This window comes from Siphonobacter sp. BAB-5405 (assembly GCF_002872335.1).
Taxonomy (GTDB): domain Bacteria; phylum Bacteroidota; class Bacteroidia; order Cytophagales; family Spirosomataceae; genus Siphonobacter.
Genome location: NZ_NJAG01000007.1, coordinates 346,029 through 403,699 on the forward strand (window position 1 = coordinate 346,029; position 57,671 = coordinate 403,699).

The 57,671-nt window shown below is 48.2% G+C and carries 46 protein-coding genes, 1 tRNA gene, 1 pseudogene and 2 riboswitches (2 of these 50 cut by a window edge); of the genes and pseudogenes, 23 read left to right on the plus strand and 25 right to left on the minus strand.

From position 1 onward, the window contains the following. The 4 genes from BWI97_RS07985 to BWI97_RS08000 form a co-directional block, all read left to right on the plus strand. On the plus strand, nt 1–68 hold the final stretch of the coding sequence (locus BWI97_RS07985) for a lycopene cyclase family protein (RefSeq protein WP_233207779.1). 1,135 nt of this gene lie to the left of the window's left edge; only the last 68 of its 1,203 coding nucleotides appear in the window; its start codon lies beyond the left edge, outside the window; the stop codon is at nt 66–68. Nucleotides 69–109: 41 nt separating this feature from the next. After that, nucleotides 110–229, plus strand: a riboswitch (SAM-I-IV-variant riboswitch). A gap of 74 nt (nt 230–303) precedes the next feature. Then, the gene (gene metK, locus BWI97_RS07990; protein ID WP_094816909.1) at nt 304–1,560 is read left to right on the plus strand and encodes a methionine adenosyltransferase; all 1,257 of its coding nucleotides are present in this window, start codon (nt 304–306) and stop codon (nt 1,558–1,560) included. A gap of 164 nt (nt 1,561–1,724) precedes the next feature. Then, nucleotides 1,725–2,489 (plus strand): hypothetical protein, encoded by a 765-nt coding sequence (locus BWI97_RS07995; protein WP_102200633.1) that lies wholly within the window; start codon nt 1,725–1,727, stop codon nt 2,487–2,489. 72 nt (nt 2,490–2,561) lie between these two features. After that, nucleotides 2,562–4,757: a DUF2339 domain-containing protein gene (locus tag BWI97_RS08000; protein WP_102200634.1), complete on the plus strand. Its 2,196-nt coding sequence runs from the start codon at nt 2,562–2,564 to the stop codon at nt 4,755–4,757. A gap of 67 nt (nt 4,758–4,824) precedes the next feature. Here the strand turns inward: BWI97_RS08000 and BWI97_RS08005 are convergent, their stop codons facing one another. From BWI97_RS08005 to hpf, 3 genes are all read right to left on the minus strand, one after another. Next, nucleotides 4,825–7,209, minus strand: a complete 2,385-nt coding sequence (locus tag BWI97_RS08005; RefSeq protein ID WP_102200635.1) for a glycoside hydrolase family 3 N-terminal domain-containing protein — start codon at nt 7,207–7,209, stop codon at nt 4,825–4,827. Nucleotides 7,210–7,456: 247 nt separating this feature from the next. Continuing rightward, nucleotides 7,457–8,839, minus strand: a complete 1,383-nt coding sequence (locus BWI97_RS08010; protein WP_102200636.1) for an FAD-binding protein — start codon at nt 8,837–8,839, stop codon at nt 7,457–7,459. A 114-nt stretch (nt 8,840–8,953) separates the two neighbouring features. After that, nucleotides 8,954–9,313, minus strand: a complete 360-nt coding sequence (gene hpf, locus BWI97_RS08015; protein ID WP_094816902.1) for a ribosome hibernation-promoting factor, HPF/YfiA family — start codon at nt 9,311–9,313, stop codon at nt 8,954–8,956. 193 nt (nt 9,314–9,506) lie between these two features. On the opposite strand from hpf, the gene BWI97_RS08020 reads away from it, so the two are divergent. Next, nucleotides 9,507–10,592, plus strand: coding sequence for a hypothetical protein (locus BWI97_RS08020; protein ID WP_102200637.1), 1,086 nt, complete (start codon nt 9,507–9,509; stop codon nt 10,590–10,592). A 347-nt stretch (nt 10,593–10,939) separates the two neighbouring features. On the opposite strand, the gene BWI97_RS08025 is transcribed toward BWI97_RS08020, so the two are convergent. The 4 genes from BWI97_RS08025 to metE form a co-directional block, all read right to left on the minus strand. Then, nucleotides 10,940–12,625: a VRR-NUC domain-containing protein gene (locus BWI97_RS08025; RefSeq protein WP_102200638.1), complete on the minus strand. Its 1,686-nt coding sequence runs from the start codon at nt 12,623–12,625 to the stop codon at nt 10,940–10,942. 103 nt (nt 12,626–12,728) lie between these two features. Beyond that, on the minus strand, nt 12,729–12,935 hold the full coding sequence (locus tag BWI97_RS08030; protein ID WP_102200639.1) for a cysteine-rich CWC family protein: 207 nt from the start codon (nt 12,933–12,935) through the stop codon (nt 12,729–12,731). 169 nt (nt 12,936–13,104) lie between these two features. Continuing rightward, nucleotides 13,105–13,491: an acyl-CoA thioesterase gene (locus tag BWI97_RS08035; protein WP_102200640.1), complete on the minus strand. Its 387-nt coding sequence runs from the start codon at nt 13,489–13,491 to the stop codon at nt 13,105–13,107. 119 nt (nt 13,492–13,610) lie between these two features. Then, complete coding sequence (metE, locus tag BWI97_RS08040) at nt 13,611–15,920, minus strand: 5-methyltetrahydropteroyltriglutamate--homocysteine S-methyltransferase (protein WP_102200641.1); 2,310 nt, start codon at nt 15,918–15,920, stop codon at nt 13,611–13,613. 231 nt (nt 15,921–16,151) lie between these two features. Further along, nucleotides 16,152–16,367, minus strand: a riboswitch (cobalamin riboswitch). 262 nt (nt 16,368–16,629) lie between these two features. Here metE and pgk point away from each other — a divergent pair. Continuing rightward, nucleotides 16,630–17,817 (plus strand): phosphoglycerate kinase, encoded by a 1,188-nt coding sequence (gene pgk, locus BWI97_RS08045; RefSeq protein WP_102200642.1) that lies wholly within the window; start codon nt 16,630–16,632, stop codon nt 17,815–17,817. A gap of 71 nt (nt 17,818–17,888) precedes the next feature. Here the strand turns inward: pgk and BWI97_RS08050 are convergent, their stop codons facing one another. Continuing rightward, the gene (locus BWI97_RS08050; RefSeq protein WP_094814680.1) at nt 17,889–18,512 is read right to left on the minus strand and encodes a PolC-type DNA polymerase III; all 624 of its coding nucleotides are present in this window, start codon (nt 18,510–18,512) and stop codon (nt 17,889–17,891) included. A gap of 221 nt (nt 18,513–18,733) precedes the next feature. Here BWI97_RS08050 and BWI97_RS08055 point away from each other — a divergent pair, with 221 nt between their 5' ends. The 6 genes and pseudogenes from BWI97_RS08055 to dapF all read left to right on the plus strand — a co-directional run bounded on the left by BWI97_RS08055 (nt 18,734) and on the right by dapF (nt 24,258). Next, nucleotides 18,734–19,291, plus strand: coding sequence for an FUSC family protein (locus BWI97_RS08055; RefSeq protein WP_102200643.1), 558 nt, complete (start codon nt 18,734–18,736; stop codon nt 19,289–19,291). Nucleotides 19,292–19,559: 268 nt separating this feature from the next. Then, entirely contained in the window at nt 19,560–20,330 is a 771-nt protein-coding gene (locus BWI97_RS08060) for an SDR family NAD(P)-dependent oxidoreductase (RefSeq protein WP_094814676.1), read from the plus strand. 30 nt (nt 20,331–20,360) lie between these two features. Further along, nucleotides 20,361–21,017 (plus strand): SGNH/GDSL hydrolase family protein, encoded by a 657-nt coding sequence (locus BWI97_RS08065; RefSeq protein WP_094814674.1) that lies wholly within the window; start codon nt 20,361–20,363, stop codon nt 21,015–21,017. A gap of 56 nt (nt 21,018–21,073) precedes the next feature. Next, nucleotides 21,074–22,410, plus strand: a pseudogene (locus tag BWI97_RS08070) (alpha-L-fucosidase). A gap of 102 nt (nt 22,411–22,512) precedes the next feature. Further along, nucleotides 22,513–23,403 carry a fumarylacetoacetate hydrolase family protein gene (locus BWI97_RS08075; protein WP_094814672.1) on the plus strand — a complete coding sequence of 297 codons (891 nt, stop codon included), beginning with the start codon at nt 22,513–22,515 and terminating at the stop codon, nt 23,401–23,403. A 75-nt stretch (nt 23,404–23,478) separates the two neighbouring features. Next, complete coding sequence (gene dapF / locus BWI97_RS08080) at nt 23,479–24,258, plus strand: diaminopimelate epimerase (RefSeq protein ID WP_102200644.1); 780 nt, start codon at nt 23,479–23,481, stop codon at nt 24,256–24,258. Nucleotides 24,259–24,676: 418 nt separating this feature from the next. Here the strand turns inward: dapF and tyrS are convergent, their stop codons facing one another. From tyrS to BWI97_RS08100, 4 genes are read right to left on the minus strand one after another with little or no spacing between them, the layout of a single operon-like run. After that, on the minus strand, nt 24,677–25,966 hold the full coding sequence (gene tyrS / locus BWI97_RS08085; RefSeq protein ID WP_102200767.1) for a tyrosine--tRNA ligase: 1,290 nt from the start codon (nt 25,964–25,966) through the stop codon (nt 24,677–24,679). Between the two features lie 48 nt (nt 25,967–26,014). Continuing rightward, nucleotides 26,015–27,007, minus strand: a complete 993-nt coding sequence (locus BWI97_RS08090) for a hypothetical protein (protein ID WP_146010896.1) — start codon at nt 27,005–27,007, stop codon at nt 26,015–26,017. A 28-nt stretch (nt 27,008–27,035) separates the two neighbouring features. After that, nucleotides 27,036–28,244 (minus strand): S-adenosylmethionine:tRNA ribosyltransferase-isomerase, encoded by a 1,209-nt coding sequence (locus BWI97_RS08095; RefSeq protein ID WP_369679180.1) that lies wholly within the window; start codon nt 28,242–28,244, stop codon nt 27,036–27,038. 3 nt (nt 28,245–28,247) lie between these two features. Further along, a complete protein-coding gene (locus BWI97_RS08100) occupies nt 28,248–28,706 on the minus strand; it encodes a hypothetical protein (protein WP_102200646.1) in 459 nt (152 codons plus the stop codon). Between the two features lie 329 nt (nt 28,707–29,035). Between BWI97_RS08100 and BWI97_RS08105 the strand changes: the two genes are divergently transcribed. The 3 genes from BWI97_RS08105 to BWI97_RS08115 all read left to right on the plus strand — a co-directional run bounded on the left by BWI97_RS08105 (nt 29,036) and on the right by BWI97_RS08115 (nt 31,766). Beyond that, nucleotides 29,036–29,587, plus strand: a complete 552-nt coding sequence (locus BWI97_RS08105) for a cob(I)yrinic acid a,c-diamide adenosyltransferase (RefSeq protein WP_102200647.1) — start codon at nt 29,036–29,038, stop codon at nt 29,585–29,587. A 61-nt stretch (nt 29,588–29,648) separates the two neighbouring features. After that, nucleotides 29,649–30,713: a branched-chain amino acid aminotransferase gene (locus BWI97_RS08110; RefSeq protein WP_094813916.1), complete on the plus strand. Its 1,065-nt coding sequence runs from the start codon at nt 29,649–29,651 to the stop codon at nt 30,711–30,713. Between the two features lie 87 nt (nt 30,714–30,800). Next, a complete protein-coding gene (locus BWI97_RS08115) occupies nt 30,801–31,766 on the plus strand; it encodes an esterase-like activity of phytase family protein (RefSeq protein ID WP_158242716.1) in 966 nt (321 codons plus the stop codon). Nucleotides 31,767–31,806: 40 nt separating this feature from the next. On the opposite strand, the gene BWI97_RS08120 is transcribed toward BWI97_RS08115, so the two are convergent. The 5 genes from BWI97_RS08120 to BWI97_RS08140 all read right to left on the minus strand — a co-directional run bounded on the left by BWI97_RS08120 (nt 31,807) and on the right by BWI97_RS08140 (nt 36,779). Next, nucleotides 31,807–32,547: an alpha/beta fold hydrolase gene (locus BWI97_RS08120; RefSeq protein WP_102200649.1), complete on the minus strand. Its 741-nt coding sequence runs from the start codon at nt 32,545–32,547 to the stop codon at nt 31,807–31,809. Between the two features lie 125 nt (nt 32,548–32,672). Beyond that, nucleotides 32,673–33,317 carry a hypothetical protein gene (locus BWI97_RS08125; protein WP_094813922.1) on the minus strand — a complete coding sequence of 215 codons (645 nt, stop codon included), beginning with the start codon at nt 33,315–33,317 and terminating at the stop codon, nt 32,673–32,675. Nucleotides 33,318–33,485: 168 nt separating this feature from the next. After that, the gene (gene clpX, locus BWI97_RS08130; RefSeq protein WP_094813924.1) at nt 33,486–34,739 is read right to left on the minus strand and encodes an ATP-dependent Clp protease ATP-binding subunit ClpX; all 1,254 of its coding nucleotides are present in this window, start codon (nt 34,737–34,739) and stop codon (nt 33,486–33,488) included. Nucleotides 34,740–34,785: 46 nt separating this feature from the next. Next, nucleotides 34,786–35,856 (minus strand): acyltransferase, encoded by a 1,071-nt coding sequence (locus BWI97_RS08135; protein WP_094813926.1) that lies wholly within the window; start codon nt 35,854–35,856, stop codon nt 34,786–34,788. Between the two features lie 227 nt (nt 35,857–36,083). Further along, nucleotides 36,084–36,779 carry a ClpP family protease gene (locus BWI97_RS08140; protein ID WP_094813943.1) on the minus strand — a complete coding sequence of 232 codons (696 nt, stop codon included), beginning with the start codon at nt 36,777–36,779 and terminating at the stop codon, nt 36,084–36,086. Between the two features lie 233 nt (nt 36,780–37,012). Between BWI97_RS08140 and BWI97_RS08145 the strand changes: the two genes are divergently transcribed. Beyond that, the gene (locus BWI97_RS08145) at nt 37,013–37,369 is read left to right on the plus strand and encodes a helix-turn-helix domain-containing protein (RefSeq protein WP_102200651.1); all 357 of its coding nucleotides are present in this window, start codon (nt 37,013–37,015) and stop codon (nt 37,367–37,369) included. A 220-nt stretch (nt 37,370–37,589) separates the two neighbouring features. Here the strand turns inward: BWI97_RS08145 and tig are convergent, their stop codons facing one another. Further along, on the minus strand, nt 37,590–38,918 hold the full coding sequence (tig, locus tag BWI97_RS08150) for a trigger factor (RefSeq protein WP_102200652.1): 1,329 nt from the start codon (nt 38,916–38,918) through the stop codon (nt 37,590–37,592). Between the two features lie 172 nt (nt 38,919–39,090). Beyond that, nucleotides 39,091–39,172: transfer RNA gene (locus BWI97_RS08155), tRNA-Leu, on the minus strand. 333 nt (nt 39,173–39,505) lie between these two features. Here BWI97_RS08155 and BWI97_RS08160 point away from each other — a divergent pair. From BWI97_RS08160 to BWI97_RS08170, 3 genes are all read left to right on the plus strand, one after another. Continuing rightward, nucleotides 39,506–41,758, plus strand: a complete 2,253-nt coding sequence (locus BWI97_RS08160) for a bifunctional (p)ppGpp synthetase/guanosine-3',5'-bis(diphosphate) 3'-pyrophosphohydrolase (RefSeq protein ID WP_102200653.1) — start codon at nt 39,506–39,508, stop codon at nt 41,756–41,758. A gap of 132 nt (nt 41,759–41,890) precedes the next feature. Continuing rightward, nucleotides 41,891–42,391: a Fur family transcriptional regulator gene (locus tag BWI97_RS08165; RefSeq protein ID WP_094813933.1), complete on the plus strand. Its 501-nt coding sequence runs from the start codon at nt 41,891–41,893 to the stop codon at nt 42,389–42,391. A gap of 90 nt (nt 42,392–42,481) precedes the next feature. Further along, entirely contained in the window at nt 42,482–43,771 is a 1,290-nt protein-coding gene (locus tag BWI97_RS08170) for an adenylosuccinate synthase (RefSeq protein WP_102200654.1), read from the plus strand. 693 nt (nt 43,772–44,464) lie between these two features. Here BWI97_RS08170 and leuS read toward each other — a convergent pair. Beyond that, on the minus strand, nt 44,465–47,248 hold the full coding sequence (leuS, locus tag BWI97_RS08180) for a leucine--tRNA ligase (protein WP_102200656.1): 2,784 nt from the start codon (nt 47,246–47,248) through the stop codon (nt 44,465–44,467). A 120-nt stretch (nt 47,249–47,368) separates the two neighbouring features. Then, the gene (locus BWI97_RS08185) at nt 47,369–49,801 is read right to left on the minus strand and encodes a helix-turn-helix domain-containing protein (RefSeq protein WP_102200657.1); all 2,433 of its coding nucleotides are present in this window, start codon (nt 49,799–49,801) and stop codon (nt 47,369–47,371) included. 448 nt (nt 49,802–50,249) lie between these two features. Here BWI97_RS08185 and BWI97_RS08190 point away from each other — a divergent pair, with 448 nt between their 5' ends. Then, the gene (locus tag BWI97_RS08190; protein WP_102200658.1) at nt 50,250–51,503 is read left to right on the plus strand and encodes an asparagine synthetase B; all 1,254 of its coding nucleotides are present in this window, start codon (nt 50,250–50,252) and stop codon (nt 51,501–51,503) included. A gap of 42 nt (nt 51,504–51,545) precedes the next feature. Here the strand turns inward: BWI97_RS08190 and BWI97_RS08195 are convergent, their stop codons facing one another. Next, nucleotides 51,546–53,222, minus strand: a complete 1,677-nt coding sequence (locus BWI97_RS08195; protein ID WP_102200659.1) for a hypothetical protein — start codon at nt 53,220–53,222, stop codon at nt 51,546–51,548. 259 nt (nt 53,223–53,481) lie between these two features. Here BWI97_RS08195 and BWI97_RS08200 point away from each other — a divergent pair, with 259 nt between their 5' ends. Next, nucleotides 53,482–54,363, plus strand: a complete 882-nt coding sequence (locus tag BWI97_RS08200) for a DUF1684 domain-containing protein (RefSeq protein ID WP_102200660.1) — start codon at nt 53,482–53,484, stop codon at nt 54,361–54,363. A 77-nt stretch (nt 54,364–54,440) separates the two neighbouring features. Here the strand turns inward: BWI97_RS08200 and BWI97_RS08205 are convergent, their stop codons facing one another. Beyond that, nucleotides 54,441–55,220, minus strand: coding sequence for a DUF2490 domain-containing protein (locus tag BWI97_RS08205; RefSeq protein WP_094813195.1), 780 nt, complete (start codon nt 55,218–55,220; stop codon nt 54,441–54,443). 86 nt (nt 55,221–55,306) lie between these two features. Beyond that, entirely contained in the window at nt 55,307–55,771 is a 465-nt protein-coding gene (locus BWI97_RS08210) for an Lrp/AsnC family transcriptional regulator (RefSeq protein WP_094813193.1), read from the minus strand. A gap of 163 nt (nt 55,772–55,934) precedes the next feature. On the opposite strand from BWI97_RS08210, the gene BWI97_RS08215 reads away from it, so the two are divergent. Then, complete coding sequence (locus tag BWI97_RS08215; RefSeq protein WP_094813191.1) at nt 55,935–57,128, plus strand: O-succinylhomoserine sulfhydrylase; 1,194 nt, start codon at nt 55,935–55,937, stop codon at nt 57,126–57,128. A 68-nt stretch (nt 57,129–57,196) separates the two neighbouring features. Here the strand turns inward: BWI97_RS08215 and BWI97_RS08220 are convergent, their stop codons facing one another. After that, entirely contained in the window at nt 57,197–57,538 is a 342-nt protein-coding gene (locus BWI97_RS08220; RefSeq protein WP_094813189.1) for a hypothetical protein, read from the minus strand. A gap of 131 nt (nt 57,539–57,669) precedes the next feature. Between BWI97_RS08220 and BWI97_RS08225 the strand changes: the two genes are divergently transcribed. Further along, nucleotides 57,670–57,671, plus strand: a 2-nt sliver of a protein-coding gene (locus BWI97_RS08225; RefSeq protein ID WP_102200661.1) for a hypothetical protein. Its footprint extends 331 nt past the window's final position; a 2-nt sliver of its 333-nt coding sequence is all that appears in the window; its start codon straddles the right edge of the window (only 2 of its three bases are visible, at nt 57,670–57,671); its stop codon lies beyond the right edge, outside the window.

Consider the following 57,671-nt stretch of genomic DNA (forward strand, 5'->3'; position numbering starts at 1 on the left):
TTATTCCCTTTACGGTGGCTGCTTTTGACGTTTTTAAGAGAAATATCTCGGAAATGTTCAAACGGTAAGCCTACATATTTGGTGAATTTCCGCTGAATGTACAATTTTGCAAAAGTATCCAGAGGCTCCAGTTAGGGCACCAACCGAGTCCAGAACGCTACGGTGGTTTGACGATACGGACTTTGTTGCTGGTAATCAGCTATTTCAGCAACAGTCAAAAACGTTCAATTCCTTCCTTTGGCCGAGGACTACGAAAAGTTTACATGGATTCGTAACTCCCAAAATCATTCTAATTTACAGAACATGCCTTATTTGTTCACTTCTGAGTCTGTATCTGAAGGACACCCCGATAAAGTGGCAGACCAAATTTCAGATGCCCTCATTGATCATTTTTTAGCCTTCGACCCCCAATCCAAAGTAGCTTGTGAAACGCTGGTAACGACGGGCCAGGTTATTCTGGCGGGTGAAGTGAAGTCTTCGACGTACCTCGACGTACAGAGCATTGCTCGTGACGTGATTCGCAAGATTGGGTACACGAAGTCGGAATACATGTTCGAAGCTCATTCCTGCGGTGTTCTTTCGGCCATTCACGAACAGTCGGCGGATATCAATCAGGGTGTGGATCGTTCCAGCCCCGAAGAACAGGGTGCCGGTGATCAGGGAATGATGTTTGGTTACGCGACCCGCGAAACGGACAACTATATGCCCTTAGCTCTGGACTTAGCTCACAAGATTCTCAAGACGATGAGCGACATCCGGAACAACGAACTTTCGCTGATGCCCTACCTTCGTCCCGATGCCAAATCGCAGGTGACGATTGAGTACAGCGATGATAACGTTCCCCAGCGGATCGATACCATTGTCGTTTCTACCCAGCACGACGATTTCGCGGACGATGAAACCATGCTTGCCAAAATTCGCGAGGACATCGTAGCGATTGTTATCCCCCGCGTAAAAGCCAGTCTGAAACCTGAATTACGTGGTTTATTCGAGGGCGAAATTACGTACCACATCAACCCGACGGGCAAATTCGTGATCGGTGGTCCCCACGGGGATACGGGTCTGACGGGCCGTAAGATCATCGTTGATACCTACGGTGGTAAAGGTGCCCACGGCGGTGGAGCTTTCTCGGGTAAAGATCCCTCGAAAGTAGACCGTTCAGCAGCTTACGCGACGCGTCACATTGCCAAAAACCTGGTTGCGGCGGGTGTAGCGGACGAAGTACTCGTTCAGGTATCCTATGCCATTGGTGTAGCCGAGCCCTGCGGTATCTACGTGAACACCTACGGAACCTCGAAAGTGGGACTGTCCGACGGTGACATTGCTCTGAAAGTAGAGAAGATTTTCGATATGCGTCCGTACTTCATCGAGCAGCGTCTGAAACTGCGTAACCCCATCTATTCCGAAACAGCGGCGTACGGCCACATGGGACGGGAATCGAAAGTGGTGACGAAGACGTTCAAATCACCCGACGGAGCTACGAAAGAACTCGAAGTAGAGCTCTTTACCTGGGAGAAACTCGACTACGTAGAGAAAGTAAAAGCTGAATTCGGTTTGTAATTTCAGATTGAAGATAAAAAAGACCTGAGCCGGAAACGGTTCAGGTCTTTTTTGTTGGGAAGAAATCGGCAGTAATAGTCTACAATCTTACTGGAATACAGTATACTTGTTATTTCGGTTACTCTTCCTTTCCAAAACTTTTTTCTTCCTCAGTTAAAACCTGTATGAAACACTTGTTTAGTACCTTTCTGCTCTGCCTGGTGGCCTGTTACGGATTTGCTCAATCCACTAAAGTGATAGTCCGGGCCCGGGCCAAAGACGCCAAATTTATTGGTACGGGCATTGGCGGGGCTTACGTCGTTATTCGCCATGACCTGACGGGTGAAATTCTGGCCCAGGGCTTGACAACAGGTACTTCGGGCAATACCGATCTCCTGCTAAAAACGCCCCACCAACGGTACGACCGCCTGACGGATGACCAGACCGCCCGCTTCGAAGCAAATCTCAAACTCGACGCCCCCACGTTTGTAACCGTTGAAGCGACCGCTCCCGTCAACCGGAAAAGTGCTGCGGTCAAGGCCAGTACTCAATTGTGGCTCATTCCCGGCAAAGCCATGGATGGCGAGGGAATCATCCTGGAAATCCCCGGTTTTATGCTCGATATTCTCGAACCCCAAACGCATCAGGTTTTGAGCCTAAGTTCGCTAAAGGATAGTCAGGTTAAACTGAAAATCAATCTGGTGATGATGTGCGGTTGCGTCATTACGAAAGGCGGGGTCTGGAATTCCGAGCAGATTGAGGTAAAAGCGTTTGTGAAAAAAGACGGCGTAGCTCGGGGTGAAGTGCCTTTGAATTTTGCCGGGATCGATAATATTTTTGAGGGCAGCCTGCCCATTAAGGAAAAGGGCATGTATGAAGTACAGATTTATGCGTATGATCGCATTACCAAAAATACGGGTCTGGATCGGATGAATTTTGTCATTCAATAAGTTCTTAGTTTTTAAACCTATGGATGACGCTTACCGTACGTATATCCAACCCACCTTACGTACCCTTCAATCATGAATGAAAAAACCAGAATCGACGCTCTGGAAGCCGAAGTACAACGACTTTCCAGCCAGCTAACGATCTATCAGCAACACCTCAGTCAGATCGAGCGGGAACTGCTCCTGCTTCGACGCGGCGAAGAAACCGCCTCTGTACCCTCAACGCCCCCCGTACCTCCCGTTACCGTACCCCCGCGTCCGATCTCCGTACCTCCACCACCGGTAGCGGCTCCCCGCCCCGTTACGCGTTCGCAAACGCCCACGGAAGAGTACATCGGTGGCAATATCCTGAGTAAAATAGGAATTGCGGCTCTGGTAATTGGCATGGCTATTTTCGTAAAATACGCCTTCGACAATGATCTGATTGGTCCCTGGGGCCGTTTGCTGCTGGGTTGGGGACTGGGAGCGGGTTTAACGGGACTGGCTCTGTGGCTGAAGCCCAAGTATCTGACCTACAGTGCCGTACTTCTGAGTGGCGGCGTTGCCACGGCGTATCTAACTACCTACGCGGCGTTTTACTTTTACCATTTTCTGCCGCCACCCGTCGCTTTTGGGCTGATGGTGGCGATCACGCTCTTTACCGTCTGGCAGGCCACGCAGTACGAAGTTCAGTGGATTGGACTTTTCGGACTCGTGGGAGCGTATGCGGTGCCCTTCCTCGTCGGCGGGAACGGAGCTGCCTGGGGCCTGTTTGTGTACATGACGATTCTGAACACCGGCGTACTGGCTCTGGCCTACCAACGCAACTGGCAGTTGATGAACACGGCGGCGTTCAGCTTCACCTGGCTCATCTTTATCGCTTTCATCATCAACGGATTCGACCGGCCCGGTTACGTCTGGATCAGTCTGGTATTCGGGGCTGTTTTCTTTTTACAACTCTACGCTAATCAGCTGATTTACCCCTTATTCCAGAAAGAGTACGTCAACAACCGTACTATTCTGCTGATGATTCTGAATTCTATCTTCTACTTTTTCCCGACGTACTTTATCCTTAATGAGCACCACTACCCTACGCTGACCATCACGGCATTTACGTTAGCCAACAGCCTGGTACACGGGGGAATTGCGTGGTATATGCATCAGCGAAATTTTGCCGTACTCTCCCGCACCTCGCTGGCCTTGATGCTGGTGTTTCTGATCGTTGCCGTACCGATTCAATTGGAAGGCGACTGGATTACGATCCTTTGGGCAGCGGGAGCAGCGGCTTTGTATTACCTGGGTGTCAATCGGTCTTCGCGGTTACTGCGGGTGTTCGGAATCGCCCTGATTTATCTGGCGGCGGGTTCAGTCTTTGTCTACTGGTACGATCCTGTGATCCAATCCCCCGACTATCTGCCCTATTTCAACCGGACCTTCCTGACTAATTTTCTGTATCTGGCGGCTCTGGTCTTCATGCTTTTTCAATCCTACCGCAGCGACCGGACGGGTCTTTTCCCCAACAGTTTGCTGATTCTGCTGCTGGGAACGGCCTACTTTATTGGCTGGGTTGAATGGGAACGGTATTTCAATATCCAGGTGAACCGCTACGCTCCGCTTATTGAGAAAGTAGTATTCATGAGTTACTCGGCTCTGTATCTGGGACTAGTTCACTGGGGTTTGTCACGGCGTTCCCTAGGGATCTGGAAAGCGTTTAGTCTGGGACTTTCGGGATTACTGTTTCTGTACATCGTTGCTGAGCAACCCATTTTGGAGCTGGTTAATCAGTACCTCAAAGTCCCCGCTACACCACTGTTCCTGCGTTTTCTGCTGTACGCTTCCCTGGCCGTGTGGACCTGGGGCCTGTACCGAATGATTCCCGAGCATACGCCCGGCTGGAAAAAGATCCGCAACGGTTTTCTGTACGTTATCCATGTCATTCCTTTATGGATTCTGAGTCAGGAATTGATGACGCATCTGATTCTGCTTGATCCCCTGCACGCTGAAGAACAACGTCTGCAGGCTACTCAGGCCGGATTTAGCGTTCTTTGGGGCGTCTATTCGCTGGTACTGATTGTGCTGGGCTTCACTCAAAAAGTAAAACGATACCGATTATCCGGCATTGCTCTTTTTGGAATCGTACTCGGAAAACTGCTCATTTTTGACCTGAGTCGCGTGCCTACGGGCGGGAAAATTATCATTTTCCTGAGCGTTGGGGTCTTGTTGCTGGTTACGTCTTTCCTTTATCAGAAGTACAAGGATAAATTACTGGAAGACGATCAGCCCGTTCAGTAAGCTAGCCCAAAAACAAAAGATCCCGAAAGCGGTACGACTTTCGGGATCTTTTGTTTTCGGGCGATAATTACGGTTTTACGGGAATATCCTGCGTTAACTGAAATTCGTCTTTCAATCGAATATCCTCCGAAGATGCTCCTACCTGTGCCGTGAATTTTCCTTTTTCGGCGACCCATTGCATCTGCTGATTGAGTAACATCAGGTCTTTGGCGTGCAGCTCGAATGTTAGCGTTTTTTCTTCACCCGCTTTCAGATGAATCCGCTCGAATTTTTTCAGCTGCTTGACCGGGCCTACGACTGACGCCACCTGATCGGTCACGTACAACTGAGCGACCTCATCACCATCACGATTGCTGGTGTTTTTCACCCGAAACGAAACCTTCACCGTTACGTCTTTCGAAACGGGGGCTACTGCAATCGTCAGACCGCTATAGTCGAATGAGGCGTAACTGAGGCCGTAGCCAAAAGGATACAGGGGTTTGGCGTCGCTTTCCACGTAATCGTGTTTGACGGGTGTTTTGTAGTTGTAATACACGGGCAGTTGACCCACCGATTTAGGCACGGAAATGGGCAGACGACCCGCCGGATTGTAATCGCCGAAGAGTACGTCGGCAATGGCGTTGCCCCCCTCCTGACCGGGATACCAGGCGTCGAGTACGGCGGGCACGTGAGCCGATACGTAATTCAGATTCAGCGGACGACCTTTGATCAATACGACGACAACGGGTTTGCCCGTTTTTAATACGGCTTCCAGCAATTGCAACTGACGGCCCATCAAATCCAGACTGGCCCGGTCGTACCCCTCACCACTTTCCATGTCGCTGATCGATACTTCGGAAGCCTTTACGTGAGCGGCTCCCGTATTCTGGTATTCCGTTTTGAAATCACGGGCACTCGATCCGCCGATGACGACAACGGCTACTTCCGACTGACGAGCCGCTTCGACAGCCTCGACAATCTGGGTTGAAGACGTATCGCGGATGCTACATCCTTTGGCGTATCGAATCTGCGTGCTAGAACCGAGTTTATTTTGAAGACCTTTGAGTACTGTAACTACTGCTCCATCAGCTTGCGGAGCCGTATAATCGCCGAGCTGATTGTAAACGTTGTCGGCATTCGGCCCAATGACTGCAATGCTCTTTAAAGACTTTTTCAGCGGTAAAAGCTGATTCTCATTTTTCAGCAAAACGATTGCCTGCTGAGCCACTTGACGGGCCAAGTGAATGTGTTCGGTACTACGCACACCCGACGTTTTCTCCGGATGAACGTAGGGATTTTCGAATAATCCCATCTCGAATTTCAGTCGCAGCACGTGGCTCACCGCAGTATCCAATACGGCTTTGCTTACTTTTCCTTCCTTCAGGGCCTGTAACAGCGATTTGTCGAAGCCCGTACCGCTCAAATCGGCATCCAGACCCGCGTTGATCGCCAGAGCCGCCGCTTCTACCCGGTTCGCTGCAATATGGTGATTGGCTACCAATCCCTGAATACTGTTCAGATCGGATACGGAAAACCCTTTAAAACCCCACTGCTGCCGTAAAATGGTTTTGAGTAAAACCGGATTCGCCGTACAGGGAATGCCGTCAATGGAGTTATAGGCCGTCATGATCGAGAGAGCACCGGCCTGTACTGCGTCGCGGAAGGGCGGCAGATAGACCTGATGTAATTCCCGAACGCCCGGAGCAACACTACCGCCGTTATGTCCACCCTCGGGTACGCCGTAGGCCGCAAAGTGTTTCAGCGTGGAAATGATGTTAGCTCCGCTTTTCAGATTGGTTCCCTGAAAACCTTTGACCATCGCCCGACCCATTTGGCCATTCAGTACGGGATCTTCACCGTAGGTTTCTTCCACGCGGGACCAGCGGGGTTCGCGGGCCAAGTCCAGCACCGGACCGTACCCCACGTGAGCCCCCTGCAAACGGGCTTCCTGAGCAATAGCCGAGGCCATTTGCTGAATCAGGGCCGGATTCCAGGTACTGCCCTGCCCCAGAGCCGTCGGAAATACCGTCGTTCCAATCGCCATATGGCCGTGGGGACATTCTTCCGAAAGTAAAAGTGGAATGCCCAGTCGCGTATGTTCAATGACGTATTTCTGCAAGGCATTGGTCGCCTCGGCGGCCTGCTGGGGGTTGAGACCCGTCGTCAGGGTTTTCTGCGTCCAGGGATCGGCCCGTAAGGTGGCCCAGAGCAAACCAATATGCTGTTTAGCAACGGCTTTCTTGAACTGCTCGCTCACCTGTACTTCGTTGCCTTTCTTTTCGTACATGAACCAGCCGAGTGGCGTGGCCAGTTGCCCGACTTTTTCTTCGGGCGTCATACGTTGGAGTAAGTCCTGCACCCGGCGATGCGTAGGCAGGGCGGGATTTTTATAAAGGGGCTTGGGATCAATGCTAGCCGTCAGCGAAACCAGTGCGAAACAGGCACCGGCGAGTAATAGAGGGGTACGTACCATGCGTTTCATTGCCGAATGTTACGCATAATTTGGTGAATCTGGCCTTGATCCGAAGTTAATTTGTAAAATTTTTTAATATATAAAGTATCGGAAAGGTTCTTTCCGTCTTAGGAAGGTCAACTACTAATTTATAGTTTTTCAATCGGGTTATGGCCTCTAAAAATTTTCCCGAAAGCTCTAGTACTTTCGGGAAAAGCTAATGCATCAAAGGATGTACAGACCTGGTTAACGTGACCCGACTTTCCCTTTAAACACCGTATAAATTTTTCTCCAGAAATTCATTCTGAAACCTCCCCTGCGGGTCGTACTGCTTAATCAGGTTCTTGAAATCAGGTAATTTTTTATACAGCGACTGTAACCGCATGGGCGACATCGTAAACAGCTTGGCCCAGTGCGGACGAGCCTGAAAAGGAGCCAGTTTTTCCTCGATAATGGGTAATATCTTACTGACAGCGGGCCAGTCCTGCTTCCAGGTAAAGTGCAGGGCAACGCTATCCTGCTCGTAACAGGGACTCATCCAGAACGAATCGGCAGCAATGGTGCGTACTTCCGAAATCAGCAGGTGTGGCGTAATGAGATCCGCTAGCTGAAACATCGCCTGAATAGCCTGAATTCCTTTTTCCCGGGGAACAAAAAACTCCGACTGGAGTTCTTCGCCGCTGCTGGGCGTAAAGTTCATTTTAAAATGCGGCAATCGCTCGTGCCACGGGCCGGGTACACCCAGCTGCTCGGTACAGTGTTCAGCGGAAATCGCTTCAATGGGATGTAGGTTTTTCGTGGCCAGGGTAGCTCCAAATAGCGTATCTGGGATTTTCATCATCATTCCCTTTTCGACCCGTCGTTTGATCCAGACCTGATTGATAGTCTGGTTCGCCCAGTTGGTGAACAAACTCACACTATATCCGGCGGACATGACCTCTTCAAAATGCTCTTTCAACTGAGCGAGTGGCATATTTCGGTATACATCCTGTCGAACCAAAAACGTAGGTTGTACCTGTAGGGTCAGTTTCGTTACCACGCCCAAGGCTCCCAGCCCTACTACGGCTCCGTAAAACGTTTCTTTATCTTTTTCAGCCGATAATTGCACGGTTTCTCCCGCGGCAGTTAGCAGTTCCAGAGCAACTACTTCCGTGGAAAGATTCCCATTTTTTACACCCGATCCGTGGGTAGCCGTCGCACAGGCTCCGGCCACGGAAATATGCGGCAAGGAAGCCAAGTTATGCAGAGCGTAGCCTTCCTTGTGGAGGTATTCCGCCAGTTCGCCGTACCGTATTCCCGCCTCTACGGTCACTGTACGGGCTTCTTTATCGAGCGAAATTACCTTATCCAGCTCTCTGAGTGAAACGATATGTTCTGTACTATCCGCAATACGGTTGAACGAATGCCGCGTTCCTAAGGCTCTCAGATGCTTCATTTCCCTGACCAGCTCTTTGAGTTGTTCAGTTGATTTTGGGTATTGAAAATCCTGAGTGCTATACTCGAAATTACGAGCCCAGTTAAACTCTTTCGTGCTCAACAACTCTTTAGCGGCATTGCGGGTGTTTTTGCTTTCTTTACAACTGCTCATGGGAGATAAAAGGCTACCCGTTACAACAACGGAAGAGAGTTTCAGGAAGGTGCGTTTGTTCATAGGTAGAGGATTTGCCTTCAAGTAAGGGAATGCCTTCAGGAAAATCAATACCATCTAATGTAAAAGAGGTCGCTCCTGGTAAGAACGACCTCTTTTTTATACGAACGAGAAGGTTTACAATATGTCGCTGTCTTCCTCTTCGGTAATGAGTTCAGCGGCTTTCGGAGCATTTTTAGCCTTTACTTTTTCCTTATATTTCTTGACCTGCGTTTTCGCAATATCCAATACGCGGTCCGTCGCTTCTTCAAAGGTGGTACCAGTTTCCCGCACAAAAATCGAGTCACCAGGTACATAGACCTTAATTTCCACAATTTTATTTTGAACCTTGCTCGACTCGCCTTTATCCAGCATCAGGTATACATCCGCACTCGTAATCCGATCATAAAACTGATCGAGTTTATTGAATTTGGCTTGCACAAAGTCGAGCAGTTTGCTATCCGCATCGAAATGGACTGTTTGCACTTGCAGTTTCATACGCACACTCATTTTTAGGTTTAACCATAGTAGCTACCGTAAAAAAACCATTCTATCCGTTCCTTAATCTAGGATAAAAGGCCCGTTAGCAAGAGTGAACCTAGTGAGGTCTGCCCATAAAGTCAAGGATAAAGTGAAGAAATTTCCCCGCACTTTTCTATTCTTTTTTGCGTTAAAAAGAGCATAGAAACCCATGAACTTGATACATAGACGCTTTTTACGCGGATACCTGCTCGTTTGGATCTGCTTCTTAGGTACGCCGATGGTATGGGCCCAAAAAACGTTGGGACTTCGTTCGGAATCGATTCCGCAATTACCCAATTTGTATACGTTACAGGACATTGTTGACGAACGCCCCAATCAAACAGGCCTGGGTACCGTAGTGCTTCCCTCGGGTCAGACGACCCGCTTGCAATTTGCGGCGAGCGTTCCGGCTACGTTGCGTCAATTGCTCCGACAGCCGCCCCGGAATGAGCGGGATTATCCCGTACGCGTGCGAATCAGGCAATTATGGTTTGACGAAAAACCTTCCAGTCGGCTCATCCGAGGGACCTTTCGGGTACAGTTGGTCTTTGAGCGGGAAGTCGAGGATCGCTACATTACACTGACTGAATGCCAGGCTGGAGCGGATTACAGTCGTTCACCCGGCATGGAGGGTAATTATGAAATTCAGCTTCGGCAAACCCTCGGACGCTGCTTTCAGGAGTTTGGCAACTGGGTAAAGACCCATGAGCAGAGTACTGAAAAGCTGGCCCGCCGGGTTCAGATTCGCTTCAGGGAATACGTACCCAAGGGGCGTTTAGCCGATACCGTTTTTTATGATCCGGCCCGTAAACTGACCTGGAATGATTTTCGCGGCCCTATCAGACGGGTAAACCCACGTACGGGAGCTATGATTTATACCAGCTTCGGCTACGAGGCCATGACACACGTGGAAAAAGGAACGGTGTACATTGACATGACGGTTAAGGCCTTTATGTTACAAAATTCTTCCTGGACTTCGGAACCGGCCACAAACGCCTACGCCCTTGCCCACGAACAGCTGCACTTCGACATCACGCATTTGATTACGGAGCGTTTCAAAAAAGCTCTACTGGCCGAAGAACTGCCGCTGGAAGATTACGATAGTCGCATTCAATACATTTTTCTGGAATCATTCCGGGAAATGAATCGCTATCAGGAGCAGTATGACGCCGAAACGCGGCATAGTATCATTCAACCTGAACAGGCTCGCTGGGCGGAAAAGGTGGCTCGGGAGATTCAGGAGTTGCGGCAATAAGGTGAATAGTTGATAGTTGATAGTTGATAGTTGATAGTTGATAGTTGATAGTTTTACAAATTATATTTCTTTTCGACAAATTAAAGTGTCCATGGGTGTCACTCACGTTACTCACGTTGAACCCCTTCGGAGTTGGTAGGCACTAACCCCGGAGGGGTTCAATGTACATAGCCCCGTATACAATGCGGGCAGCTACGGTTGATTTTAACAATAATCTATGGGTGTCATCCATGGCTAATCATGTTGAACCCCTTCGGGGTTGGTGGGCTACCGACCTCGAAGGGGTTTAGTGTCATTGACCCCGTATGTAATGTAATGTCAGGTACACGATTGAAACCCTACAACGCTTACGCCACACTCCCCCATACCACCCGTAACACCTTCGAACGCAGACCAATGGTTTCGAAAAAACGTAACCAGTACAGCTGTTGCGGAGAAAGGTGATCGGTGGGGGATTTTACCTCGATAAAATCGTAACCGTTTTCGTCCCACACGAATAAATCGGGGAAGCCTCGGGTATGTTCGCGTACATTCGTTGCCATTTCGATTAGTAATCGCTGTAACAAATGAGCAGGAATCTTCTCAATAGCTGCCCGAATCAGGTTCAATAATTCAGGAAACCAGACGACCAAGGGGTTGACGATTCCGTACTTTTCCTCGAACATACCATCCAGAAACGTTAGCGTATCCGCCGTATTTTCGAGCAATTCCAGCCGTTCTACTAAAGCTGGACGACGCTTTTCAAAAAACGTAGGCTTGTAAATATCCGAGGGCGACCGTTGCAGCGGATGGTGAATGGCGGAACTGCCCGCATCGAAAATGATGTCCCAGAACAGCAGTCCGAAAAGTCCATCAAACAGAAAGTTTTCCGTATGGACGGCGTGTTTGCCCTGTTGACGGAAGTGTTCGGCTACCCCCTCTTCCACGCGGTACCGCCAGGTCAGGTCAATGGTTACACTCTCGGATTTGAGTAGCCATTCCGTCGTCGACTTTCGGGCTCTTTTCTTCTGCCCCTGAGCCGCCTGCTGATTCTGAAAATCGATGGCAAAAAACTGTTCTTCGGCATTATACGGATTGACCATTATTTCTTCGACCAGAGCCGTAGCGGCTTCCGTATCCTTCAGCTTTAGAAGTAATCGGACCTGCCGTTCGCGGGAAGGCGGTACGTTTGTCAGTCGAAAAAGTACCAGTGCTTCTTCCAGCTTTTTCTGCCGCTCCATATACCCGGCCAGCTTCAGAATTAGTCGATCGAGGGAGGGCTGGGCAATTTCTGCCAGCGGTGTATGGTTTTCATACCAGTCAAGAAACCAGATATTAATGGCCAGCGGATCGGTTTCGGCAGCTTTCATCAACTGAAAATCTTCCGCCGCCAGCGATACTTTCAGGCGGTCTTCAACTTCCTGCCGAGTGGTGAAGTGCGGTACAAACCGGTCCTCATCAAAACGTTCGAAACGAAGATGTCCCAGATCCCGTACCACAAACTCACTCATATCGGCGTGTCGATTACCGAAAAAGAGGAACTTGAACAACATGGTCTGGGCCTCGTAATTGACTTTCACAACGGGTTCGCTTTCCCCAATCAGTACGCATACATCGTCGAAAGGAGCAGCTTCCAGTAACCAGTCGCTGAGTTCTTCTTTCTTCAGACTGGCTTTACCTTTAGTATCGAGTGAGAGCTGTTTGGCAAAACTGAGGACTTCCGTTTTGTTGAAAATGTCGAGTACCTCCCCCGCCCGATTCTGATGGTACGCTGACAGCGGAGCCACAAACCCCTTGCGTTCCAGTTCGAGCAGGGCTTCGCCCCAGTATTCAATTTCCGGGTAATTGAGTTTACGAACGCGGAAGAAAGCTACTCTTCGGTTGGTAAACCGAATAAACAGACACTGAGCATCTTCGCTGAGATGATCAAAGTCGTGCAGAAATTCCCGTTCGTCATCGGTAAGCAATTCCAGGTAAAAACGACGAACGAATTCAATTAAATAGCGAAAGTACTCAAGGTAATATTTAGGAGGCAGTTCCAGGCGTTCGGACATAGCAAGAGCTTCGTGGCTTAGAACTAGGATAATGCTTTTTTTGGGGAAAAAGTTTGATTTTCAGCCTGTGGATTGATTGGATCCAACATTACTGAAACGATTACTACCCCTGCGTTTCCTGCCGCAACTCCTCCAGACAGTGCATACACAAACAGCTTCCGTCATACTCCATCACTGAAATGTCACGAATGTATTGCATTTCATTTGGCGTCAGGGCTACGTTCATGCAATCACATTTCAGACTGGCGTTGAGCTTACAGGTGAACAACCGTCCGCAACGCGGGCAACCTTCGATGGCGTGTTTAGACATAAGAAGTTTTGAGTTGGGTGTTTAGGGTTTTGAGTTAGGGCTTGGTTCATACGATGTTTTTCATAGTTCATGGCTGATCAAATTTCCCTGTTAAAAGTTACTCAAGAACGCTGGTCATTCTCAACTGCAGCGTCATGCACTCAAAACCCTAAACACCCAACCCAAAACATCAATCAAAAATTCTCACCGGCTTCTTATCCGCATCAATCGCTACGAATGTAAACGTGCCGTGGATGGCGAGTTCGCGGCCTTCGGCGTACATGCTTTCGACAAAAATCTCCACGCTTACCCGCATACTCGTGTTTCCGACGTGTACGACATTGCCAATCAGCTCCACCAGCATTCCCGCCTGAATGGGCTGACGGAAATCAATGCGGTCGCTCGATACCGTTACCATCGGTTTTCGGGCCAGTCGCGTCGCCGTGATGAAGGCAATTTCATCCATCCACTGCATCGCCATACCCCCGTACAGCGTATCATAATGATTGGTCGTATTCGGAAAAACAGCTTTAAATACGCGGGTCTCCGCCGCTTTGATTTTTTCTTCTAAAGACATGAGAAATGGGTTTTGAGTTTAGGGTTTAGAGTTTAGGGTTCTGAATCGAATCATGGGCTTATCCGTTATACGCTACGGTCCACGCAACTCAAAACACTAAACTCTAAACCACAAAACCTCTAAACGTTTATCGTCTGCTGGAGCTGCCGGGCGGCGGCTACCATGTTTCGTAAGGCCTGATCGGTTTCGGCCCAACGGCGGGTTTTCAGGCCGCAGTCGGGATTGACCCACAAGTTACGAGCCGGAATCGTACGAAGTGCTTTTTCCAGCAAATGTGCCATTTCTTCCACGCTCGGTACACGCGGTGAGTGAATGTCGTACACGCCGGGTCCGATCTCATTGGGGTACTGAAAATCCGAGAACGCTTCCAGCAATTCCATCTGCGAACGGGACGTTTCGATGGTAATCACATCGGCATCCATTCGGGCAATGGCCTCCATGATGTCGTTGAATTCCGAGTAACACATGTGCGTGTGAATCTGCGTTTGATCCGCTACCCCCGCAGCACTTAGCCGGAACGCGTCCACGGCCCAGGTCAGGTACGTCGCCCAGTCCGCCCGCCGCAGGGGCAATCCTTCGCGAATGGCGGGTTCGTCAATCTGAATGATCCGGATGCCCGCTTGCTCCAGTTCCTGTACCTCATCCCGAATCGCCAGGGCAATCTGGAAAGCCGTATCCTTACGTGGCTGATCATCCCGGACAAAGGACCATTGCAGAATCGTGACCGGCCCCGTCAACATCCCTTTCATGTATTTCTCGGTTTTCGATTGAGCGAAGGTCGTCCAACGTACCGTCATGGCTTCGGGACGTTCTACGTCACCGTAAATAATCGGTGGCTTCACGCAACGACTGCCGTAACTCTGTACCCAGCCATTTTGAGTGAAGACGTAGCCCGTCAGTTGCTCGCCGAAGTATTCTACCATGTCGTTACGCTCGAACTCGCCGTGTACCAGTACGTCCAACCCTACTTCCTCCTGCCAGCGAATGGACCTTTCGATTTCCGCTTCTACAAACGTTTCATAATCAGCCTTCGTTACTTCGCCTTTCTTGTACTTCGCCCGCCATTGCCGCACTTCGTCGGTTTGGGGAAAGGAACCAATGGTGGTCGTGGGGAAGAGCGGTAATGGCAGGCTTTCTTCTTGAATTTGTTGACGAACGGCAAACGCACTATCCCGCTCAAAATCATCCGTTTGCACGGCCTGTACCCGCGTTTTAACGGCAGTTTTGTGAATCAGCAGACTCGTCCGGCGACTTTCCAAAGCCACCTGATTTTCCAGCAATAAGCCCTGAGCCTCTCCTGTGGACAGACGTCCCAGCGTCACTACTTCACCGAGTTTCTGCTTGGCAAAGGCCATCCAGTTTTTGATTTCCGGCGTCAGGACGGCTTCGTTTTTCTCTAGATCCAGGTCATACGGTACGTGCAGTAGCGAGCAGGACGGAGCAATCCAGACACGGTCTTTGCCCAGTACGTCCACCGCTCGCTGAATGAACGTCAACGATTGCGTGAAGTCATTTTTCCAGACGTTTCGTCCGTCCACGACGCCCAGCGAAAGGATTCGTTGCGAAGTGACAAAACTGGTATCGGCCAGGATGACTTCCAGTTGTTCGTTGCCGCGTACCAAATCCACGTGCAAAGCCGCTACGGGCAATTGCAGGGTCAGGGCCAGGTTGGGCTGTATGCTTTCAAAATACGTGGCAACCAGCAAGGATAGCTGAGGTACTGCCCGGGCTAGGTACTCGTAGGCCTGCTGAAAAGCGATTTGCTCATTCTCGGATAAGTCCAGCGTCAGGCAGGGTTCGTCGAGCTGTACCCAGGTCGTACCTCGGGTAACCAGCTCGCGTAGTACGTCGGCGTACACGGGCAACAAGCGTTCGAGCAGGTCAATGCGATGGAAACCCGCTTCTTTTTCTTTGCCCAGTAACAGAAACGATACGGGGCCAAGCAGGACGGGCTTTGTCAGAATACCCATTTGCTTGGCATCCTCAAAATCGTGAATCACCTTATCGGAATACCGTTTAAACTGCTGATTTTTCAGAAACTCCGGGACAATGAAGTGGTAATTGGTATCAAACCATTTCGTCATCTCCATGGCTTTGATGTCCAGCCCATTCTGTTGAATGCCCCGGGCCATGGCAAAGTAGATTTCCAGCTCGCGATTACTCTTGCCGTCAATCAGCGACTGGTAACGCTCGGGTACCGCTCCTACCATCAGGGCCGTATCCAGTACCTGATCGTAAAATGAAAAGTCGTTGGAAGGAATCCACTGGATACCCGCTTCCTGTTGCGTTTGCCAGTTTTGCCGACGGACCTGCCGTCCGGCCCAGAGGAGTTCGTCTTTGGAGATTTTTCCGGCCCAGAATTGTTCGCTGGCCCATTTCAGTTCGCGTTTGCTGCCCACACGGGGGTAGCCCAGGTTGTGCGTAACCATGTTGTTTGTGTTAAAAAAGGGTTTAAAAAAACGCCTCTGAAACACCCAACCCGCCAAAAAAGGTGAATTGTTGCAAATGCGTAGGCATACGATCTCCGGCTCACGTTCGTCGCTGAACGTCAGAAAAAAGAATACGCGTTTTCGAACCCGCTCTGATCGTCAGAACCGGTCGAAGAAACTCCTACAGCGTTTGTAAAATCAATGCGTGCATCAGGCCTTAGTCGTGAAGGCATGACCATTGAGAAGGTTGGCAAGTCTCCTGGCTTGTACCATGCTGGCCCCCCTTCTCATTCCTCGCGGAACAATGGGAAATTTGGGTAGCACGTGTTTCGCTGCGGCGAAACGGGTACTTACAGTAGCACGTCTGCTCGTGATTTACACACGATTCCTTTTTCATTCCTTGGCGAGCGAAGACCTCCCCACGAAACCAACCATCCGATTGACGGGCATTACAAAGAACGCCGCAAATATAGAGCATAGTTTTTTTAAATACGGAAGCAGAATCTTTTTTAGAAACGACAACGGCCCGCGTACCCAGACTTGCAGCGTATATCTTTTTAGCAAACTTTTAAGAGGTTTCGCTTAAAAACTCGTCAGGTTTAGGGAAGTTTGGCCGAATTTCTAAATTTGTTCCGTTCTTGACTAACGCTTCAGAACTTTGTTACCGCGTGGTCTTACCATTACTCATTTAAACTTCTGATTCTATCTGATGAAGACGCTGAACCAGTACAATTTCGCCGGAAAAAAGGCACTTGTCCGCGTAGATTTCAATGTCCCTTTGAATGACCGCTATGAAATTACTGACGATACCCGCATCAAAGCTACGATCCCCACGATTCAGAAAATTCTGAACGACGGTGGTTCGGTAATCCTGATGTCGCACCTGGGTCGTCCGAAAGATGGTCCTACCGAAAAATATTCGCTCAAACACCTGGTTAATGCCCTGTCGCTGATTTTCAACCGTCCGGTAAAATTTGCCGATGACGCCATTGGTCAGCAGGCCGTAGATCAGGCCGCTAACTTGCAGCCCGGTGAAATCCTGCTGCTGGAAAACCTCCGTTTCTACAAAGAAGAAGAAAAAGGAGACGTGGCTTTCGCCGAGAAACTGTCTCGCCTGGGTGATGTTTGGGTAAACGATGCTTTTGGTACGGCTCACCGGGCCCACGCGTCAACGGCGGTAATCGGTCAGTTCTTTACTGACAAAGTAAGTGGTTACGTGATGCAGGCCGAGCTGGATAACGCCCAACGGATTCTGGATAACGTAGAGCGTCCGTACACGGCGATCATGGGTGGAGCGAAAATCTCCGATAAAATTCTGGTGATCGAACGCCTGCTGGATAAAGTGGATACGCTGATTCTGGGGGGTGGTATGACCTACACCTTCACGAAAGCCTTGGGTGGACAAATCGGAAATTCCATCCACGAAGACGACAAAATGGAGCTGGCTCTGGAGCTGATCGAAAAAGCGAAAGAAAAAGGTGTAAACCTGCTGATGCCGCTGGATACGGTGATTGCCGATAAATTTTCCAACGACGCCACCAAAACGACGGTTCCCGCCGGTCAGATTCCCGAGGGCTGGGAAGGTCTGGACATTGGACACCAGTCGATCGTAGTATTCAAAGAAGCCATCCTGAATTCGAAAACGATTCTTTGGAATGGTCCGATGGGGGTATTCGAATTCTCGAATTTTGCTGTAGGTACCAATGCCATTGCGGAATACGTAGTAACGGCAACCGAAGAAAACGGAGCCTTCTCACTCATTGGTGGAGGGGATTCTGCCTCTGCAGTAAACAATGCCGGATACGGTGACCGCGTAAGCTACGTATCGACGGGTGGTGGAGCTCTGCTCGAATACATGGAAGGCAAAACGCTTCCCGGGGTAGCGGCTCTGGATTAATTTCCTGACAAAATACCCAAACGACAAAGAGCCGATCCTGTAGGGTCGGCTCTTTGTCGTTTATTGCTTGCTTACTCGGCCAGCTTAAACTTTTTGGCGAGAGCGAATACTTCTTTGAATGATTTCGTAGTCAGCTGAGCGTCTTCGAGGGCATTGTGAAATTCGGCGTCTTCCCGTTCCAGCCCAAAATAACCCGCAATGGCTTTCAGACTCAGTGACTTGGGTACGGGCTTGCCATTGGCTTTCAGTACTTCAAAGGTGAAATAGCCGAGCGTATGCAGATCCAGCAGTTTGTTGGAATACGGCCACTTGATTTTCTCTTCCCGGTAGGCGTACCGCAGGAAATTAATATCGTTGATGACGGATTGTCCGCTAATGATAACATCCCGCAGGTACTGGGAATTATCCAGCGTCTGGGTACGGCCCCGGAGGCGACCGAGCTTTTCCAGTATCCACTCTTCAAATTGTGGGATGACATCGTAAATCATGGGAGCGTCGTCCAGATCGCTCAGACTCAGACCGTGAATTTTGGCTGAATATTCCGAGAAAGCTTCTTCGTTTTCCGGATAGACATTCGACAGGTACGTTCCCAGTTCATTCCAGTCATCATCGCACAAAACGGCTCCAATTTGTATGATTTCATTCCAGCCGGGTTCACCGCCGGTCATTTCCAGGTCTAAAACAAGATAAGGCATCGGTTCAAGTTGAGTAGAATTCAAAGATAAGGGAACGCCCCTATTATTCACCGGATTTCGATTCAGGAATACGTAAAGCGTTCATTCCGGAAATTTTGTTCAAATGATTGCGTAGATTATTAGAATAGTACAAAAATATTCAAAACTCTTAGGGCTGTTTGTGCGTTAATTTTATAGAAGCCGTTGAAGTACGACCGTTTGGTCACAGCCCGAAAAGTACCATGATCTATAAAACACTCATCAACCCCAAGAAACGAATCATTGAGCTTGAAAAAACAATTTTAGATGAAATCGAGCTCAAAAAGACTACTTTTTTATACGCATTCCGGATTTTGTTCGGAGCAGCCATTGCCTGGATGTTACTCGATTTACTGCATATCGAGAAAAAAGAATGGGCACTTATTTCAGTAGCCATCGTCTCCGAGCCTGATTTTGGTGATCTACGTCGCAATACGATTTCCAGGATTATTAATACTATTAGCGGCTGTCTGATTGGTATTGTTTTTATCGTCCTGACGGGTGTTAATATCTTTTCCCTCTTTCTAGCCATTGCGGTAGCCATCTTCATGGGTACACTCATCAAACGGTATCCTTCTAGCTGGAAACTGGCTCCCTCTACGGTAATTGCTGTTATGACGCCAGCGATTTTTCAGCAAGCTTCCTGGCAGGATGCTCTTGAAATTGCCCTTCTCCGTACCTCGGAAGTAACCTTGGGCTGTATCGTCGCCTTTCTGGTCGGCTGGTTTTTCTCCGTGGTGAAGCGGAGGTTTAATTTCTAGGTTTCGGTTCCAGGCCAGGGGTTGAAACCCCTACGTAGTTTTGCTAAGACGCTGAAATGTTTCGGTGCGTCAAACTTTTCAAACGTTAAACGATCCCAACAAGACCTTGGTAGTGGGCCAATTCCGTCCAGCTCCTCTGTTCTATTTTCTTCCATTCATTCTTTTTTCAAGGAATTACACGAAACTTGTGGTCGCAGTAAAAATGCCGATCTAAATAGGGTATTACCGCCCTTGATCTGGTCTTTTCTTACAAAAACCAACAACAAGGATGAGTGTATTTAGTCTTGCCGGAAAAACGGCAGCCATTACCGGCGGTGGCAGTGGTATTGGCCGGGCCATTAGTGTCGAATTTGCCAGTCAGGGTGCTCATGTACATATTCTGGATCTGAGTGCGGAAGGGGCTCAGGCGACGGCTCAGGAAATTGAGTCAGCCGGTGGTAAGGTAACCGTACATGCCGTCAACGTAACGAATCAGGGCGAAGTACTGGCCGTTTTCGAGGCCATCGGCTCGCTCGATATTCTGGTCAATAATGCGGGTATCGCCCACGTCGGTAATCTGGAAAAAACGACCGAAGCGGACCTCGACCGTATCTACAATGTTAATGTCAAGGGAGCGTATAACAGCCTCTTTGCCGCCGTGCCAAAAATGAAGGCTAAGGGCGGTGGCGTCATTCTGAACCTGGCGTCCATTGCGGCTCTGGTCGGTATTCCGGATCGTTTTGCGTACAGCATGAGCAAGGGAGCCATTCACGCCATGACCTTATCCGTAGCGAAGGATTACCTGAAGGATAACATTCGTTGCAACAGCATCTCCCCCGCCCGCGTGCATACGCCCTTCGTGGATGGCTTCATCTCGAAAAATTATCCGGGTCAGGAAGAAGAAATGTTCCAGAAACTCTCGGCTACGCAGCCCATCGGTCGGATGGCGAAACCCGAAGAAATTGCTCAGTTGGCTTTGTACCTTTGCTCGGATGCAGCTTCGTTCATTACGGGTGTCGATTACCCGATTGACGGCGGTTTTACTACCTTGAATAACTAGTCTCTCTTTTATTAACTCCTCTATTCGCTCATGAAAAAATTACTAACGCTGTTAAGCCTGAGTACGCTTTTGTTTGCCTTTCGGGCCGATAAACCCAAGAAAATCATCTTCTTCGGTGACTCCATTACTCAGGCAGGCGTAAGCCCCACCGGGTACATCACCAAGCTGGCCAGTATGCTGGATAAAAGCAAGTACGAACTGGTGGGTAAAGGCATTGGTGGTAATAAAGTGTACGATTTGTACCTGCGGATGGACGAGGACGTACTGGCTCAGAAACCCGATGCCGTAGTCATCTGGGTGGGGGTGAACGATGTCTGGCATAAAGCTAGCTCGGGCACGGGTACGGATCCCGACAAGTTTGAGAAGTTTTATCAGGCGATCATTAACAAACTCAAGGCTCAGAATATCAAAGTAGCCCTGACGACCCCCGCCTCGATTGGCGAACGCCCGGATAATACCAACCAGCAGGACGGTGACCTGAACCGTTACAGCCAAATCATCCGGAATCTGGCGGCGAAAAACAACCTTCCCGTCGTGGATTTGCGGAAAGCATTCATGGAATACAACCTGAAAAACAATCCGAAAAACGAAGAGAAAGGCATTCTGACGACGGATCGGGTGCACCTCAACGATACGGGCAATCAGTTTGTAGCCGAACAAATGGCGAAAGTAATCGAACAACTGTAAGATCCTTATCTCATCCCGGAAACCAGACATTTCCGGGATGTTTCGTTTCTAAACCTATGAAAAGACTTCTGCTTACCGGCTTCATCTACCTCTCCTTCCTGCGAATTTCGTTTGGGCAGGCGTACCAGCCCAGTCCCGAAAACCTGGCGGCCCGGCAGTGGTTTCAGGATGCCCGTTATGGTTTGTTCATTCACTGGGGCGTCTACAGCATTCTGGGTGATGGCGAATGGGCCATGAATATTCAGAACATACCCGTGTCAGCTTACGAGAAATTGCCAAAATTCTTTAATCCAACGGCATATGATGCCAAACGCTGGGTACAGATTGCTAAAAATGCGGGAATGAAGTACATCACGCTCACCAGCAAACACCACGACGGCTTTGCGATGTGGCATTCAAAAGCTTCACCGTACAACATCGTGGATGCGACGCCGTACAAAAAAGACGTCCTTAAACAACTGGCCGACGAATGTGAGAAGGAAGGCATCAAGCTGTTTCTGTACCATTCACATCTGGACTGGCACCATCCCGATTATTTTCCCCGGGGAAAACCGGACGGCAAACGGGACGGCCTGAATCGGGTGATTTTGAAAAATACCTTCAGTACATGGACGCTCAGCTAACGGAATTACTGGGTGGTTCGTACGGAAAAATTGCCGGAATCTGGTTTGATGGCTGGTGGGATCAGGCCCTGGATGAGCACGAAAAACAGGCCCGCAAAACGCACGTCGACTGGCATTTACGTCGCACCTACGATCTCATTCACCGTCTGCAACCCGCCGCTTTGATCGGTAATAATCACCACGTAACGCCTTTTGAAGGCGAAGATTTTCAGATGTTCGAGCGGGATCTGCCCGGCCAGAATACCTTTGGCTATAATACAAGTTCTGTTAGTCAATTGCCGCTCGAAACCTGCGAAACGCTGAATGGCTCCTGGGGATTCGACCTGCGGGACCAGCGGTACAAATCTCCGGAACAGATCGTCCGGTATCTGGTGGGTGCTGCGGGCCGTAATGCCAACCTGTTACTGAATGTAGGCCCCATGCCCAACGGAGAGATTCAACCCGAATTTGTTGACCGACTCGAAGCCGTAGGCAATTGGCTCAAAACCCATGGTGAAACGATTTATGGCACCCGGGGTGGACTCATTCCACCACAGGAATGGGGCGTGAGTACGAAAAAGGGCGATACTCGTCACTTTCTGCACATCCTAAAGAAGCCCGCGACGAACATTTTGTTCGTTCCCAATTTCACGCCCAAGGTTAACAGTATCACAGCCTTTGAAGGTAAAAAACCGTTGAAATTCAAGCAGCAAGCGGAAGGTTTATTTGTGTATCTGGACGGCGTAGCTATGAACGATTGGGATACCATCATCGAAGTACAGACAAAGTAAATAAAGGTCTCTGCTCAATGGCCCAAGAAGAAAGTATACCTTTGAGGGGCCATACTGAAAGACTAAACGATTCTTTTGCAGTATCTAAACTTGAAATAACGAATGAAACTTTTTCGCTACATCACCGATGAGGATGTTGTACCCGGCATTCTTCTGGACGGAAAAGCGTACAGCTTAGAAGCCTTTTTCGAAGCCCTGGGCGAAGAAACCGGAGCATATGATCTGGACGAAATCTTCTTTGAAGAAGAAGGCCTGTCCGTACTGGAAGACTACCTCGAACAATACGGAACTTCGGAATTGCAAGCTCTGGAAGGTCCGATCGAGTATGCTTCCTGCGTGGCTCGTCCGTCGAAAATCATTTGCATTGGTTTGAATTACGCCGATCACGCGAAGGAAACCAACGCTCCGATTCCTCAGGAACCCATCGTATTCTTCAAGGCTACGACGGCTCTTTGTGGCCCGAACGACGACGTAATCATTCCCCGTAATTCCGTTAAGACGGATTGGGAAGTGGAACTGGCCGTCGTTATTGGTGCGGAATGTAGCTACGTAACGGAAGAAGAAGCTGAGGATTACATCGCCGGATATGCCGTGATGAACGACTACTCGGAGCGGGAGTTTCAGCTCGAACGCGGGGGTCAGTGGGACAAAGGTAAAGGTTGCGATACCTTCGGTCCGATGGGCCCCTACCTGGTAACCCCGGATGAACTCGACGACGTGGATAGTCTGCCGATGTGGCTGAAAGTGAACGGTCAGACGTACCAGAACTCTACAACGGCTCAGATGATTTTCAAAGTACCGCAAATCATTAGTTACCTGAGTCAGTTTATGACATTGCTTCCGGGTGACGTGATTTCAACGGGTACGCCTCCGGGTGTGGGACTGGGCTTTAACCCTCCTGTCTACCTGAAACCCGGCGATATCGTAGAACTCGGTATCGAAGGCTTGGGCGAACAGCGTCAGGTAGCGGTATCCTGGGAGGATGCGTACTAATTGACGATCTTAAAGAATCAATTTTGATCAGGACGTGTTCTCGATGAACACGTCCTTCTTTTTAGTCGATTCACGATGAATATTTCATTTTACAAATACCAGGGTACGGGCAACGATTTCATCATGATTGATGATCGGACGAGTACCTTTCCCATTGATAAAGAGCGGATTGCTCACTTATGTCACCGACGGTTTGGCATTGGAGCAGACGGCCTGATTCTGTTACAAAACGACGAAGCCTACGATTTCCGGATGAAATACTTCAATGCCGACGGCGGCGAAGGTTCCATGTGCGGCAACGGCGGACGGGCTACGGTACGTTTTGCTCACGACCTGGGTGTCATTGGCGATCAGACACGGTTTATTGCCGTGGATGGTGAACACGAAGCGTTAGTAACCAGCGAGCAGATTTCGCTGAAAATGAGTAATGTCAAAGGGCTGGAAGAACATCCGGACTATGCCTATATGAATACGGGTTCACCCCACGTGGTAGCATTCAGGGACAATTTGCAGGACTTTAAGGTGTATCAGGAAGGCTACGCTATCCGGTACTCGGAGGAGTGGGTAAAACGGGGTGGTACGAACGTCAATTTTGTGGAGCAGCAGGGCGATCAACAGCTATTTGTTCGTACCTACGAGCGGGGCGTGGAGGACGAAACGTATTCCTGCGGAACGGGTGTAACGGCCTGTGCTCTAATGGCTCATGTGAAACGGGGTATGGAAAGTCCCATTAAGATTAAAGTATTGGGTGGTAATCTGGAAGTAAGCTTCGAACAAACCAGTGCGGATGCTTTTGAAAATATTTACCTCATCGGCCCCGCTGAACGGGTTTTTGAAGGTACGGTGGAGGTTTAGTTGATAGTTAATAGTTGATAGTTGATAGTTGATAGTTGATAGTTGATAGTTGATAGTTGATAGTTGATAGTTGATAGTTTTACGAATTATTTTTCTTTTTTGCAAGTCAATTACCTCTTTTTCATCTGGCTATCAGCATATTATAAACCTCCCGAAAGCTCGGTGTTTTCTGGAGGTTTATTTTGATAGGGCTTATTCATGGGTATCCATGGGTTGTACCCATGGCTAACGACATTGAACCCCTTCGGGATTGGTAAGCTCCAATCTCGAAGGGGTTCAATGTCGTTAGTCCCGTACAAAATTCGAAGCGGGTTGTCCGTAACGAATGCTACAAACAACCCGCCCCGCTATCTTTACCGGTTTTACTCTAAACTCTAAACTCTAAACTCTAAACCGCAGCCGCTCTCAACTCTCTCCCCTATACCACCTTCACCAGATGGTTTTTCTTTCCTTTCGCTACCAGTAAATATTTACCCTGTAACAACTGGAAATCAGCAGGCTGGTTGGGATCGCTTACTTTGGTTTTGTTCACCGATACGGCATTTCCCTGAATGGCCCGGCGGATTTCTCCTTTCGATGGATATACCTGAGCCGTAGCCAGCAAGTCCGTCACGTTCGGAGCTGCTTCGTAATCAGCCAGCGAAATTTCAGTGGTAGGCACGCCGTCAAAGATCTGCACGAAGGTCGTTTCATCGAGGGACTGAAGCGTTTCCAGCGTTCCTTTGCCGTAGAGTACTTCGCTAGCCCGAACGGCCGTTTCGTAGGCTTCCGCGGAGTGTACCCGCGTGGTTACGTCCTGAGCAATCGCTTTCTGGAGAATACGCAAGTGCGGAGCCTCGGCATGCTGGCGTTCGAGTTTTTCGATTTCTTCTTTGGAAAGTAAGGTAAACACCCGAATCAGGCGTGGGCAATCCGCATCAGCGGCATTGAGCCAGAACTGATAAAATTGGAAGGGACTGGTTTTTTCCGCGTCCAGCCATACGTTTCCGCTTTCTGACTTACCGAATTTGGTACCATCGGCCTTGGTTACCAGTGGCGTGGTCAGGGCGAAGGCCCGGCGTTCGGTTTCTTCTTCGTTTCCTCCTTCTTTCCGGCGAATGATTTCCGTTCCCGTCGTGATGTTTCCCCACTGATCGGAACCACCCATCTGGAGTTTTACCCCCTGGGTTTTATACAAATGGTAAAAGTCGTAACCCTGTAACAACTGATACGAAAACTCCGTAAAGGAAATACCCGTTTCCAGACGTTTCTTTACCGAATCTTTCGACATCATATAGTTGACGCTCAAAAATTTACCTGCTTCGCGTAAAAACCCCAGAAAGGAAAAATCCTTGAACCAGTCGTAGTTATTAACGATCTCAGCTGAGTTTTCACCGGAATTAAAATCCAGGAATTTTTCCAGTTGTTTCCGAATGCCATCCTGATTGAAACGCAACGTTTCTTCCGATAAAAAACTACGTTCAGCAGCCTTAAAGGAAGGATCGCCAATCATCCCCGTAGCTCCGCCCACCAGAGCAAACGGTTTATGGCCCGCCCGTTGCAAGTGCACCAGCAACATAATCGTAGCCAGGTTGCCAATGTGCAGGGAAGAAGCCGTCGGATCAAATCCAATGTACGCCGACGTCATTTCCTTCTGGAGCTGCTCTTCCGTACCCGGCATCATGTCCTGCAACATACCCCGCCAGCGGAGTTCTTCAATAAAATCAATTTTCATGTTAGTATTCGCCCAATATGATGTATAAATATGCGTACAGAGCTACCTCCTTAAGCGATTTCTCAGTTTACTGTACCACTTGTCTATCCTTTTCCCAGTCACCATTTTAGCAATCTGAAACTTGGTTGCCGTGGAATACTCGTCTGGATGATAATGTTTAATCATATACTCACGAGCCTGCCGCTCTATGTCTTCATAAATGAACCGATTGTTGTCAGCATCGTTGCCATTGCTAACGGCACTAAATGGAGCATGATCAGCGTACTCTTCGTAATAGAAATTCTGAAATTTCAGCCCGTGTAAATACGAATACCGGAACCAGGCCGCTGCCGTATCGCTACCGTCCCACACACCTCCGAAATACGGCACTGGTCCATTCGGAATGGTTGATTGCCGGTATAAGTCAACGTTTATTAAACACGCGTATTCATTAAGACGGCATTCGGGTAAAGGGTGTACAAAGCCTTCCTGTACTAACTTACGATCCCTCTGTTCCCGTGGCGTTGGGTATTCATCCATCTGCCTGAGCAACTCTTCCTGCGTGGGCTTGTATTGCTCGAATGTTTCGGGGTTACATTTTTTAGCGAAAAAAGCTGAACAATTCCAACATTGTCCGATTCGTCCCACTCCTACTAAATTAGCTGAAGCTTCCGCAAACCGCTGTAACATGGGGCCAATCAGGTCCCGACGGTACAGCATGTCATTATGACAAATCAATACATACGGTTTATCCGTTTTTTCCAACGCATACTGGTAGCGAAGGCTTAATCGAATTGCTTCATCAAGTCCGTTAGGGTTAACATCCGACATCCAGGGAACGAAGCGTTCCGGATAAACAATAATCACTCCCTGTTTTTCAAAAACTTCCTTGATCTTGCACACACCCTGCCAGGCATCCTTGTAGGGCTGTTTTTTCTCAATACTTAAGTAAATTTTATCTACGTAGCCCCGACTATGCTCCAGTAAACTAAACAGCGTTACCATCGTCTGATAAGGCTTTCCGTAGTAGCTAATAGCAATATCTACTTTTTGCATCACACGCTTAATTTTGGCGGAAATTGAATTAAGGTAGTAATACGGAAGAATCACCATAGCTCAGGAATCGGTACTGCTGATCCAAAGCTTCATCGTAAATTCGTTTCCAGTCTTTTCCTACCAGGGCAGCAATCAGTAATAATAAAGTCGAACCGGGCTGATGAAAGTTGGTAATCAGACCCTGACACACCCGAAATGTATAACCGGGGAAAATCATAATCTCCGTTTCCCCTACGATTTCCTGCCGCTGTTCTGCTTCCATTTTTTGTAGAATGGCCGCTAGCGACTCGTGTACTGTAGGGAGTTCGGTGTACTGTTCATGCACGAATTGCGGAATTCGGAAACCCTGCTCCAGCGAAGCGTATTCATCATGAATTAACTGCACGCCTAACCAGTACATGGATTCCAGCGACCGCATGGAAGTAGTACCTACCGGAATGATTCGGTTTGCCGCTTGCAGGTGTTCCAGATTACTCCGCGTGATCACCAATTGTTCCCCGTGCATCTTATGCTCAAGGGCATTTTCTGTTTTTACGGGTTGAAAGGTACCAGCTCCTACGTGCAATGTAAGAAACTCCCGCCGGACGCCTTTTGCCTCCAGTTCCGCAAAAACGCGGTCGGTGAAGTGTAAGCCCGCCGTCGGAGCGGCTACGGCCCCTTCTTTTTCCGAATACACAGTCTGATACGTCTGTTCGTCAGAAGCTTCGGCTTCCCGCTTTAAGTACGGCGGCAAAGGAATTTTCCCAATGCCCTGTACAACATCCACAAAGCGTACGGGCACTGACCAGCTCAGACGTACCAGCGACCGTTCGGTATCCGTCAGTTCGGCTGTCAGTACCACGGCTTGCCCGTCAATTTCTACTTCTTTCTGTAAGCGTTCACCCGCTTTCCAACGCTTCCGGTTGCCAATCATGCATTCCCACACGCAGGCCTGCGTTTCTTCCATAACCACGGGAATAACCGGGCTTGGTTCGACGGGATGAAGTAGAAATAACTCGATCAGAGCACCCGTCTGTCGCTGAAAATGTAATCGAGCCGGAATAACCCGTGTATTGTTGAAGACCAGCAATGTATCACTGGCTAATTCTTCAGTCAGACCACGGAATTGTCGATGCTCAATGGTTCCCTTTCGATACACCAACAGGCGGGATTCGTCCCGTACGGGCAAGGGGAAGCGGGCAATCTGTTCGTCCGGAAGTTCGTACGTAAAATCGGCAATGGGAAGATGCTGCATCATTGCTTAGTCTTTAACGGGACTCGTCAGCAACAGTCGCAACGGAATGTATACCGCCCATAGAACCAGTAAAAACGTAGCGGCTCCCAGTACCCAGTTAAACTGCATCAGTGTAGGCGTCTCCGTGAGAGCTTCCGCCGGATTAATCAACGCCAGAATATAAATGGAAGACCCAAGCAGGACGTTTACTACGGCCGTACCAAAGTTCATCCATTCTTTGATGATGGAGTTGAGCTGTTTGCGATAGAACATCCATTTGATGGCTCCCGGTAACTTAATGAATCCATCGGGCAGTTGTGGAAACAGGCGTCCCATCCACAGAAACAGCACATTAGAAATCAACATAACCCCGGCAGTCACATAAAAAATGGCATCTTTTGAATAGGTGGCAGCCGTTTCACTCGAAGGCGTTAACGCAACGGGTACCTCCGGTGGAAGTTGCTGGTACCCTAAAAATAAAGCCACTATAAATCCTAGAATGGATACGTATCTCGCAACTTGAGAAGTCAGAAATGGAATAGTCATTTGATGAATGGTCGTCCCCAGCTTATCGACTGCTCGTTGGGTCAATGCTGGTTTCGGGCCGCAAAGTTACGACGAACTCGCCGTTGAGACAGGCTTTCCCTTCGAAAAACCTTTCAAAAGCCCCTTGGCCTTGACCAAAGTACTTGTAGATCAGAAAATGTTGGAAATTTAATAATAGTTGTCAAGACAATTAATTTTTACAATCCGAAGTCTTGGCTTTCCTGAAAACCTGTAGCTTTGCAGAAAGACATTCCGGGTACAGGAAAGGCATGAAGATTTACACCAGAACGGGAGATCAAGGCACCACCGCCCTTATTAGTGGACGTCGCCTTTCCAAGGCAGATGCCCGCATTGAGGCGTATGGTACCGTGGACGAACTGAACAGTTACGTGGGCATGGTTCGGGATCAGGCTGTAAATGCCTCCCGACGGGCAATTCTGAAGGAAATTCAGGACCGCCTTTTCACCATTGGCTCCCACCTGGCCGACGATCCGGAGCGGCATACCAGCCGCCCCCTTCCCGACTTATGGGACGCGGATGTCACCCTACTGGAACAGCAAATGGACGAAATGGATGCCCAGTTGCCGCTGTTACGTCAGTTTGTTTTACCCGGAGGCCATCCCTCCGTATCGTTTGCTCATCTGGCCCGCACGGTTTGCCGCCGGGCCGAACGTCTGGTAGTAGCCCTGAGTGAAATTTCACCGGTTGAACCGATCATCATTCAATATTTAAATCGGCTGTCAGACTATTTTTTTGTACTTTCCCGCCACATGGCTCAGGAATTACAAGTGGAAGAAGTAACCTGGGTCCCGCGAACCTAAACTTCGCACAAGTATACGTCTTAACTTTTTTAGTCATACTACGTTGTAACCCTCTGGCACCATGATTGACACACTGCCCATAGACATTCAGAAAACTGCTCAAAGCCGGATTGCAGAATTAAACCTCGATCAGTTGACCTTTGGGCACACCTTCGCCGATCACATGTTCGTAGCTGACTTTGACGGAAAAGAGTGGACGGATTTACGGATCATTCCCTACGGCGACATGCTGTTCAAACCTGCTCTGATGCCCCTGCATTACGGACAGGCAATTTTCGAAGGGATGAAAGCCTATAAGTCCGCCGAAGGTGAAGTGCTCATCTTCCGTCCGCAGGAGAATGCGGCCCGTCTGAACAAGTCGGCTCACCGCCTCTGCATGGCCGAAATTCCGGAAGACGTTTTCATGAGCGGCCTGACCGAATTACTGCGTCTGGACTCGCAATGGGTACCGCAGCGGGATAATTATTCGCTGTATATCCGGCCTTTCATGTTCGCTACGGATGAGTACATCGGCGTATCTCCTTCCAAAACGTACCGATTCATTATCTTCAATTGCCCGGTAGGAGCTTACTACTCGAAACCCGTGAAAGTGAAAGTCGAAACGGAATTTGTACGGGCTGCTACGGGTGGTACCGGTGCCGCTAAATGTGCTGGAAACTACGCAGGTTCGCTATATCCGGCCAAACTGGCTCAGGAAGCTGGGTACGATCAGTTAATCTGGACGGATTCAACCGAACATAAATACGTGGAAGAAGCTGGTACCATGAACTTTATGTTCGTAATTGATGGTACGCTGGTTACGCCTGCCGTGAGCGACAGTATTCTGGACGGCATTACGCGGAAATCCATTGTACAGATTGCCAAAGACTGGGGAATGCCCGTTGAAGAACGTAAAGTATCCATTGCCGAACTCATCGAGGCTTTGGAAAGTGGTCGCCTGACGGAAGCGTTCGGTGCAGGTACGGCAGCGGTCGTATCGCCGATTTCAGTCATTGGCTATGAAGGGAAAGACTACGATTTACCCGAAATCAAATCGGATAATTTTGCCAATCGGGTTAAAATCTACCTGGATGACATCAAGTACGGTCGCGTAGCTGATCCGCACAACTGGGTATATCACCTTTAATACCAATCTTGTATGTTTACGAAAGGAAAGCTCACCGTGTGGTGGGCTTTCTTTTTTAATGATTCGATTAACTACTTATCTTCAACCATGAAAATTCTATCTTTTCTAGCCCTATTCCTTTTCCTGAACGGGCAGGCTGATGCTCAGCACTTCCGGTTGGAATTCCTTAAGGTTTACAACCTCAGTGATTCGGCGTCGCTTAAAAATGACCCCTACTTTGGTGGATTATCAGGCATTGAATACGTGCCTAAACGCGGAAAATGGTATTTGGTAACGGATGGGGCTGACTCGACGCGTCAGAGCTACCTGTTTGAGTTTGACTCCCTGTTCAATTCCCAGACCTATAAACGCTGGAAACTCGATAGTGTCCGGAGTGCTGAATCCATTCGGGCCAGTCGTACGGACTCGTCCTTTTATCTTTCAACTGAATTAGGCGAAGGCAGTACCTACGGACAGTTTCTCCGTTTAAGAAAGGACAGTACCGTTACACAGCTAGGTACGTACCAGGGTTTTCGGGATAACAAAGGCTTTGAAGCCATGGCGGTAGACTCAAGTCAGGTTCTGTGGAGCGTTAGTGAGTGGCCCCAAACCTGCCGCGATCGGTATTGTCAGGTGACGGGTTACAGCTTAATTACTGGAGATACGCTAGTCAGAGCCCTGTATCCGATCGATACCGTATCCTGTGGATTTCCTGATAACGGTGTGTCCGAGATCCTACTGGCCCGTGACCGTCAGTTGCTATTTCTGGAACGTTGCTGGACGGGCGAACGCGATCAGAGTAACTACGCGATCAATCTTTTTACGGCTTACATTCCCAAACTACAGCCGGGGCAGGAAAATACGACCAATATTTTGGAAAAGAATCCCGTTTCTGTCAACTGGGGCGGTGTTCACCTCGACAACATCGAAGGCATGAGTTGGGGGCCTGTCATCAATGGGTTTCGAACGCTGGTGCTGGTTTCGGATAATAACTTCAATAAGTTCGACCAGAAAAAAGCCCCTGAGCACTGGCAACAATCACAGCTGATTTTTCTAAAGTTAATACCCGATTAACTAAAAAGCGGAAGATGGACAATCCATCTTCCGCTTTCGTTTATAAAGCATCTTCCCGCTCAATTCGCTGCCAAAAGGCCTGAATAGCTTCCAGACATTCATCCGGCTCTTCTACCATCCCCATATGTCCGGCTTTCTCCAGGATTAATTGACTCGTATTTTTCGCCAGATGGGTTTGTTCCAGGGCTTCCTCCGGTTTGACGGCTTTGTCCTTCATTCCTATAACGAATAGTACCGGATAATTTGCCTGCTGGAGAACCTGCCGCCGGTCAGGACGATCCATCATGGCCTGCATACCGGCTTTCAAAGCGGCCGGGGGTATTTGAGAAACGTGCGTGACGTGTTCTTGCAGTTGCCCCGGATGACTCGCTGCGTACTCATCCGAATACATGTTCTTGACAAAGGTTTGCAGAAAGGCCTCTGGACCTTTTTCTTCAATAGCGGTGATGTTTTTCCGACGGTTTTCCTTTTTCTCTTCCGTATCGGCGTACGAAGTAGAATGGAAAAGTCCCAGACCCGCGATGAATTCGGGGTGTTTTTCAGCCAAAGCCAGGGCAATATATCCTCCCATCGAATGTCCAATGATTACTCCTCTTTCCACGCCCTGAGCAGTCAGTTCCTGGTATACCGCTTCGGCGTATTCATCAATACTGACCAGATCCGAACGCGAAGCGTAAGAGGGGGTAATGACATTTTTATTGGGCCAGAAGGCCGCCTTGATCGAATCCCAAACTTTGAGATCTTCGCCGTATCCGTGCAGTAGAATCAGTGGTACAATCATCGTTTAAGCGGTTTAAGGTACATTAACGTTTTGTGGCCTGTTGAGTAAAAGTAGATGCCACAAAAAAATAATCCCGGAAAAAAGCTGAAGACTTTCTTCCGGGATTACATGTTACTGCGGTATGATTACACGTTATCCAGCAAACCAATCAGCAGAACAACAGCACCGATAATCATCATCACCAAACCAACAATCTGCAGGGCATATACTGGGATGATCAGGAAAATCAAACCAACCAGCAAGAGGATCAGACCAATTTTAACGTTGCGATCCAACGCGTTCGTTTTCTTGGTATCCTTTGCTTTCGCCAACTGCTTCTGAACTTTCTTCGTAACCATTTTGGTCATGAATTTTTCCGTTGCAGTTGCTTTGTTAGCCGTTTGCAGTTGACCACTGGCGGCATTCTTCTGAATTTTAGCCAGTTTCTTCTGTACCATCAACGCCTGCTTTTCGTACTTGGTGCCTTTGGTTTGGGCAACCAGACGCTCTGAAGCACTTGCCAGCATTTCTGGCGTTACTTTGGGCAGGTTCACTGGTTTTTCCGAAGCAGCCGGCTGATCGGTAGCCTGGGCAACGGCTTGTTCCATTACGATGGGTTCCGATACAACAGGAGTTTGGATTTGGGCGGCGGGCAAAGAAGCAGCTTTCGTTGATACTTGATGCTCGTACGCCGGTGTAGTCGATTTTTGGAAAACAGCGGTTGAGTTTCGATTACACGAAGTAAGCCATAACATCGACCCGACGGCCGATAGGAGTACGATTTTACGCATAGGGAAAGTTGATTTGGATTTTTTACTGAGACCGCAACATCAAAAAAGGATGCCCCCTAGGAAAGTGAGGCATCCTTTTTAATATGAAATCAAGTAATGTTGACAATAATACCCTGATTGGGGAAAATCGAGCACTGTGACCTAAACTATTGATGATCATTAGTGCGGTTATGCTACCTTTTTCATCATAAAGAAGGCCGAACGTTCAAACTTCTCACGGGCATAACTCAACGAAATGGTAAACTCCTGAACACCTTCTTCGGAAGGCAGATCAAACATGGCGTCGGTCATGATGGCTTCGCAGATTGAACGCAGTCCCCGGGCACCCAGCTTGTATTCGTTGGCTTGCTCAACGATATACTCCAGTACATCATCTTCGAACTGGAGCCGAATTCCTTCCATGTTGAACAGTTTCTCGTACTGCTTGGTCAGGGCATTTTTTGGCTCAGTCAGAATCTTCCGAAGCGTCAGTTTGTCCAGGGGATCGAGTGACGTTACTACGGGTAGACGACCCAGCAATTCGGGAATCAATCCGTACGATTTCAAGTCCTGCTGATTCACCATCCGGAGCAGTTGCTGCGATTCCAGAATACGAGACATGTGATCGTCCTTCGAGAAACCAATGGGTCGCGTGTTGAGGCGTTTGGAGATATGACGTTGTACACCATCGAACGCTCCACCGCAAATGAAGAGAATATTCTCCGTATTGATCGGTACGAGCTTTTGCTCGGGGTGCTTACGTCCACCCTGAGGCGGTACGTTCACAATCGAACCTTCGAGCAGTTTCAGCAAGGCCTGCTGTACGCCTTCACCCGAGACATCACGGGTAATACTGGGATTATCCGACTTGCGGGCAATCTTATCAATCTCATCAATGTAGACGATACCACGTTCAGCGGCCTCGACGTCGTAATCCGCCGCCTGTAGCAAACGACTCAGGATACTTTCGACGTCCTCTCCCACGTATCCGGCTTCCGTAATTACGGTGGCATCGGCTACGGCGAAAGGTACCTGAAGAATTTTGGCAATCGTACGGGCCAGGTAGGTTTTACCCGTACCGGTTTCGCCAACCATAATTACATTCGATTTTTCGATGTAAATATCGTCATTGTTCTTCTGCTGTTGTAAACGCTTGTAATGGTTGTATACCGCAACACTCAGTACTTTTTTGGCGTCGTCCTGACCAATCACGTACTGGTCCATGAACCGCTTGATTTCCTGAGGTTTGGGTACTTTTAATAGTTGAAAAGGTTGATTGGTTTCTTTTTTCTTGGCGGCGGGTTGCTTTATGCCTAGTTCTTCCTGTACCAGCTCCCAGCCCTGTTCAATACAAAAATTACAGATCAGGGCATCCATGCCCGATAATAATAAATCTACATCCTTCTTTTTCCGCCCACAAAACGAGCATGAACTAGCATCCATTCGCATGTCCTTCCTAAAGTAATTATTTCAAAATCGTTGATACGCTTTATTTTTTCTTCGACCACCGGATCAGCGGTTGTTCGATTTGCTGATGCAGGTACCAGCTCAGCCAGAAAATCAGCACCATGAGTACTATATCCGCCATTCCTAACATCCATACCGAACCCCAGCCGTTGAGGGTCAGTAATTTATTGGCAAAGATAATGAGCGGAAAATGCAGCAGATAAATCATGTACGAGGCATCGCCCAGGTGAATCAGCAACGACGGAACCCGGTATAAATGGCCCCGATCCGCTTCAACGGCTCCCCATACGATAAGCATAGCAGGTAAACCCAGGGTCACTGCCCGCGTAAAGTCACCGCCCGTTCGGGGTGCCAGGTACAAGCCCGCCAATACACCTACCAAAATTAACAAGCCACTTTGGTTTATGCGAAAATGCCGATGCAGATAATAGACGAAAACCCCAAAGGCAAACTCCAGATTGATTGGACTTAATAAGAAAAATCGAACAAGTCCAGTTCCCGAATCGCCCTCGTACCAGTAAATATATATTCCGTTGACCAGTGTGGCGATCCCCACCAGGCCAAGCACCCAGACCATACGCCGGGAAATCAGTAGTAAAGCAAAAAGGAGATAAAAATAAATTTCGTGTGAAAGCGTCCAGGTAACGGCGTTGAGAGCGTAGTGTTGCGGGAACAGTACGAGCGTCTTGAGTACCTCCGACCAGGTAAAGGGATAGGGAATGGTAATGAGTGAATGACTGAGGTGCTGAAAGCTCCATACAACCAGCATCAGCGGTATCGTAAGTAACCAGTACACCGGATACACCCGATAGAATCGCTTTTCCAGATAGGGCTTCAATTGCTGAGGCTGGTCGATGTACGCTACACTGGTATGAGCAATGATGAACCCGCTGATTACAAAAAATAAGTCAACACCCGCATAGCCTAGCGTAAACCAGTCAAACAGGAACGTTTGATGATAGGTACGGCTAATGTTTTCAGTAATGTGATACAGGGTAACGAGGATTGCCGCTACCGCCCGCAAGCCCTGAATGGAATTATATCGAATGGCTGACTGGGTGGATCGTGCAGTAGTGATGGGCAAAACACTCATTGAATGGATAAATCGTCTTTTTCTATAGGTACGCAGACGCTAGGATTTTCGCGGCCAGAGTCAGAAAAATTTCTTCCGAACGTTTTGCCGAATAGCCGGGAAGGCATCACAAAACCCGCGTACCTAGACTAACGCTGTACATGACCTGTATACATACAAAGGTACGTAAAAAATCCCCCGTCCTTCAGTGAAGTCCGGGGGATTCGGGTAAAGTAATCTACCATTGATTATTTATCGCGGTACAGAACCTCGTCGATCAGGCCATAGGCCTTCGCTTCTTCAGCCCGGAACCAGTGGTCACGATCCGAATCTTTTTCGATTTGTTCAGACGTTTGCCCCGTATGCTGAGCCAGGATTCCGTACAATTCGTCACGGAGCTTCACGATTTCGCGGGCCGTGATTTCAATGTCAACCGATTGTCCCTGAGCACCACCGCTGGGCTGGTGAATCATCACCCGGGCGTGCGGCAGAGCCGAACGTTTTCCGGCCGCACCACCGGCCAGTAGTACTGCTCCCATCGAAGCCGCGAGGCTCGTACAGATCGTGGCTACATCCGGGCGAATGTACTGCATGGTATCATAAATACCCAGACCGGCGTATACCGAACCACCGGGTGAGTTAATGTACATCATGATGTCACGCTTCGAATCGGCTGATTCCAGGAACAACATCTGGGCAACAACAATATTGGCAATGCTATCGTCAACGGGCGTACCGAAGAAGATAATGCGGTCAGCCATCAAACGGGAAAATACGTCTACTTCCCGGAAAGGCATCGGACGTTCTTCGATCACCGCCCGCGTCATATTTTCTACGTAATGACCAGCCGTTCCGCCGACGTGTTGCAGGTAACGATCAACCGATAAACCGTTCAGGCCGCGATGATGGACGGCGTATTTACGAAATTCTTCAGCGTTCAACATGTAATTAGCGTTTGTATTGATTTTATGTTCTGTTTCTTTTTCTTTGCCGGAACAGAAACGCACGAATCTGAGGAGTGTACGTTAAAAAAACAAATCCACCTGCTTCAGCTTTAGCATTTCTGCCATTCTGTCCGACTTGATTCTGTCAATTCGAATGGGTACAAAGTTGATAGCTCTGTTCCAGAAATGACGTTGAAATTTCCGGGAATTCATCGGAATAACTTGAGAAGACCATGAAAGTTCACGAAAAAATACGACAACTACGGTTGGAAAAAGGCTACTCCCAGGAAGTCATGGCCGAAGAACTCCAGATTTCTACCACTGCTTACGGAGATGTCGAACGCGGGAAAACGGAATTGAGTTTAAGTCGCTTAGAGCAGATTCTACGCGTTTTTGGTACGCCCCTGGAGCTCTTTTTCGGGGCTTCTTCCACCGAAAAACTACAGGTTGAAAACGACAAACTGAAGCTGGAAAACGAAAAACTAAAACAGGAAAATCAGTACTGGCGGGAGAAATTTGACGAACGCCTCCTGACGGAACTGTACCGAATCGGAGCCGCTACGCATCGGGAGCGGATTGGGTTTAAGTAAGGGGTTGGAGCGGTTTGAAGCGTTTAAGGTTTGACGTTTGAGTGGGGTTTGAATTTAAACGATTTATTGAGGCAGCACCTTATGGCTTCTGCCTTTCTACTGGCTGGTCATTCCAAACGAAAAAAGGTTTGAAATTCGAAGTTAGATTGCTTCAAATTTCAAACCTTTTCAACGTTAAGCCATTTTTTCAAACCTGAAACAACGGTCAAACTGCCAAAGACTACTCAGCGTCCGTAACGCCTGCTTTCGCTTTGAATGTATCTACGTCGATTTTCTCTACGTTCGGCTGGATCTGGGTCAGGATGAAGTCCATCGTTTTGCCACCGTACACCCGGTTGAAAACATTCATGTAATTCTGTCCTTTGTTCTCCTGCAGATAGTTCTGAGCTACTTTCTTGATTACATCGCCCATACCGTTGTCATCACCGTAGATACCGAACTGCTGACGTACCATCGCTTCAGCGTAGGTATTTACATCTTCCGTTTCTACTTTGATGTCAGCCGCTTCCGCTACTTTATTACGGATCAGCGTCCAGCGAAGGTCACGAGCAAATTTATCGAAATCCTTTTCTACTTCTTCAGCCGTGATCTCACCCTGATTGGTTTCGATCAACCACTGCTTCAGAAATTCGTTCGGCAGTTCAATCTGAACATTGTCCAGCAACGTTTTCTGAACTTCGTCACGCAGCAAGAATTCAGACTCACGCTTGTAGTTTTCCTGAACGATTTCCAGTAACTGAGCTTTAAATTCTTCTTCGGAAGAAACTTTACCGGGTCCCAGTACTTTGTCGAAGAACTCCTGATTCAGTTCTGAATCCTGGTTACGCGTAATGTCTTCGATTGTGAATTCGAATTCGCCTGAAATATCTTCACGGCCCGTAGCCAGTTTCAGCCCTTTTTCGTCAGCGAATAATTTCTGAATGTCGAACGTCAGTACATCGCCTTTTTTCTTACCTACAAAACCAGCGAAAGCTTCTTCTGTCAGTTTGTCGGTAGGGATGGCTGATTTTTCGCTGTATTCGCCCTGCGTGAACGTGCCGTACACCAGATCACCGGCCGCGGTTACTTCTTCCACGTGAGCGTGCTCGCCCATGCGTTTTTTCAGATCAACCAGCGTATCGTTGTATTCTTTATCCCCTGCCTGAATTTCGTAGGAAGTAATCGCAGGAAGTTTCGTGAAGTCAACGTCGAAATCAGAAGCCAGACCCAGATTGTAAACGAATTCGAATTCTTTCTGGCTGTCCCAATCGATTGCGTTCGCTTTTTCGCGATCCGGCATCGGATCACCTACGACCAGCAGTTTTGATTCCCGCAGATAGTCGTTAACGGCTTTGGAAAGCGTTTCGTTAACTTCATCTACCAGAATGCTTTTTCCGTACAGACGCTGAATTACGGAAGCCGGTACTTTACCCGGACGGAATCCTTTCAGGTTAGCCTGTTTGCTATATTCTTTGATCTTCTTGTCTACACCAGCCTGATAGTCTTCCGGCGTCAACGCAATCTTTAAAGAAGCTTCAGTAGTACTGCTTTTGTCGAGCGTGATGTTCATAATGAGTCTTGAATCGTATTCCGTATCTGAGCTGCGTTACGCTTCAGTGACAAGTCCAGATAGTGAACGAATACGGAAATGAATGAATGGACTTTTAAATTGAAAAAACCCTCAGAATCAGGGACTCTGAGGGCTAAATCACCTGCTGCACTCAGCATCGGTTGTTTTTACGTACGGACGGGGGGACTCGAACCCCCACGCCTCACGGCACTAGATCCTAAGTCTAGCACGTCTACCAGTTCCGCCACGTCCGTAAATCGTCCGCTTTGACGATTTGATTCCGTTAGGCGACCAAATCCTTCAAATCGGAACGCAAAGGTATGTCATTCCTAAGCGATAGTCAACCCCTGCGACAAGATTATTTTTCAAGTGTAGAGAAATCAAAAAATCTACCCGACCAATTCCGGGAAAAAGCCGCTGAAATTCGATATTATTTATCCGCAATATTTGGTAAAACTCCCTCCTTCTTAGTATATTTAATTTTACAATGTTTCATAAACGGGCATTGTTTCCTTTTCCCTCATTTGAAGAGGCTTCTCTTCGCTAAATACATACCCATCTTCAATCCCATTTGAATTCAGGGTACAATGAGTACAGTGGAACTTACGATTGATTTAGAGGCGGAACGCCAGGAAATACTGAAACGCTACCGCAAATTATTGCGGACGGCCAAGCCCTTCTTGAAGGATAATGATGCCAAACTGATCAAGAAGGCCTTTACCCTAGCCGCCGACGCCCACAAGGATATGCGGCGTAAAACAGGGGAACCGTACATCTACCATCCGATTGCCGTCGCTCAGATTTGTGTGGAGGAAATCGGGCTGGGTACTACTGCTATTATCTGTGCCTTGATGCACGATGTGGTGGAAGATACCAGTTATACGCTGGATGATATTGAGAATCTTTTTGGTCCGAAGGTCGCCAAGATTATTGACGGCCTTACCAAAATTGCGGGTATTTTCGAGCAGGGAGCTTCCGCCCAGGCCGAAAATTTCCGTAAGCTCTTACTTACACTTTCCGAAGACGTACGGGTAATTCTGATTAAGCTGGCCGACCGCCTGCATAACATGCGGACGCTTAGTTCGATGAGCCGGGACAAGCAGTTAAAGATTGCGTCCGAAACGACGTACCTCTACGCTCCCCTCGCCCACCGGCTGGGCTTGTATACCATCAAAACGGAGCTGGAAGATTTGTACCTCAAGTACGCCGAACCCAAGATTTACAAGGAAATTGCGGCAAAGCTTAAGTCTACTAAAACGCGTCGTCAGCAATTCATCCGGGAATTTGTTCGGCCTATCGAGCGGGATTTGAAGTCGGAAGGCATGCACTTTACGGTAAAAGGTCGCCCCAAGTCCATCCACTCGATCTGGAATAAGATTAAAAATCAGGGTAAAAGTTTCGAGGAAATCTACGATCTCTTTGCCATTCGGGTCATTATCGACTCAACCTCTGAACAGGAGAAAGCCCTGTGCTGGCGGGCCTATTCCATCGTTACGGACCATTACCGGCCTAATCCCGAGCGTCTACGCGACTGGATTTCAAATCCCCGGGCTAACGGGTATGAATCCCTGCACACAACGGTGATGAGTAGTTCCGGTCAATGGGTGGAAGTACAGGTACGGTCGCGGCGGATGGACGAAATCGCTGAAAAAGGATACGCCGCCCACTGGAAGTACAAAGGCAACAATACGAACGTTAACGAAGGAATTGATGCCTGGTTAAATCAGGTTCGGGAAGTACTGGAGCACAATGACAGTTCGGCCATTGAGTTTATCAATGATTTCCGGGGGCATTTGTTCCAGGATGAAGTGTTTGTGTTCACGCCTAAAGGTGATCTGAAAGTATTACAGGCGGGCTCGACAGCACTGGATTTCGCCTACTCCATTCACTCCCACATTGGTTCGCACTGTCTGGGAGCGAAAGTAAATGGCAAGCTGGTTGAAATCAGCCATGTACTCAAAAACGGCGATCAGGTAGAAATTCTGACTTCCACCAAGCAATCTCCCCGCGAGGACTGGCTCAAATTCGTCATTACGACCAAGGCTCGGGCGAACATTAAGGAAGCCCTGAAGGAAATCAACCGACAACACGTCACTGAAGGACGTGAGCTGGTGGCCAAAAAGTTGAAAAACCTGGGCATTGAACTGTCTTTTGACATTACCAATCAGTTAAGGGCCTATTTCAACGCCCGCGACCCAAATGATCTGTACTACCGGTTTGGGAAAGGCTATCTGGGCGTAGAGGAGATTAAACGCTGGAAAGCCGCCCGCGATGCTCACAAACGGGCTCAGGAAGCGAAGAATACGCTGGCCGGAAACATTGAAGACAGCAAGTCGATCGTTAAGGAATTAAAACGGGTTCACGGCGATCGCCCGGACTCCGACATGTTACTGATCGGCGAGGATATGGACAAGTTTGACTATACGCTCTCGGCCTGCTGTAATCCCATTCCCGGTGATGAAGTGTTTGGTTTTGTGACGGTTAATGAAGGAATCAAAATTCATAAAACTACTTGTAAAAATGCCCGTGAGTTACTATCCACGCACGGTAATCGGGTCATTAAAGCCAAGTGGTCGAGTCAGTTAGTTGCTTTTCTGGCGGGTATTCGCATCAAGGGTACCGACCGCGTGGGCTTGGTTAACGATGTGACAAAAGTGATTTCGAAAGAGCATAAGGTCAATATGCGGTCGATTATCGTGGATACCAACGAAGGGGGAATCTTTGACGGAAAAATTAAGTTATACGTCCACGACACTGAACACCTGAATACGCTGATTTCCAAGCTTAAAAAAGTAAAAGGTGTTTTTGAAGTACTCCGGTTTGAATATTCCGAAGTATAACATCGATTTACTCATTGATTCATCCAAACTACCATTGAACGGGCTGTAATGAATCTAAATTCTGCAGGAGTTTATCTTTCACTGAGCTAAACTCCTGTAAATGCCTTTTCTTTGCAACTTATTCCGAAAACAATGCCTCTTAACGAATCGAGTTTTACGACGGTGAGGCAGATCTTCACCGCGTTCCTGGAAAATAAAGGTCTTCGTAAAACGCCCGAACGTTTTGCGATTCTGGAAGAGATTTACTCTCGCGACGACCATTTCGACGTAGAAGAACTCTACGTTTCCATGAAAAATAAAAAGTACCAGGTTTCACGGGCTACGGTCTACAACACCCTCGATGTACTGGTGGAATGTAACCTGGTCACCAAACACCAGTTTGGTAAAAACCAGGCTCAGTACGAAAAATCCTACGGCCGCCGGCAACACGATCACCTGATCTGTACGGATTGCCACCACGTAACGGAATTCTGCGATCCCCGGGTACAGAACATCCAGAATATGGTAGGCGATATGATGCAGTCGAACATCATGCACCACAGCCTGATTTTCTACGGATCGTGCACGAAGCCTAATTGCGAAAATCGAAATTCTATGCTCACGGGCCAACCCTTTGCCCTGACAAATGAATAAAGACTTATGACTCAGTAACGGCCCCCTCCCATACCGCAGGGAGGGGTTCTGTATTCTATCTGAGTTTCTTTTACATTTTAATTACTACCAATGAAAGTTGACGTATTGCTGGGCCTTCAATGGGGCGACGAAGGCAAGGGAAAAATTGTGGATGTACTGGCTCCACAGTATCAGGTGGTGGCCCGTTTTCAGGGCGGCCCAAACGCGGGACACACGCTGGAGTTTGAAGGAAAAAAACACGTACTTCACCAGATTCCTTCGGGTGTATTCCGTTCGGAAGTACTGAACATTATCGGTAACGGCCTCGTACTGGATCCGATCGTCTTCAAAAAGGAAATTGAAGGCCTCAGCGAGAAATTCGGCATGGATCTGACCAAGAACCTGCTGATTTCGAAGAAAGCTTCCCTGATTTTACCCTCGCACCGCCTGCTCGACGCCGCTTACGAACAAGCCAAAGGGGATTCTAAAATTGGCTCGACGCTTCGTGGTATTGGCCCTACGTACACCGACAAAGTGTCGCGGCAGGGTTTACGCGTAGGAGATGTACTTTCTCCAAACTTTTCGGCTAAATACAAGCAGCTAGTCGATACGCACAAGATGATCCTGGGCTTCTATAATTTCTCGTACGACCTGACGGAACTGGAACAACAATTCTTCGATTCCATCGAGTTTTTGAAGCAGTTTGAACTGGCCGATACCGAGTACGTCATCAACCAGGCGATCAACGAGGGTAAAACCATTTTGGCCGAAGGAGCTCAGGGTTCTTTGCTGGATATTGATTTTGGTTCCTATCCGTTTGTAACCAGCTCGACGACGATGGCCGCCGGGGTTTGTACCGGTTTGGGTGTAGCTCCGAAGAACGTCGGTGAAGTATACGGTATTTTCAAAGCTTACTGTACCCGTGTGGGTAGCGGTCCTTTCCCGACTGAGCTGCACGACGAAACGGGCGAACGCATTCGTCAGGAAGGTCGCGAGTTTGGTGCCACTACGGGACGTTCGCGTCGGACGGGCTGGCTGGATTTGCCTTCGCTGAAGTATGCCATGATGGTGAACGGTGTTACGCAGCTCATCATGATGAAAGTGGACGTGCTGAACATCATGGAAGAAATCAAGGTTTGTACCCACTACCAACTGCCTGACGGTACGGTAACGGAACAGATCCCGCATGACATGAACGATATCGAGATTACACCGGTATACAAAACGTTCAAAGGCTGGCAAACGGACCTGACCAATTTCCACTGCTACGATGAATTACCTGCCGAACTGGCCGAATACATCAGTTTCCTGGAAGAAAATCTGGAATTGCCCATTAGCTTTATCTCCACGGGTCCTGATCGGGAAGCAATCATTCACCGGGAAGCTCAATTGAGCGTGTAGTTGTTTTTAGTTGACGGTTATTCGTTGATCGTTTTCAGTAGTTAACCGTCTTCCTTTTAAAACAGGGTTACTTCGTATCAAAAACGCAGTGACCCTGTTTTTTTATGCCCTATCCGCAAGGCTGCCAATGATATTGACGATACTGAACCCTTGCAGACCACCTTCGAAATCCGAAAAGTAAGGGACATCGCGTCACAAACGCGAAACTATTGACGCCCCAATCATTCCATGACGGTTGAAAATTGGTTGAGCAGGGTTTGAACTATCCAACCCCGAAGGGGTTCAATATCATTAGCCCCGTATGCAATGCGGGGAATCGTCCCGCCCGGTAGGCACAGCCTACCCATTTTTGCGTCCGTAGTACATACTACGGACAACGCGTCCCCCTACCTTTACCGGGTTTTATTCTATCAAAACAGAAAACAGAAAACAGAAAACAGAAAACAGAAAACAGAAAACAGAAAACAGAAAACTCAAAACTCAAAACCGCAGCGGCGGCCGCTCAAAACCCTAAACTCCCCCAACAAAAAACCCCGGTAACACCGGGGCCTTTCTGCCTAACCATTAAACATTTCAACTAAACACTAAAGCCGGTCGGCCTCTTGCTAGTAAAGAGACGAGACCCGGCTTTATACTTACTCTTATACGCTAAGCTAAAATTTCCCGGATTTCAGGACGGTACAGGATACCATACTAGATTACCACGTTGACAATCCGCTTCGGTACCACCACCACTTTCTTGGGGGTTTTGCCTTCCAGCCACTTCAGTACCGTTTCATTGGCCAGTACTTCGGCTTCAATGTCTTTCGGCTGAGCGTCAGCGGCAAAGGTTAGCGTGGCCCGTACTTTTCCGTTGATCTGGATCGGATAATCGAAGGAGTTTTCGACCAGATACGCCGGGTTGAATACGGGGAATGGCTGCTTGGTTACAGTACCGGGTTCGTTACCCAGAGCTACCCATAATTCTTCGCAAATGTGCGGAGCAAAGGGAGCCAGAATTCGAACAAAATCGCTCAGAATGGCCTTCTTGTTACATTTCAGCGTAGTCAACTCGTTGGCCAGTACCATGAAAGCCGGTACGGACGTGTTGAAGGACAGGACTTCAATGTCCTCGCCTACTTTTTTGATTGCCTTATGCAGAGCTTTCAGTTCTTCGGGCGTGGGTTGCTGATCCGTGACCAGGTATTTACCCGTCTGATCTTCGTAGAACAACCGCCAGAGTTTCCGCAGGAAATTGAACGTTCCGCTGATGCCATTAGTATTCCAGGGTTTGGAATCCGTCAGTGGCCCAAGGAACATTTCGTACAGGCGTAAAGTATCGGCTCCGTATTTTTCTACTACATCATCAGGATTCACGACGTTGAATTTGGACTTGGACATTTTCTCCACTTCCCAGCCGCAAACGAACTTATCGCCATCCATGATGAACAGGGCATCTTCGGGAACGTCCGTACGCGAAGCCCGGAATTTCTCTACGTCCAGTACGTCCTGCTCTACGATGTTCACGTCCACGTGTAGCGGGGTGACGTCGTATTTATCTTTCAATTCAAAGCTCACGAACGTTACCGGATGCGATTCTTTCACGCGGTATATAAAGTTCGAACGGCCCTGAATCATCCCCTGGTTGACCAGTTTTTTGGCAAACTCTTCTTCGGGAGCAATACCGATGTCTTTCAGGAATTTATTCCAGAAACGTGAGTACAGCAAGTGACCCGTCGCGTGTTCCGATCCGCCCACATACAGATCAATGTTCTGCCAGTAGTCAATGGCTTCTTTCGAGGCCAGTTCGTTTCCGTTTTTCGGATCCATATACCGGAACCAGTACCACGACGAACCCGCCCAACCCGGCATCGTACTCAGCTCGTACTCATACTCGCCTTTGTATTTCCAGTCGGCAGCCCGGCCCAGCGGCGGCTCGCCCGTTTCAGTCGGCAGGTATTTGTCAACGGCGGGTAATTCCAGCGGCAGATCGCTTTCGTCGATCAGATACGGTAAGCCATTTTTGAAGTACACCGGTACGGGTTCGCCCCAGTACCGCTGGCGACTGAATACGGCATCCCGCATCCGGTAGTTGACTTTCCCTTTGCCAAGGCCACGTTCTTCCAGCCAGTTCGTCAGCGTTTGTGTCGCTTCCTTGTACGTCATTCCGTTAATGATGCCGGAATTGATATACTGACCTTCTTTGGTAGCATCCGCCTGCTGATCGATGTCTTTCTGAGCATCCAGAATCGGTACGATGGGCAGATCGAAGTGTGTGGCAAAATTCCAGTCCCGCTGATCGCCGGAAGGCACGCCCATGACGGCACCCGTTCCGTAACCGGCCAGTACATAATCAGCCAGGTAGATGGGGACTTTTGCTTCGTTAAATGGATTGATGACGTAGCTACCCGTAAAGACGCCGGACACTTTCTTCACTTCCATCATCCGATCCAGCTCCGAGCGGCGTTTGGTGGCATCTACGTACGCATCCACGGCTTCTTTCTGCTCGGGCGTCGTCAGCGAAGGTACCAGTTCGTGTTCGGGAGCGATTACCATGAAACTCACGCCATAGATGGTATCCACCCGCGTCGTAAACACTTCAATTGTCTGTTCCTGACCATCCACCTGAAACTTCACGCTGGCTCCCTGCGAACGGCCAATCCAGTTGCGTTGCTGTTCTTTGATAGATTCTGACCAGTCGATCGTATCCAGACCATTTAATAAACGATCCGCGTAGGCCGTAATCCGCATCATCCACTGACGCATCAGTTTCTTTTCAACCGGAAAACCGCCACGTTCGGATACGCCGTCCTTCACCTCATCGTTAGCCAGAACGGTACCCAAACCCGGACACCAGTTCACGACGGCATCGGCCAGATACGTCAGACGATACTTCAGCGTAATTTCGTACTGCTCCTGTTCGCTTTTCGCCTGCCATTCTTCCGCTGTAAATACGGGTGCATCTTCGTCACAAACCGCATGTACGCCCTTCGATCCTTTCTGGGCGAAGGTTTCCGTAAGCGTCGCAATAGACAGAGCTTGGTCAGCGTCTTTGTCGTAATAGTGGTTGAACAACTGCATAAAAATCCACTGCGTCCATTTGTAGTAATCGGTATTGGACGTGCGAACTTCCCGGCTCCAGTCGAAGCTGAATCCGATGTTCTTCAATTGTTCAATATATCGGGTAATGTTTTGTTCGGTCGTAATAGCCGGGTGCTGTCCCGTCTGAATGGCGTACTGTTCGGCAGGCAGACCAAAACTGTCGAAACCCATCGGGTGCAGAACGTTGAATCCCTTCATCCGTTTGTACCGACTGAAAATGTCGCTGGCAATGTAGCCCAGCGGGTGTCCTACGTGCAGACCCGCTCCAGAAGGGTACGGAAACATATCCAGCACATAGTACTTGGGTAATTCAGACTGGTTTTCGACGCGGTAGGTCTGGTTTTTCTCCCAGAACTCCTGCCATTTCTTCTCAATATCGCGAAAAGCGTACTCCATTGGTCAGTGTTCAGTTTACGGTTTTCAGCTTCTGAAACCGGTTTCAAGCCGCGAAAGTACGGAAATTTGAGCAGAAGGTAAGGAAGCTTTACATACCTTCCGCTTCCGGATTACCTAAACTTAATCCTGGAGCGATTCCAGATATTTTAAAGCGGCCTTGATTTCGCTGTATGAAACGGCTTCGCCCAAGGCCAGTTTTATTTCACCTAACGACTGCTGGGGATGTTCCCGCACGTACTCAATGGTTGGCATCAATCGAGTTTTCGGGTATAGATCATACACATCCAACTCGCCCACACCCACGTAATGCAGCAGGTGTCCTTCGATAGTACCAACATTCAGACCGCGTTCCTCGGCAATCTCTTCCAGCGTTTTTCCGTCCTGAAACAGCTCGAAGCTGACGCGTTTGGTATCTACCTTTTCTTTCTTCAGAGGAATCTCAATGACTTCTTTTTCTACCCGATTTTCTTCGCAGTACTCCTGAATGATCTCAATGATTTCCGACCCAAATTCTTTGACTTTTGCCTTACCAATCCCTTTCACAGTTTCCAGTTCGGCCAGTGTGGTAGGCAGTACTTCCACTAATTCAACGAGTGATTTTTGGGGCAAAATGATGTATACCGGCACATCCCGTTCCGCCGCCTGACTGTCCCGCCAGGTCTTCAAGGCGTAGTACAGCTCGGGGTGAGCCATGTCTTTACTTGCTCTGGGGCTCGATTTACTACTGGTCGCGGCCGCTTTGGTTCGCACCTTGAAATCAATATCCGCATTGGCTTTCGCCCGCAGGTAATCGCTGGTCGTAAAGCCTTTCATGCCAGCCTGTAACGTCGCTCGCTTGATAGCCACGAGTCGCTGATAGTTTTCCAGAGCCTGCCCTGCTGATTTTTTTACTAACTGGTTGTCCGTTTCCACGTCCAGCGTCTCGGCGTCAAAAATGCTCTCAAATTTTTCCAGAAAGTACTGACAGCCTTTTTGTACGCGGCTCATCAAAGCCTCCTGTTCTTCCGGCAAGCCTCCCTGCTGAAAATACTGCGACAATTGCTGCTGAAATTTTCCGGAAACGCTATCAATCGCCTCTTCGGAAGCGGTTCGAATCCGTTGCAGGGCCTGACGAATGGCCGGATTGATCACCGTTTGATGGGTATCCAGCAATCGACTCAGATACTGACGGGTCGAGCGGATTTCCGAGAAGTTGAATAGTTCGTATAAAATCGTTTGCTGAAAGGCAATTTTGGCCTCCCTCAGTTGTTTCTCGTCGGGAATCTGCTGGCTAGCGGCCCGGTTATAGGCTGATACGAGTCCGTCCGTTTTGACGCTGCTCAGGGAAAGTGGGTTTCGCAGCACCATGCCTTCAAAACTTTTGCAGCGACTCAGGGCTACGTATACCTGTCCGTGGGCGAAGGAAAGATTGGCGTCGATAATGGCTTTCTCGAAGGTCAGGCCCTGACTTTTGTGAATTGTAATGGCCCAGGCCAGTTTTAGCGGCATCTGAGTGAAGCTGCCAATTACCTGCTCTTCAATTTCTTTCGTTTCTGCATTTAGAACGTACTTAACGTTCTGCCATTCCACGGGTTGTACCGGAATTTCGGCGTAATCTTCCTTGCACTTGACGTAAATGGTTTCGTCTTCGATGCGGGTAATTCGACCGATTTTCCCGTTATAAAACAGCTTGTCCCGTGAAGCATCGTTTTTAACGAACATCACCTGAGCGTTGATTTTCAGCGTCAGTTCTGGTTCGGTAGGATAGGCATACGTCGGGAATTCATCCTTGATTGTAGCTTCAAACGTATATTTCTTGCCCTTTAGCTCATCTAATTTTACTTTGTTGATTTTCAGAGCCGTATCGTTATGGGTAGTCAGCGTAATGTACCCTTCGTCTTCCTTCGGTTTAAAATCCGGAATATGCCGCTGATTGAGGGCCTGCAAGGTTTCGGTACTCAACTGATTTTCCCGAATCTGATTCAGTAAGTCAATAAAAAAGGTATCCGACTGCCGGTAAATGTGCGTTAGTTCAATCCGGACGGGGTTACTTTCCTGCAAAGCCCGGCTACTGAAAAAATAGACCGAGTTATAATAGGGTTTTAGTAAGGCCCATTCTTCGTCTTTAATCACCGGTGAGAGCTGGTGCAAGTCGCCAATCATCAGCAACTGTACGCCGCCGAAGGGTAAGTCCCGATTCTTGTACCGCCGCAGTACGTCGTCGATTCCGTCGAGCGTATCGGCCCGCACCATACTGATTTCATCAATGACCAGTAAATCCAGGCTTTTGATGAGGTTGATTTTTTCCTTGCCGAAACGAAACTGCCGTTGCGTGGAGCCGTCGGGTACGTACGGACCAAAGGGTAGCTGAAAAAACGAGTGAATCGTAACGCCCCCGGCATTGATGGCCGCTACTCCCGTGGGAGCCACAATGGCCATTCGCTTTTGCAGGGTTTTCTTTAATCCGTGTAAAAAGGTAGTCTTTCCGGTACCGGCTTTTCCGGTCAGAAAAATGTTTTTATTGGTAAAATGGATGAACTCGGCTGCCAGTTGTAAGGGCGTATTGGATTCCATAATGCAGTGTAAGAAGCTCGGCAAAACTGAATAAAAAACACCTTCAGTCTTTTCAAAGACCAAAGGTACTGAGGGAACGGTAAAGGTGCTTGCCGCTTTTTTAACCGTTAGGGCAATGACAGGTACTCGATTCCACCCTCTACTCTTTCCACTTTGCTCAGCAGCTAGGCTGGATTCGAGTATCTATTACCCGGAAAGAACATTACTACCCCCTAACAACCAGCAACGATCAACTTAAAACTAACGAGCGATCGCCGACCGCCATCAATTCCCCAGAAACTCCTTTCTCTAACCCCGTCCAACCCCTGTAAGTTCTTCCGGTAAGTATGAGGCATCGTGATTTTCCGGGCCTGCGTCGCGAATGCATAGGAAAGACTAAAAGGATTCCATAACTTACAGATACTCTTCCAGTTACTCTTTGCTTTCGGTATGGTAAATCACTACGAACATGAGGACATTCGGGATTATCTGTTTTTTAGGGCTACTGGTAGTTGCCAATAGCTGGGCCAACTCGCTGCTGATTCCCATGGATGCCCAGCAGACCAATCATCTCAAAGCATACGGGCTGGCGTATCGGGAGCTGAAAGCGGATCGGGAGATAGACTGGCTCCTCAACTATCGGGGCGGTAGTTTTCTGATGCAGTATTCGAAAGAGCTGGATCTGGAATGTAAACTTCGCGGCGTTTCCTACGAAGTCATTTCCGACGCGGCGGTGACTACCCTACTCCAGTCGATCACGAATCCGAACGTGAATATGGACGTGGTAAAACTCTACAAAGCCGCCCGTATTGTCGTGTATAGTCCCATCAAAGTAAGTAAGGCGACCTTCGAAGATACCGATGCCGTATTGCTGGTGCTTAACTACGCCGAGATTCCCTACGAAGTGGTCTACGACGAGGAAATCCTGCGGGGTGACCTACACCTCTACGACTGGCTACACCTGCACCACGAAGACTTTACGGGACAATTTGGCCGAAATCGCCGCCGTATGAGTGCAGACGATATGCTGGCTCAGAAGAAGATTGCGGAGAAGTACCACTTTGCGAAAGTCTCGCAACTGAAGCTGGAAGTCGCCCGAAACATCAAGGAATTCTGTGCCGGTGGCGGCTATCTGTTTGCCATGTGCTCGGGTACCGAATCACTGGATGTGGCTCTGGCCGCCGAAGGACTCGATATTGTACCTTCCGTATTCGACGGTGACGGCATAGACCCCAAAGCTCAGGGAAAACTGGATTTCAGTAAGACCATTGCCTTCGATAATTTCGAACTGGAGCTTTCCGACGAAGATTACCCGGGAATGTCCTTTTCCAATATCAACGCTTCTTCGGGGTACGGCTGGGGGGATGATACGTATTTTTCGCTGTTCGATTTTTCGGCCAAGTGGGATGTGATTCCGTCCATGCTCGTGCAGAATCATGAAAGTACCATTCGTGAATTTTTCGGACAAACGAGTGCGTTCAACAAAGCTACAGTCAAGCCCAGTGTACTGGTTTTAGGACAGAGCAAATCTACGTACCGCTACCTCTACGGCGAGCTGGGCCGGGGCCAGTTCACGTTTTACAGCGGTCACGACCCAGAAGGTCAACGCGGTTTTCATCGAACCCCTACGGATTTGAACCTACACCCCAATTCACCGGGTTATCGACTGATTTTGAATAATGTACTCTTTCCTTCGGCTCGTAAGAAGAAACGGAAAACCTAAAAAGCAGGAATAGGATGGGGCATCCCATCCTATTCCTGCTTTTTATTGTTCATAAATCGATCCTAAACTTTTTAATACACCAAACCTGAATACAGGATAAATATTGTCAACCGTGTTGATAAACTCTCTACCCTTCTGCTGAGGAATAATAAAGGAAAGATCAATGGATAAACTTAGACCGTTTTTCACTTGCTTTGAACCAAACAGCCCTCTCAGTCCTACTTCCCAGAACCAGTAGCTTTTTTCTTTCCCGGCAAAGTTTGTTTCGAACGCTGAAATGTTATCTATAGCGGTAATCCAGTTTGTGTTAGCGTATATTCCTAAAGTTCTATCGACAATTACTACTTCAGCTCCACCCTTCGCGTGAATAAAGAAATTAGTAAAGTTATTACTTAATCCATTGGCTGTATCTGCCAATGCAAATTTCTTAGTTAGAAAATTAAGCTGACCCGTGATTCCGTAATTCAAATGCTTTTTTTCAGTAGGCCTTAATTTGTGATTGTACTGATATTGGCTCCCATAAGTACCTTTCAACTGAAATCCAAAAGGACTAACTTCAGGCAAGAAAAAGTTTTTCAGATTGTCCTGACCTAGTGAAGTAATGTTTGTAGTAAAAAGCCTACCTTCAACGGCTACATAATTCGAAGTACTTACTCTTTTAGAAAATGAAGCAAGTAAATTCATGTTCAAATTAAGCTGTCTCATATCTCCAAGGGGGGATATTAAAGAAGGCAATGCACCAACCTGAGTTTCTTCATCGATAATCTTTTTCTTATTGTACATTGTATATAGTAACGTATCAACCTTCCTCTGAAGACTATCTTTGAACAGGTTTAATTTATTGAATCTGATAACTATATCATTTAATTTTTTGTCATAAACAATATACTTTTTCTCAGCCTCCGCATAGGTTTTGTTATAAGCAGCAAGCCGATTCCTGAGCATTGTATCTTTTGTATCAATTTTTTCTATTAACTCTACTATTTGGGGAGAGTACTTTGTGGAATCCAGGATTACAGCCTCTATATACTCCGTACTGGCAGTAAAGTTTTCTACATTGTCAAGGCCCTTTTTAAGGGTTTCAAATCCTCTATTAACGGCTTGAAGTTTAGCATAATTATCAGCGACTGATTCGATGACTCCCTTCTTCATATCTATTGTGTAGGTAGTATCGAATAAACTGGTAACTCGGTCTAGTTTGGCAAGCCAGGTATCTACGGCTACTGTAGCATTTTCTATCTTAGTATTGACCAACTCTATTCGGTTCGGCAATAAGATCAAAGTATTTTTAAGCTTTATTACTTTTGGATAGCTAGTCATTAATTCTTTATACAAGTCTGTTTTATTTTTTTGTAAATTTCTTTCAATTTGTAGCTTCTCCTGTAAAAACTTAATTAATGTATCTTTTCTATTTTTTTCAACAAATTTATCAATTTCATTAATTTTTTTTTGCCTTTTATCTAATTCTAATCGTAATGAATCTAAATTTCTTAATAAAGGATCTCTATTAATTCTATTATCAGAAAAAAAAGTTCGCTCTTTATCTTGATATGGCTGATAAGGCTTTATATTTTTTACTGTGTCAACTGGCAATTTAATAATTTTTTCATTTGCATCATTTTCTTTATTTGTACTTCGCATCAAGATAAAGGGATCTTGTGCATAAGCTGATACAAACCTAGCAAGTAGGAACACTACAATTAGTAGACTTTTTTTCATAACAAAGATTGGTTTTGGATTTGAATTAACCAAAAGTACTCCGTGCTCTAAACCTGACAAATACCTATAAATGGCCAAATCCTTAATCCTTCTAATGGTTCAGTTCATTATATATATTAACAGCAGTTCAATCTTTTTACCTCAAGCACCCTTAAAGTGCATTTAAGTCAAAATAATATTTTTACTCTACTTAATATATAGATTAAATTAATATCCATATCTTTGTCGCGTTCCTTCGTACTCCAATGGTTCTGTAATCATGACCTATCACTCTATCCTTTTTGCGGCTTCGAGCCTTCTACTGGCTTCGTTCCGCCCCATTTCCGACGATCCGGCTTATAAAACCCGGCTGGAAGAATGGCATCAGAAACGCGTCGCTTCGTTGAAACGCGAAGATGGCTGGCTGAATCTAGCGGGCTTATTCTGGCTCAAAGAAGGAGCAAATACGGTAGGCAGTGCTTCGGATAATAAGGTAGTATTTCCCGGAGGTGCCGCCCATTTGGGTACCTTTAAATTACAAAACGATGTCGTACAGTTTACGCCAACTGCCGATGCCGTGGTGACGGTAGACGGACAAAAAGCAACAGATACGCAGACCATTTTTACTGCCCATACCAAGCCCAATATCGTACAACACGAGTCCTTAAAATGGGTAGTAATCAAACGCGGTGACCAATACGGCATTCGCTTGCGTGATCTGGAAAGCGAACAGTTAAAAAACTTCCACGGCATCGAACGCTTTGCTGTCAACGAAAAATACCGGGTTACGGCTCGTCTGGAAAAACCCAGTACGCCCAAAACTGTAGCCATTACGAATGTTCTGGGTCAAACCTCCGATCAGCCGCTGGCGGGTACGCTAGTGTTTGAACTTGAAGGAAAAACCTACCGCCTCGACGCTACGGGTGAAGACAAGCTTTTCATCGTATTTGGGGACGAAACGAACAAAAAGGACACGTACGGAGCGGGTCGCTTCTTATACGCCGAACAGCCAAGTGCCGATGGGACGACGGTACTGGATTTCAATCAGGCCATCAATCCGCCCTGTGCTTTTACGCCTTACGCTACCTGCCCGTTGCCGCCCAAACAAAACAAACTAGCGGTTCGAATTCCAGCAGGTGAAAAGCGATTCGGCGACCACTGATTTTTCCTTAACCAAAACTTGATGTAACCGAAAAAGCCTGGCCCTAGGATCAGGCTTTTGTTTTGACTATCAGCAGATTAATCTACTGGAGAAGGTAGTTTCTCGGAAGAACCCAGACTTTTCAGTCGATACGTCCAGGCAATAAATACGTTATTTTTTCCGGCCTGGGCACTGGGTTTGAATACGCCCTGCTCAAAGGAAGCCGGACTGTAATTGGTCTGATTTACCCAACCCACCTGAACGGTCCAGTGTTTCGTAATCTGGTAGCCGAGTCCCGCAAAAAGACGGTTCCGCTCGAACGTAGGTCCTTTGGGATTCAGGAAGATTTCATCAAATATGGAAATGAAATACGTTTTCTCCTTGATACTCTTATTGTTGAGAGGAATGAACATATTCAGTCGATAGCGAATCCGGTTTCGGTACGGATGCGTACCATCCCGAAAGGTAAACCAGCGTTGTTCCACCCGGTACCGATGTTCAAAACGCAGCCGATCGAGGTATTGATTGATGACCAGTTGTTCCCACATCCGCCCTTCCGTATTCAACGGTCCCGCCGATAAATCCTGAAAATCATAAGTTGCGTATCGTCCGCCCGCCATGCCTACGGTGAAATTTTTGTTGATGTCGTACGTAACGCCCCCCTTCAATTCCGAGTAGAAGAACTCCTGAAATACACTGTTACTACGAGCCTGCACTTCCGCAAAGCCACCCCATTTTTTTTCTCCGCCGGGTAGTACCACGGTACCGATAAACCAGCTTCCCCAGGGAGCAGCGGGTGTTAAAGAGGTTTGGGCATAGGCCGTGGTGCCCAGCAACAGGCAGGCCCAAAACTTGAAAGATACGCGTAGCTTAGTCACGGAAAAGAATTAGAATCCCGCAAAAGTACGTTGTATGATCAAATCGTGATTTTGCGGATTACATTCTTAACAATTCCATAACATAGCTAGTCAACGGGTAAGGCCGTAGTAACCTTGATCTCAGCCATTACGAATACACTTTGCGGACCGCCAATGTGGGCCAGGGCCGCCAGTTGTTCGACTACGAAGCGGCGGTAATCATCCATATCTTTCACGATCACTTTCAATAGATAGTCATACGGTCCGGCGATGTTATAACACTCCATCACCTCGGGCAGACTACCAATTTTCGCTTCAAACTCCTGAATAAAGGCCTGCGTGTGTTCCTTTAGCGAAACCTGACAAAAGGCAATCAGGCTACGTCCCATTTTGCGACGATCCACCAACGCGACATATCCTTTTAAATAACCCTCACGTTCGAGGCGTTTGACCCGTTCGTGTACGGGTGTCAATGAAAGCCCTACTTCCTGAGCCAGTTCTTTATTAGAAATGAAAGCATTGGTTTGTAAGAGCGACAGAATACGGCGGTCAATGGGGTCGAGTTGATCCATAGATTATTTTTCTAGTTAGCAGGCAAAAATCATAAACGAACAGAGTGTTTCTTTTATAAAAAGAGCACTTACTAGATTTGTTTTCTAATTCCAACCCTAAAATCACAACATATTCACTAAATACCGAACTTTGTAGACAGAAATTTGATAGCACTGATTAATTATGGCATCTAAAGAAACACTAGCTATCCGGGCTCAGGCGGAACGTTCACACAACCGCGAGCACTCGGTTCCCTTATACTTAACGTCCAGTTTTACCTTCGACGACGCCGAAATGGGTCGGGCCATGTTTGCCGATGAGATTGCGGGCAACGTGTATTCCCGGTACTCCAACCCCAACGTGGACGAGTTTATCCGTAAGGTTTGTTTGCTGGAAGGCGGCGAAGAAGGGATCGCCTTTGCCTCGGGTATGGCGGCCATTTTCGCCACGTTCGCCGGAAGCTTACAGGCGGGAGATCACGTAGTTGCTTCAAAAGCCCTGTTTGGTTCCGCCATTCAGATTCTGAACAAGATCATGCCGAAGTGGGGCGTAACGACTACGTTCGTTGAGGGTCATGATCTTTCCCAATGGGAAGCGGCTACCCAGGAAAACACAAAATTCTATTTCTGTGAAAGTCCATCCAACCCAGGTTTAGAGCTGACCGATTTACGGGCCCTGTCAGCCATTGCCAAACGGCATCAGGTCGTGCTGGCCGTTGACAACTGCTTTGCCACGCCGGTCATTCAAAATCCGATTGAACTCGGGGCCGATCTGGTGATGCACTCGGCTACGAAATATATGGATGGCCAGGGTCGCGTGCTGGGGGGGATTCTGGTCGGCCGGAAAGACCTGATCGAGCCGATTCGTTTCTTCGCCCGTCATACGGGTCCGGCTTTATCGCCGTTCAACGCCTGGGTACTGTCGAAGAGTCTGGAAACGCTATTTGTCCGGATGAGAGCTCATAGTGAAAATGCTCTGGCATTGGCTCGAACCCTGGAAGGCCATGCGGCTTTACAGGCAGTTCATTATCCCTTCCTGGAAAGTCATCCGCAGTATGAACTGGCCAAACAGCAGATGAAATACGGCGGAGCGATCCTGACGCTGGAAGTAAAAGGCGGGTTTGAGGCGGTCAATGCGTTGACGCAGCACCTCGAAATTGCCTCGATCTCTCCGAACTTAGGTGATACGCGTACCATCCTGACTCATCCCGCGAGTACAACGCATTCCAAATTAAGTAAAGAAGAGCGGGCCGAAGTAGGCATTACCGATGGTCTCGTACGGATTGCGGTAGGTCTGGAAAATATTGACGATCTGATTGAAGATTTTCAGCAGGCTTTAGCCAAAGTAGCGACTTCCCAGGAAGCCGCTACGGTTTAAGAGCGAATTAAAAGTTTGATTGGGTTTATGCAAAAAGCGGCAGAGAGTTTTCTCTGCCGCTTTTTTGATTACCTCGGTCCTCTGGAACGGGGACCACCGCCCCGGTTTCCATTATTGGGTTTTGCCCGGAATGAATTATGATTTCGGAACGAATCATTTCTTCGATACGAATTATTCCGGCGATAGATATCATTTCTCCGATTGTTATACTGCCGATGACGGTATACCCGCGGCGGTGGCGTTACATAAACCCGAGGCCGGGCATAGTAGGGACGATAGCCGTAGGCGGGTCCGTAGTATCCACCGTAACTAGGTCCGTAACCTCCGTACCCATCGGAGTAAACGCGTGAGGAACACCCGGTGAGCATACTGCCCAGGGCGACCAACGTTATAATCAATAGTTTTTTCATGGCTTCTGGCGTTTCTTCTCTGATCTAATTACGTAAGCTACGTTTAAAACAGCCTTGTATTCAGCTGTTAAAAAGAGTTAATCCACGAGGTACAGCTTTTTTAAGGGATTCCGTAACCAACCCTACTGAACAT

Coding starts and splice junctions, on each gene's coding strand:
- metK (WP_094816909.1), top strand. CDS start 304: ATGCCTTATTTGTTCACTTCTGAGTCTGTATCTGAAGGACACCCCGAT.
- BWI97_RS07995 (WP_102200633.1), top strand. CDS start 1,725: ATGAAACACTTGTTTAGTACCTTTCTGCTCTGCCTGGTGGCCTGTTAC.
- BWI97_RS08000 (WP_102200634.1), top strand. CDS start 2,562: ATGAATGAAAAAACCAGAATCGACGCTCTGGAAGCCGAAGTACAACGA.
- BWI97_RS08005 (WP_102200635.1), bottom strand. CDS start 7,209: ATGGTACGTACCCCTCTATTACTCGCCGGTGCCTGTTTCGCACTGGTT.
- BWI97_RS08010 (WP_102200636.1), bottom strand. CDS start 8,839: ATGAACAAACGCACCTTCCTGAAACTCTCTTCCGTTGTTGTAACGGGT.
- hpf (WP_094816902.1), bottom strand. CDS start 9,313: ATGAAACTGCAAGTGCAAACAGTCCATTTCGATGCGGATAGCAAACTG.
- BWI97_RS08020 (WP_102200637.1), top strand. CDS start 9,507: ATGAACTTGATACATAGACGCTTTTTACGCGGATACCTGCTCGTTTGG.
- BWI97_RS08025 (WP_102200638.1), bottom strand. CDS start 12,625: ATGTCCGAACGCCTGGAACTGCCTCCTAAATATTACCTTGAGTACTTT.
- BWI97_RS08030 (WP_102200639.1), bottom strand. CDS start 12,935: ATGTCTAAACACGCCATCGAAGGTTGCCCGCGTTGCGGACGGTTGTTC.
- BWI97_RS08035 (WP_102200640.1), bottom strand. CDS start 13,491: ATGTCTTTAGAAGAAAAAATCAAAGCGGCGGAGACCCGCGTATTTAAA.
- metE (WP_102200641.1), bottom strand. CDS start 15,920: ATGGTTACGCACAACCTGGGCTACCCCCGTGTGGGCAGCAAACGCGAA.
- pgk (WP_102200642.1), top strand. CDS start 16,630: ATGAAGACGCTGAACCAGTACAATTTCGCCGGAAAAAAGGCACTTGTC.
- BWI97_RS08050 (WP_094814680.1), bottom strand. CDS start 18,512: ATGCCTTATCTTGTTTTAGACCTGGAAATGACCGGCGGTGAACCCGGC.
- BWI97_RS08055 (WP_102200643.1), top strand. CDS start 18,734: ATGATCTATAAAACACTCATCAACCCCAAGAAACGAATCATTGAGCTT.
- BWI97_RS08060 (WP_094814676.1), top strand. CDS start 19,560: ATGAGTGTATTTAGTCTTGCCGGAAAAACGGCAGCCATTACCGGCGGT.
- BWI97_RS08065 (WP_094814674.1), top strand. CDS start 20,361: ATGAAAAAATTACTAACGCTGTTAAGCCTGAGTACGCTTTTGTTTGCC.
- BWI97_RS08075 (WP_094814672.1), top strand. CDS start 22,513: ATGAAACTTTTTCGCTACATCACCGATGAGGATGTTGTACCCGGCATT.
- dapF (WP_102200644.1), top strand. CDS start 23,479: ATGAATATTTCATTTTACAAATACCAGGGTACGGGCAACGATTTCATC.
- BWI97_RS08090 (WP_146010896.1), bottom strand. CDS start 27,007: ATGCAAAAAGTAGATATTGCTATTAGCTACTACGGAAAGCCTTATCAG.
- BWI97_RS08095 (WP_369679180.1), bottom strand. CDS start 28,244: ATGATGCAGCATCTTCCCATTGCCGATTTTACGTACGAACTTCCGGAC.
- BWI97_RS08105 (WP_102200647.1), top strand. CDS start 29,036: ATGAAGATTTACACCAGAACGGGAGATCAAGGCACCACCGCCCTTATT.
- BWI97_RS08110 (WP_094813916.1), top strand. CDS start 29,649: ATGATTGACACACTGCCCATAGACATTCAGAAAACTGCTCAAAGCCGG.
- BWI97_RS08115 (WP_158242716.1), top strand. CDS start 30,801: ATGAAAATTCTATCTTTTCTAGCCCTATTCCTTTTCCTGAACGGGCAG.
- BWI97_RS08120 (WP_102200649.1), bottom strand. CDS start 32,547: ATGATTGTACCACTGATTCTACTGCACGGATACGGCGAAGATCTCAAA.
- BWI97_RS08125 (WP_094813922.1), bottom strand. CDS start 33,317: ATGCGTAAAATCGTACTCCTATCGGCCGTCGGGTCGATGTTATGGCTT.
- clpX (WP_094813924.1), bottom strand. CDS start 34,739: ATGGATGCTAGTTCATGCTCGTTTTGTGGGCGGAAAAAGAAGGATGTA.
- BWI97_RS08135 (WP_094813926.1), bottom strand. CDS start 35,856: ATGAGTGTTTTGCCCATCACTACTGCACGATCCACCCAGTCAGCCATT.
- BWI97_RS08140 (WP_094813943.1), bottom strand. CDS start 36,779: ATGTTGAACGCTGAAGAATTTCGTAAATACGCCGTCCATCATCGCGGC.
- BWI97_RS08145 (WP_102200651.1), top strand. CDS start 37,013: ATGAAAGTTCACGAAAAAATACGACAACTACGGTTGGAAAAAGGCTAC.
- tig (WP_102200652.1), bottom strand. CDS start 38,918: ATGAACATCACGCTCGACAAAAGCAGTACTACTGAAGCTTCTTTAAAG.
- BWI97_RS08160 (WP_102200653.1), top strand. CDS start 39,506: ATGAGTACAGTGGAACTTACGATTGATTTAGAGGCGGAACGCCAGGAA.
- BWI97_RS08165 (WP_094813933.1), top strand. CDS start 41,891: ATGCCTCTTAACGAATCGAGTTTTACGACGGTGAGGCAGATCTTCACC.
- BWI97_RS08170 (WP_102200654.1), top strand. CDS start 42,482: ATGAAAGTTGACGTATTGCTGGGCCTTCAATGGGGCGACGAAGGCAAG.
- leuS (WP_102200656.1), bottom strand. CDS start 47,248: ATGGAGTACGCTTTTCGCGATATTGAGAAGAAATGGCAGGAGTTCTGG.
- BWI97_RS08185 (WP_102200657.1), bottom strand. CDS start 49,801: ATGGAATCCAATACGCCCTTACAACTGGCAGCCGAGTTCATCCATTTT.
- BWI97_RS08190 (WP_102200658.1), top strand. CDS start 50,250: ATGAGGACATTCGGGATTATCTGTTTTTTAGGGCTACTGGTAGTTGCC.
- BWI97_RS08195 (WP_102200659.1), bottom strand. CDS start 53,222: ATGAAAAAAAGTCTACTAATTGTAGTGTTCCTACTTGCTAGGTTTGTA.
- BWI97_RS08200 (WP_102200660.1), top strand. CDS start 53,482: ATGACCTATCACTCTATCCTTTTTGCGGCTTCGAGCCTTCTACTGGCT.
- BWI97_RS08210 (WP_094813193.1), bottom strand. CDS start 55,771: ATGGATCAACTCGACCCCATTGACCGCCGTATTCTGTCGCTCTTACAA.
- BWI97_RS08215 (WP_094813191.1), top strand. CDS start 55,935: ATGGCATCTAAAGAAACACTAGCTATCCGGGCTCAGGCGGAACGTTCA.
- BWI97_RS08220 (WP_094813189.1), bottom strand. CDS start 57,538: ATGAAAAAACTATTGATTATAACGTTGGTCGCCCTGGGCAGTATGCTC.